52 protein-coding genes (2 of these 52 cut by a window edge) are annotated in these 55,321 nt (G+C 70.1%); 27 read left to right on the top strand and 25 right to left on the bottom strand.

The window, feature by feature from the left end:
- Together BM252_RS00785 and BM252_RS00780 are read right to left on the bottom strand one after the other, a co-directional pair.
- On the bottom strand, nt 1-697 hold the 5' portion of the coding sequence (locus tag BM252_RS00785; RefSeq protein WP_217429854.1) for an AAA family ATPase. The gene continues 515 nt to the left of window position 1, outside the view; the window shows 697 of its 1,212 coding nt (coding positions 1-697); the start codon lies at nt 695-697; its stop codon lies beyond the left edge, outside the window.
- A 339-nt stretch (nt 698-1,036) separates the two neighbouring features.
- Nucleotides 1,037-1,258, bottom strand: coding sequence for a hypothetical protein (locus tag BM252_RS00780; RefSeq protein WP_139236234.1), 222 nt, complete (start codon nt 1,256-1,258; stop codon nt 1,037-1,039).
- Between the two features lie 260 nt (nt 1,259-1,518).
- On the opposite strand from BM252_RS00780, the gene BM252_RS00775 reads away from it, so the two are divergent.
- Genes BM252_RS00775 through BM252_RS00755 form a run of 5 tightly spaced genes read left to right on the top strand, consistent with a single transcriptional unit; the run spans nt 1,519 to nt 6,036 of the window.
- Complete coding sequence (locus BM252_RS00775; RefSeq protein WP_093382293.1) at nt 1,519-2,742, top strand: cytochrome-c peroxidase; 1,224 nt, start codon at nt 1,519-1,521, stop codon at nt 2,740-2,742.
- A gap of 28 nt (nt 2,743-2,770) precedes the next feature.
- Nucleotides 2,771-4,102 (top strand): porin, encoded by a 1,332-nt coding sequence (locus BM252_RS00770; RefSeq protein ID WP_093382290.1) that lies wholly within the window; start codon nt 2,771-2,773, stop codon nt 4,100-4,102.
- Nucleotides 4,103-4,114: 12 nt separating this feature from the next.
- Nucleotides 4,115-4,648: an FMN-binding protein gene (locus BM252_RS00765; protein WP_093382288.1), complete on the top strand. Its 534-nt coding sequence runs from the start codon at nt 4,115-4,117 to the stop codon at nt 4,646-4,648.
- Nucleotides 4,645-5,559, top strand: a complete 915-nt coding sequence (locus tag BM252_RS00760) for an FAD:protein FMN transferase (RefSeq protein ID WP_093382285.1) — start codon at nt 4,645-4,647, stop codon at nt 5,557-5,559. Before BM252_RS00765 ends, BM252_RS00760 begins: the two co-directional genes overlap by 4 nt.
- Before the next feature lie 3 nt (nt 5,560-5,562).
- On the top strand, nt 5,563-6,036 hold the full coding sequence (locus tag BM252_RS00755) for a DUF4405 domain-containing protein (RefSeq protein ID WP_093382282.1): 474 nt from the start codon (nt 5,563-5,565) through the stop codon (nt 6,034-6,036).
- Here the strand turns inward: BM252_RS00755 and BM252_RS00750 are convergent.
- The gene (locus BM252_RS00750; RefSeq protein ID WP_093382279.1) at nt 6,033-7,583 is read right to left on the bottom strand and encodes an MFS transporter; all 1,551 of its coding nucleotides are present in this window, start codon (nt 7,581-7,583) and stop codon (nt 6,033-6,035) included. The two genes, BM252_RS00755 and BM252_RS00750, sit on opposite strands and share 4 nt — an antisense overlap.
- Nucleotides 7,584-7,719: 136 nt before the next feature.
- Between BM252_RS00750 and BM252_RS00745 the strand changes: the two genes are divergently transcribed.
- The gene (locus tag BM252_RS00745) at nt 7,720-8,649 is read left to right on the top strand and encodes a LysR family transcriptional regulator (protein ID WP_093382276.1); all 930 of its coding nucleotides are present in this window, start codon (nt 7,720-7,722) and stop codon (nt 8,647-8,649) included.
- Between the two features lie 66 nt (nt 8,650-8,715).
- Nucleotides 8,716-9,525 (top strand): substrate-binding periplasmic protein, encoded by an 810-nt coding sequence (locus tag BM252_RS00740; protein ID WP_093382273.1) that lies wholly within the window; start codon nt 8,716-8,718, stop codon nt 9,523-9,525.
- A 169-nt stretch (nt 9,526-9,694) separates the two neighbouring features.
- Here the strand turns inward: BM252_RS00740 and BM252_RS00735 are convergent, their stop codons facing one another.
- Nucleotides 9,695-10,789, bottom strand: a complete 1,095-nt coding sequence (locus tag BM252_RS00735) for a TRAP transporter substrate-binding protein (protein WP_093382270.1) — start codon at nt 10,787-10,789, stop codon at nt 9,695-9,697.
- A 190-nt stretch (nt 10,790-10,979) separates the two neighbouring features.
- Nucleotides 10,980-12,332 carry a metalloprotease PmbA gene (gene pmbA / locus BM252_RS00730; protein ID WP_093382268.1) on the bottom strand — a complete coding sequence of 451 codons (1,353 nt, stop codon included), beginning with the start codon at nt 12,330-12,332 and terminating at the stop codon, nt 10,980-10,982.
- Between the two features lie 94 nt (nt 12,333-12,426).
- Between pmbA and yjgA the strand changes: the two genes are divergently transcribed.
- The 3 genes from yjgA to BM252_RS00715 are packed head-to-tail and all read left to right on the top strand — an operon-like array spanning nt 12,427 to nt 14,359.
- On the top strand, nt 12,427-13,029 hold the full coding sequence (gene yjgA, locus BM252_RS00725; RefSeq protein ID WP_093382265.1) for a ribosome biogenesis factor YjgA: 603 nt from the start codon (nt 12,427-12,429) through the stop codon (nt 13,027-13,029).
- Entirely contained in the window at nt 13,019-13,675 is a 657-nt protein-coding gene (gene mog / locus BM252_RS00720) for a molybdopterin adenylyltransferase (protein ID WP_425442236.1), read from the top strand. The genes yjgA and mog overlap by 11 nt, the downstream gene beginning before the upstream one ends.
- A gap of 15 nt (nt 13,676-13,690) precedes the next feature.
- Nucleotides 13,691-14,359: an alpha/beta hydrolase gene (locus BM252_RS00715; RefSeq protein ID WP_093382262.1), complete on the top strand. Its 669-nt coding sequence runs from the start codon at nt 13,691-13,693 to the stop codon at nt 14,357-14,359.
- A gap of 85 nt (nt 14,360-14,444) precedes the next feature.
- Here the strand turns inward: BM252_RS00715 and BM252_RS00710 are convergent, their stop codons facing one another.
- Complete coding sequence (locus BM252_RS00710; RefSeq protein ID WP_093383223.1) at nt 14,445-14,999, bottom strand: carboxymuconolactone decarboxylase family protein; 555 nt, start codon at nt 14,997-14,999, stop codon at nt 14,445-14,447.
- Nucleotides 15,000-15,119: 120 nt separating this feature from the next.
- Between BM252_RS00710 and BM252_RS00705 the strand changes: the two genes are divergently transcribed.
- Complete coding sequence (locus BM252_RS00705; protein WP_093382259.1) at nt 15,120-16,451, top strand: aspartate aminotransferase family protein; 1,332 nt, start codon at nt 15,120-15,122, stop codon at nt 16,449-16,451.
- Nucleotides 16,452-16,646: 195 nt separating this feature from the next.
- Here the strand turns inward: BM252_RS00705 and BM252_RS00700 are convergent, their stop codons facing one another.
- The 4 genes from BM252_RS00700 to BM252_RS00685 form a co-directional block, all read right to left on the bottom strand.
- Complete coding sequence (locus tag BM252_RS00700; protein ID WP_093382256.1) at nt 16,647-17,498, bottom strand: fumarylacetoacetate hydrolase family protein; 852 nt, start codon at nt 17,496-17,498, stop codon at nt 16,647-16,649.
- A gap of 75 nt (nt 17,499-17,573) precedes the next feature.
- Complete coding sequence (locus tag BM252_RS00695; protein ID WP_093382253.1) at nt 17,574-18,425, bottom strand: 2OG-Fe(II) oxygenase; 852 nt, start codon at nt 18,423-18,425, stop codon at nt 17,574-17,576.
- A gap of 69 nt (nt 18,426-18,494) precedes the next feature.
- Complete coding sequence (locus BM252_RS00690; RefSeq protein WP_245774018.1) at nt 18,495-19,784, bottom strand: MFS transporter; 1,290 nt, start codon at nt 19,782-19,784, stop codon at nt 18,495-18,497.
- 2 nt (nt 19,785-19,786) lie between these two features.
- The gene (locus tag BM252_RS00685; protein WP_093382250.1) at nt 19,787-21,220 is read right to left on the bottom strand and encodes a KamA family radical SAM protein; all 1,434 of its coding nucleotides are present in this window, start codon (nt 21,218-21,220) and stop codon (nt 19,787-19,789) included.
- Nucleotides 21,221-21,488: 268 nt separating this feature from the next.
- Here BM252_RS00685 and BM252_RS00680 point away from each other — a divergent pair, with 268 nt between their 5' ends.
- The 5 genes from BM252_RS00680 to BM252_RS00660 all read left to right on the top strand — a co-directional run bounded on the left by BM252_RS00680 (nt 21,489) and on the right by BM252_RS00660 (nt 27,598).
- Entirely contained in the window at nt 21,489-21,941 is a 453-nt protein-coding gene (locus BM252_RS00680; protein WP_093382247.1) for a cache domain-containing protein, read from the top strand.
- A 66-nt stretch (nt 21,942-22,007) separates the two neighbouring features.
- A complete protein-coding gene (locus tag BM252_RS00675) occupies nt 22,008-23,705 on the top strand; it encodes a methyl-accepting chemotaxis protein (protein WP_093382244.1) in 1,698 nt (565 codons plus the stop codon).
- 484 nt (nt 23,706-24,189) lie between these two features.
- Entirely contained in the window at nt 24,190-25,056 is an 867-nt protein-coding gene (locus BM252_RS00670) for an HDOD domain-containing protein (protein WP_093383217.1), read from the top strand.
- A 38-nt stretch (nt 25,057-25,094) separates the two neighbouring features.
- Entirely contained in the window at nt 25,095-26,294 is a 1,200-nt protein-coding gene (locus BM252_RS00665; protein ID WP_093382241.1) for a DUF2863 family protein, read from the top strand.
- Nucleotides 26,295-26,422: 128 nt separating this feature from the next.
- Nucleotides 26,423-27,598, top strand: coding sequence for a tetratricopeptide repeat protein (locus tag BM252_RS00660; RefSeq protein ID WP_245774017.1), 1,176 nt, complete (start codon nt 26,423-26,425; stop codon nt 27,596-27,598).
- A gap of 645 nt (nt 27,599-28,243) precedes the next feature.
- On the opposite strand, the gene cas5 is transcribed toward BM252_RS00660, so the two are convergent.
- The gene (cas5, locus tag BM252_RS32160; protein ID WP_425442249.1) at nt 28,244-28,486 is read right to left on the bottom strand and encodes a CRISPR-associated protein Cas5; all 243 of its coding nucleotides are present in this window, start codon (nt 28,484-28,486) and stop codon (nt 28,244-28,246) included.
- Between cas5 and BM252_RS31540 the strand changes: the two genes are divergently transcribed.
- From BM252_RS31540 to BM252_RS00630, 3 genes are all read left to right on the top strand, one after another.
- Complete coding sequence (locus tag BM252_RS31540; RefSeq protein ID WP_425442248.1) at nt 28,425-30,290, top strand: BACON domain-containing protein; 1,866 nt, start codon at nt 28,425-28,427, stop codon at nt 30,288-30,290. The two genes, cas5 and BM252_RS31540, sit on opposite strands and share 62 nt — an antisense overlap.
- Nucleotides 30,291-30,412: 122 nt before the next feature.
- Nucleotides 30,413-30,637, top strand: coding sequence for a helix-turn-helix domain-containing protein (locus BM252_RS00635; RefSeq protein ID WP_093382226.1), 225 nt, complete (start codon nt 30,413-30,415; stop codon nt 30,635-30,637).
- A gap of 8 nt (nt 30,638-30,645) precedes the next feature.
- A complete protein-coding gene (locus BM252_RS00630) occupies nt 30,646-31,167 on the top strand; it encodes a Clp protease N-terminal domain-containing protein (RefSeq protein WP_093382224.1) in 522 nt (173 codons plus the stop codon).
- Here BM252_RS00630 and BM252_RS00625 read toward each other — a convergent pair.
- The gene (locus BM252_RS00625; RefSeq protein ID WP_093382221.1) at nt 31,120-31,740 is read right to left on the bottom strand and encodes a DNA-deoxyinosine glycosylase; all 621 of its coding nucleotides are present in this window, start codon (nt 31,738-31,740) and stop codon (nt 31,120-31,122) included. The two genes, BM252_RS00630 and BM252_RS00625, sit on opposite strands and share 48 nt — an antisense overlap.
- 50 nt (nt 31,741-31,790) lie before the next feature.
- Nucleotides 31,791-32,219, bottom strand: coding sequence for a molybdopterin cofactor-binding domain-containing protein (locus BM252_RS00620; protein WP_139236233.1), 429 nt, complete (start codon nt 32,217-32,219; stop codon nt 31,791-31,793).
- A gap of 453 nt (nt 32,220-32,672) precedes the next feature.
- On the opposite strand from BM252_RS00620, the gene BM252_RS00615 reads away from it, so the two are divergent.
- Nucleotides 32,673-33,110: an Mpo1 family 2-hydroxy fatty acid dioxygenase gene (locus BM252_RS00615; protein WP_093382215.1), complete on the top strand. Its 438-nt coding sequence runs from the start codon at nt 32,673-32,675 to the stop codon at nt 33,108-33,110.
- Nucleotides 33,111-33,248: 138 nt separating this feature from the next.
- The gene (locus BM252_RS00610) at nt 33,249-33,707 is read left to right on the top strand and encodes an outer membrane lipoprotein (RefSeq protein ID WP_093382212.1); all 459 of its coding nucleotides are present in this window, start codon (nt 33,249-33,251) and stop codon (nt 33,705-33,707) included.
- A gap of 32 nt (nt 33,708-33,739) precedes the next feature.
- Here BM252_RS00610 and BM252_RS31945 read toward each other — a convergent pair whose 3' ends face one another.
- On the bottom strand, nt 33,740-33,874 hold the full coding sequence (locus BM252_RS31945) for a hypothetical protein (RefSeq protein ID WP_281249328.1): 135 nt from the start codon (nt 33,872-33,874) through the stop codon (nt 33,740-33,742).
- Nucleotides 33,875-34,091: 217 nt separating this feature from the next.
- Here BM252_RS31945 and BM252_RS00605 point away from each other — a divergent pair, with 217 nt between their 5' ends.
- The 3 genes from BM252_RS00605 (at nt 34,092) to BM252_RS30795 (ending at nt 36,235) form a co-directional block, all read left to right on the top strand.
- Nucleotides 34,092-35,018, top strand: a complete 927-nt coding sequence (locus BM252_RS00605; RefSeq protein ID WP_093382209.1) for a DMT family transporter — start codon at nt 34,092-34,094, stop codon at nt 35,016-35,018.
- A gap of 4 nt (nt 35,019-35,022) precedes the next feature.
- Nucleotides 35,023-35,511: a GNAT family N-acetyltransferase gene (locus BM252_RS00600; protein WP_093382206.1), complete on the top strand. Its 489-nt coding sequence runs from the start codon at nt 35,023-35,025 to the stop codon at nt 35,509-35,511.
- Between the two features lie 547 nt (nt 35,512-36,058).
- Nucleotides 36,059-36,235 carry a hypothetical protein gene (locus BM252_RS30795; protein ID WP_174900372.1) on the top strand — a complete coding sequence of 59 codons (177 nt, stop codon included), beginning with the start codon at nt 36,059-36,061 and terminating at the stop codon, nt 36,233-36,235.
- Nucleotides 36,236-36,256: 21 nt separating this feature from the next.
- Here the strand turns inward: BM252_RS30795 and BM252_RS31535 are convergent, their stop codons facing one another.
- The 8 genes from BM252_RS31535 to hutU form a co-directional block, all read right to left on the bottom strand.
- Nucleotides 36,257-37,978 carry a glycine betaine ABC transporter substrate-binding protein gene (locus BM252_RS31535; protein WP_425442247.1) on the bottom strand — a complete coding sequence of 574 codons (1,722 nt, stop codon included), beginning with the start codon at nt 37,976-37,978 and terminating at the stop codon, nt 36,257-36,259.
- 253 nt (nt 37,979-38,231) lie between these two features.
- Nucleotides 38,232-40,934, bottom strand: coding sequence for a zinc-dependent metalloprotease (locus BM252_RS00585; protein WP_093382203.1), 2,703 nt, complete (start codon nt 40,932-40,934; stop codon nt 38,232-38,234).
- A gap of 93 nt (nt 40,935-41,027) precedes the next feature.
- Nucleotides 41,028-42,257: an imidazolonepropionase gene (hutI, locus tag BM252_RS00580; protein WP_093382200.1), complete on the bottom strand. Its 1,230-nt coding sequence runs from the start codon at nt 42,255-42,257 to the stop codon at nt 41,028-41,030.
- A 165-nt stretch (nt 42,258-42,422) separates the two neighbouring features.
- Nucleotides 42,423-42,998: a HutD/Ves family protein gene (locus BM252_RS00575; RefSeq protein ID WP_093382197.1), complete on the bottom strand. Its 576-nt coding sequence runs from the start codon at nt 42,996-42,998 to the stop codon at nt 42,423-42,425.
- The gene (locus BM252_RS00570) at nt 42,995-44,359 is read right to left on the bottom strand and encodes a formimidoylglutamate deiminase (protein WP_093382195.1); all 1,365 of its coding nucleotides are present in this window, start codon (nt 44,357-44,359) and stop codon (nt 42,995-42,997) included. The genes BM252_RS00575 and BM252_RS00570 overlap by 4 nt, the downstream gene beginning before the upstream one ends.
- Nucleotides 44,356-45,144, bottom strand: coding sequence for an N-formylglutamate deformylase (gene hutG / locus BM252_RS00565; protein ID WP_093382192.1), 789 nt, complete (start codon nt 45,142-45,144; stop codon nt 44,356-44,358). Before hutG ends, BM252_RS00570 begins: the two co-directional genes overlap by 4 nt.
- Nucleotides 45,145-45,173: 29 nt before the next feature.
- Nucleotides 45,174-46,733, bottom strand: a complete 1,560-nt coding sequence (gene hutH / locus BM252_RS00560; RefSeq protein ID WP_093382189.1) for a histidine ammonia-lyase — start codon at nt 46,731-46,733, stop codon at nt 45,174-45,176.
- 21 nt (nt 46,734-46,754) lie between these two features.
- A complete protein-coding gene (gene hutU / locus BM252_RS00555) occupies nt 46,755-48,467 on the bottom strand; it encodes a urocanate hydratase (RefSeq protein ID WP_093382186.1) in 1,713 nt (570 codons plus the stop codon).
- Nucleotides 48,468-48,673: 206 nt separating this feature from the next.
- Here hutU and BM252_RS00550 point away from each other — a divergent pair, with 206 nt between their 5' ends.
- Both BM252_RS00550 and BM252_RS00545 read left to right on the top strand, forming a co-directional pair.
- Entirely contained in the window at nt 48,674-49,264 is a 591-nt protein-coding gene (locus BM252_RS00550) for a ComF family protein (RefSeq protein WP_093382183.1), read from the top strand.
- On the top strand, nt 49,261-49,854 hold the full coding sequence (locus tag BM252_RS00545) for a hypothetical protein (protein ID WP_093382180.1): 594 nt from the start codon (nt 49,261-49,263) through the stop codon (nt 49,852-49,854). Before BM252_RS00550 ends, BM252_RS00545 begins: the two co-directional genes overlap by 4 nt.
- Before the next feature lie 20 nt (nt 49,855-49,874).
- Here BM252_RS00545 and BM252_RS00540 read toward each other — a convergent pair whose 3' ends face one another.
- From BM252_RS00540 to BM252_RS00530, 3 genes are all read right to left on the bottom strand, one after another.
- A complete protein-coding gene (locus BM252_RS00540; RefSeq protein WP_245774015.1) occupies nt 49,875-51,527 on the bottom strand; it encodes an amidohydrolase in 1,653 nt (550 codons plus the stop codon).
- Nucleotides 51,528-51,791: 264 nt separating this feature from the next.
- Nucleotides 51,792-52,961 carry a hypothetical protein gene (locus BM252_RS00535; protein ID WP_093382175.1) on the bottom strand — a complete coding sequence of 390 codons (1,170 nt, stop codon included), beginning with the start codon at nt 52,959-52,961 and terminating at the stop codon, nt 51,792-51,794.
- A gap of 41 nt (nt 52,962-53,002) precedes the next feature.
- Nucleotides 53,003-53,413 (bottom strand): type 2 periplasmic-binding domain-containing protein, encoded by a 411-nt coding sequence (locus tag BM252_RS00530; RefSeq protein WP_093382172.1) that lies wholly within the window; start codon nt 53,411-53,413, stop codon nt 53,003-53,005.
- Between the two features lie 194 nt (nt 53,414-53,607).
- On the opposite strand from BM252_RS00530, the gene msbA reads away from it, so the two are divergent.
- Nucleotides 53,608-55,321, top strand: partial view of a lipid A export permease/ATP-binding protein MsbA gene (msbA, locus tag BM252_RS00525; protein WP_093382169.1) — the 5' portion only. 140 nt of this gene lie beyond the right edge of the window; the window shows 1,714 of its 1,854 coding nt (coding positions 1-1,714); its start codon is at nt 53,608-53,610; its stop codon lies off the right edge, out of view.

Raw genomic sequence — 55,321 nt, 5'->3', positions numbered from 1 at the left:
GCGGCTTATTCAAGAGCTTGGCCGCCGTCCGATGCTCATGCCACGCCCAAACCAAGAAATACGCCAACGCCAACATTCGACGCACTCCCGCTGATGCGAGAGCAACAGGCACCGATTGCGATCCGACTAACAACGTTGGACGATCGCGTCCCTCGCCAACAAAAAGACGTTGCGGAGGTCCCACTCGAAGTGGCTCATTTAGCGGCGAAATCACCCGTAAAACGCCTTCCAGCGCTTCGAATTGAGGCTTTCGCCCCTCCTGCCAATTCACCCAGTCGCGCTCTAGGCCCTCGCAAACACGCTGTCCGTTCACATCCAATCCATTCCAAACGTCCGCAGCAGCGAAATGGTAGGCAGCAGGTCGGCCTGGGTCAGTACGCCAATAGTTACGGGCGGGATCCCAAACCGAGAAGCCGCCATCTATACGGATGTAGATGACGATTCCCGGCATGGTTGGGCGAGCTTGGCCAAGCGGCCACGACTCATCTGAACGTCGGAACGTCGAGACCACAGGTGCCGCTGTTTTCGCTTTACCCTGCACCACAAATTCGATGCTGGCTTTCTTGTTGGAGGAAGAGGGAAATGCAACTGGGCCGGCCCAAGTGCGGGTCAATGCCCACCAAGCTACGTCAAGTAGGAAACTCTTACCCAGCCCGTTGTCGCCGGCAATTAGATTGATGCGTTCGGCCCAGTCCACGTGTATGTCCGGCGCAAGTCCAACGTTTTTCAAGTGCAAGTATCGTAGCATTACATTCAGTTCCTATTTTTTGTGTCCGCAGCAATAAAGGAAATGCTTGCCCATTCGAAGAACACCCCGCTGGCACGCGCACAAATCTGACATGGCTGGCTCAAGAACTGGCCTAGGCGTCAAGTCCCACCTGCTCTTGCTTATCTGTATGGGATTATCTCAAGCAAAGAGACAAATTCTATATCATCAACTTCTTGCAGACACTCATTAAATCATCGAGGCTATGCTGTTGATTTTAAATGAAATGGAGACTATTCAAGCGCGACGCTCGCCAGCCAGCCTCCTTGCTCAGCCGCGCCGCGCGCGCAGCTTGCGGCGCACCACCACGACGGCCAGCACGCCGTTGACCAACAGCAGCAACACGCCGCAGGCCAGCTTGATCCGCGTCTGCGATGCGGACTCCAGCGCCAAGAACTGGCGGGCGATCGCGTTGCCGACGGACGACATCAAGAACAACACCAACAGCGTCAAAGCGCCGGCGACAAGTAATGCGGTGAGTTGTTTGCGCATGGGGATCGCGGCCTTTCGTCGATGAAGTGAGGGCGCATCTTGCCAGAGCCGGCGCCGGAACGCCATCCCGCAGCAGCGGCCGGCACGGCAGGCGGCGGCCCTGGGCGTGGTCGTTTGTGCCACGGCCCACGTCAATTCGACTTCAACTTCCCGCATTTACCGGAAAATACGCAACAATCCGCCCCGGATCATTGCCATTATTGCAATCGTAAACTATAATCATTCTCATTCGCGATTAAACCTTTCCATTCTCACAGGCAATGTACAACAACAAACACTCCACCGGCCCCGCGCTGGCCCGGCTCGCCGCAGCCGTCTTGACCCTGGCCCTGGCCGCCTGTAGCGGTGGCGGCGGCTCCGCCACCCCGGCTCCGGTCCCGGCGCCGGCCGACACCGGCCTGAGCCAGGCGGCCCAGCTGGGCGAGAAGATCTTCAAGGACGTCTCGCTGTCGGCCTCCGGCAAGCAGTCCTGCGCCAGCTGCCACAGCGCGGACCAGGCCCACGGCCCGGTCGGCAACTTGTCGGCCGAGCTGGGCGGGCCGAACGGCGACACCCAAGGCTTCCGCGCCTCGCCCTCGCTGCGCTACCTGAACCAGACGCCGGCCTTCTTCTTCGACAAGGAAGGCACGCCGACCGGCGGCATCGACCGCGACGGCCGCGCCCAGTCGCTGGCCGAGCAGGCCGAGCGCCCCTTCCTGGCGCCGCACGAGATGGCCAACGCCAGCAAGGAGGCGGTGGTCGCCAGCCTGCGCAAGACCGGCTACGCCGAGCAGTTCCGCCAGCAGTTCGGCGCCGCCATCTTCGAGCAGCCGGAGCAGGCCTTCAGCCGCATCACCTTCGCGCTGCAGCAGTACCAGAAGGAGGACCCGGCCTTCCATCCCTTCGACTCGAAGTACGACCAGTTCCTCGCCGGCAAGGTGAAGCTGGCCGACGCCGAGCTGCGCGGCCTGGCCCTGTTCAACGACACCAGCAAGGGCAACTGCATCGGCTGCCACGCCAGCATGCGCGGCGCCGACGGCGCGCCGCCGCTGTTCACCGACTTCACCTACGACAACCTGGGCGTGCCGCGCAATGCGCGCCTGAAGGCGACCGCCGACCCGGCCTACTTCGACCTGGGCCTGTGCGGCCCGGACCGCAGCGACCTGGCCGCCCGCGCCGACCTGTGCGGCGCCTTCAAGGTGCCGACGCTGCGCAACGTGGCGACGCGCCACACCTTCTTCCACAACGGCGCCTTCGACAAGCTGAAGGACGTGGTGGCCTTCTACGTGCGGCGCGACACCAATCCGGAGGAGTGGTATCCGCTCGGCGCCGACGGCAAGGTGGACAAGTTCAACGACCTGCCGGCGCAGTACCGCCGCAACGTCAACATCAGCGAAGTGCCGTACAACCGCCAGCCCGGCATGGCGCCGGCCCTGTCGCCGGCCGAGATCGACGATGTCGTGCAGTTCCTCGGCACGCTGACCGACGGCTACCGCGCCCCCTAACACCCTACAACTTTCAAGAGAACCGACCATGAACAAGAAACTGATCGCCACGGCACTCGCAGCCGCCTTCCTGAGCGCACCGCTGGCGGCCAGCGCCGGCGAGGCCGAACTGCTGCAACGCATCGAGAAGATGGCCGCCGAGCTGGAACAGCTGAAAAGCGAACTGAAGGCCAGCGTGAAGAAGACCGCCGCCGTCGAGCAGCGCCAGCAGGAGATGGCGGCGGCAGCGCCTGCCGTCGCCGCGGCGGCCGCCGCCAGCGCCGTGCAGAGCGCCGGCGCCGCCGCCGCGCAGGCGTCCGCTTCGGCACCGCGCACCGTGCTGACCGGCTACGGCGAGATCAACTACAACCGTCCGAGCAAGAACGCCAGCGCGGCGCAGACCGACGTGCGCCGCGTCGTCTTCGGCATCACCCACCGCTTCGACGAGAAGACCAAGCTGGTCTCCGAGTTCGAGTGGGAGCACGCGGTGGTGTCGGCCGACGACGCCGGCGAGAGCGCGATCGAGCAGGTCTACGTCGAGCGCGAGTTCGGCAACGGCCTGCGCGGCAAGGCCGGCCTGTTCCTGATCCCGTCCGGCCTGATCAACACCAGCCACGAGCCGACCGCATTCTATGGCGTCGAGCGCAACTTCGTCGAGACGGCGATCATCCCGTCGACTTGGCGCGAGGCCGGCCTCGGCCTGTCCGGCGACACCGCCGCCGGCCTGAGCTGGGACGCCGGCATCACCACCGGCTTCGACCTGACCAAATGGGACGCCGCCGGCACCGACGGCCGCGAGTCGCCGCTGGGCAGCATCCACCAGGAAGGCCAGCTGGCCAAGTCGCGCCACATGAGCGTGCACGGCGCGCTGAACTGGCGCGGCGTGCCGGGGCTGCTGGTGGGCGGCTCCGTCTTCACCGGCAAGGCCGGCCACAAGACCGAGGGCTTCGCCGCGCAGGACGCCCGCGTCACCGTGGTCGACCTGCACACCCGCTACACGCCGGGCCACTGGGACCTGTCGGCGCTGTACGCGCGCGGCCAGATCAGCAACACCGAAGAGCTCAACGCCACCTTCGTCGGCAACCCGAACCCGGTGCCGCGCAGCTTCGCCGGCTGGTACGCCCAAGCCGCCTACCAGCTGCTCAAGGCGGGCGACTACACGCTCAGCCCCTTCGTGCGCTATGAGCAGTTCAACACCGCGAAGAGCTACGCCGCCGCGCCGCAGGGCCTGGGCGTGGCGCCGGCCGCCGACGAGAAGGTCGCCACCGTGGGCGCCAACCTGCGCGTCGGCGAGGGCGTGGTGCTGAAGGCGGACTACCAGAAATTCCGCGAGGACAAGACGCGCGACCGCCTGAACCTGGGCGTCGGTTTCTCCTACTAGGCGGGGGCCGCCATGCGCTATCTGCAGTGGATTCCGCTGGCCGCCGGCGCCGCCTGCGCGCCGGTGTTCGCCACCCAGTACCTGAGCGCCGAGCAGGCGCAAAAGCTGATGTTCCCCGAGGCCGGCGCCTTCCGCGAGCAGAACGTGGCGCTCAACACGGCACAGATGCAGCAGGTGGAGAAGCTGGCCGGGCTGGCGGCGCGTTCGGTCAACTGGCGCGTGTTCGGCGCCTACAAGGGCGACGCCCTGCTCGGCTGGATGGTGCTCGACGACGTGGTCGGCAAGTTCGAGCTGATCTCCTACGCCGTCGGCGTCAACCCGGACGCCAGCGTGCGCCAGGTCGAGGTGCTGAGCTACCGCGAGAGCCACGGCGGCGAGATCCGCACGCCGGCCTGGCGCCGCCAGTTCGTCGGCAAGACGGCGCAGGGCGGCATCGCCATCGGCGAGGGTATCGCCAACATCAGCGGCGCCACCCTGTCCTGCAGCCACCTGACCGACGGCGTGCGGCGCATCGCCGCCATCGCCCAGGCGGTGCTGAAAAAATGATGCGCCGCGCCCAGCCCTGGCTGGGCACCCTGGTCGAGATCTCGGTGGCCGACGCGCTGCCGGACGAGGCGGTGCAGCAGGCCATCTCGCAGGCCTTCGCCGAGGTGGCGCTGGTGCACCGGCTGATGAGCTTCCACGCCGCCGACAGCGACGTGGCGCGGCTCAACCGCGCCTGGGCCAGCGAGGTGCTGGCGGTCCATCCCCACACCTGGCAGGTGCTGCAACTGGCGCAGCGCGTCGCCGACCAATCCGACCACATCTTCAACATCGCCTGCGCGCCGCGCCTGGTGGCCTGGGGCTGCCTGCCGGCGCCGCAGCACGAGGCGCCGAGCTACCGGCCCGGCCTGACGGTGCTGCGCTGCCAGGCCGGCGGCACGGTGCGCAAGGCGGCGCCGGGCTGGGTCGATCTGGGTGGCATCGCCAAGGGCTACGCGGTCGATTTGGCGCTGGCGGCCCTGCAACGCGCCGGCGTGGCCAGCGCTTGCGTCAACGCCGGCGGCGACTTGCGCGCCATCGGGCCGGACGCCTGGCCGGTGCGGCTGCGCTCGCCGCGCGACCCGGGCCGGGTCGGCGCCACGCTGGCGCTGCGCGACGAGGCGCTGGCCACCTCGGCCGGCTACTTCTCGGCCCGCGCGCACAACGGCCAACTGGTCTGCGCGCTGGTCGACGGGCGCGACGGCAGCCCGGCCGGCATGGCGGGCACTGGCGCCGTCGGCGGCGACGACCTTGACGGCGGCGCGGCCGCCGGTCGCCGCGCCGGCGACAAGGCCGGTCGCGGCCACGGCCCCAGCGTTTCGGTGCGCGCCGCCAGCTGCGCCGTGGCCGACGCGCTGACCAAGGTGGTGCTGGCCAGCGGCGACGTGGCGCACCCGGCGCTGCGGGCCTTCCAGGCCACAGCGCTTATAATCTGAGCGATGCATCCTTCCCACCACTCCCGCCACCACATCAATCTGCGCCTGGAACGCTGGCACAGGCGCTGCATCTATCTCGGCTGTTTCGCGCTGCTGGCCAGCGGCGCCGGCTGGCTGCTGGCGCGCTACTTCATGCGCCCGGTCGGCCAGTTCGGCGAAACCATCCACCCGCTCGAACCGTGGGCGATGAAGCTGCACGGCGGCGCCGCGATGGTGATGCTGTTCTTCGTCGGCAGCCTGATGAACGCGCACATCCGCCGCGCCCTGAAGGCCGGCCGCAACCTGGCCACCGGCTGGGGCATGCTGCTCACGCTGTCGCTGCTGACCGTCAGCGGCTACGGCCTGTACTACCTCACCGGCGAGGCCGACCGGCCGCTCTGGTCGGCGACGCACTGGATCGTCGGCCTGGCGATGGGTCTGCTGATCGCGCTGCACGTGGCGCTGGGGCGGCGCGGCAGCCCGCACCGCAGCCACTAGCGGCTCGGCGGCGCCGCCACGGCGCCACCCGGCCGGGCGCGCGGCGCGAAGGTCAGCCAGCTGAGGCCGGCGAGCAGCCACGCGCCCAGGCCGCCATACAACATCACCCATGCGAATCCTTGCGCCAGGGCGCCGCGCGCGACGCCGCCGACCTGCCCGGCGACGGCGGCCGGCAGACCCGCGCCGACGGCCGCCAGATCGCCGCCGGCGATCCGCTCGGCCAGCGCGCGCAAGGTGGCGGCGTCGAGCGCGCCCGGCAGGCTGCGCTGCACATACGCGGTGATGCCGGCCAACAGGATCAATCCCATCAAGGCGATGTTGACGGCCAGCGAGATCATGCGCGCGCTCATGTCGATGCCGGAGGCCATGCCGGCGCGGTTGCCGGGCACCGAGCCGGTGGTGGTGTTGCTCACCGGGGTGTTGGTGATGCCCAGGCCGGCGCCGGCCAGCAGCGCGCCTGGCAGCAGGCTCAGCCAGCTGGCCGAGGCCAGGCCGGCGCCATGGCGCATCAACAGGAAGCCCAGGCCGATGGTGAACAGTCCCGCCGGGATCACCACGCCGGCCGAGTAGCGCCGCGCCAGGCGCTCGCCCAGCGGCGGCAGCAGCAGCGTCGGCAGGGTGTAGGCCAGCAGCGAGAGGCCGGCCGCCACGCTGCCATAGCCCAGCACGCTTTGAAAGTAGATCGGCAGATAGATCATGAACGGCCAGTAGCTGAAGTTCATGCCCATCGAGCCGAGCAGCGCGCCGCAGAAGGCGCGGATGCGGAAGACCGAAAAATCCATCATCGGATGCGCGCGGCGCCGCTCGACGACGACGAAGGCGGCCAAGCTGGCGGCGCTGGCCAGCGCGACGGCGCCCAGGCCGCCGCTGGCCGGCGCCGCGCCCCGCGTGATGCCGTAGGTCAGCCCCAACACGGCCAGCGACAGCGTGGCGATGCCCGCCACGTCGAGCCGCGCGGCGTGCGGGTCGCGCGACTCCTCGACACCGGCGAACAGCAGCGCCAGGGTCAACACGGCGAGCGGCAGGTGGACCAGGAACACCCACTGCCAGCCGCACAGCGCGACGATCGCGCCGCCGATGATGGGGCCGAAACCGAGGCCGACGCCGAACACCACGCCCCAGGCGGCGAAGGCTTGGCCGCGCTCGCGGCCGTCCTGGAACTGCTGCGACAGGATGGCCAGCGCGCAGATCAGCATGGCGCCGCCGGCCACGCCTTGCAGCGCGCGGGCGGCGATCAGCACGGCGGCGCCGTCGGCCAGCCCGCACAGCAGCGAGGCCAGGCCGAAGGTGGCGGTGCTGCCGACGAACAGGCGCTTGCGGCCGTAGCGGTCGGCCAGCGCGCCGGTCGCCATCAGCACGGCGGTGCAGGCCAGCGTGTAGGCGTTCATGATCCATTGCAGGTCCTGGAAATCGGCGTGCAGCAGCCGCTCCAGGGCGGGCAACGCCACCGGCACGCTGGAGATCTCCAGGCCGAACATCAGCGAGGCCAGGCAGATCGCCGCCAGGGCGAACTTGTTTTTGTTGGAGCGGGGTGGGCTCATCGTCATTCCTTCCATGTGGTGTTGGCGGGCGGGGCCGGGCGGCGCGGCGCGGCCCCAGGCTGGCAGTATGGGGAAACAGCTCCGATGACGGAAATGAATAAATTTTGTATCATTCAGTAATTCCCTTCATATATCGGACAGCATGGACTTCGATCCCTCCCTCCTGCGCGCCTTCGTCGCCGTGACCGAGGCCGGCGGCTTCACCCGCGCGGCGCGGCGGCTGCACCTGACCCAGTCGGCCGTCAGCCACCAGATCCGCCGGCTGGAGGAGCAGGCCGGCCGGCCCTTGCTGCTGCGTAGTACGCGCAGCCTGGCGCTGACCGAGGACGGCCACGAGTTCCTGCGCCACGCCCGCCAGGCGCTCGACGCGCTCGACGCGCTGGCGCGCCGCTTCCAGCCGTCGGCGCTGGCCGGCGTGCTGCGCTTCGGCGTGCCGGAGACCTTCATGGGCGAGCGCCTGCCGGCCCTGCTGGGCCAGTTCTCGCGCGACTGCCCCGCCGTGCGGCTCGACGTGCAGGTCGGCACCTACCTGGACCTGCGGGCGATGACCGAGGCGGGCGAACTGGACCTGGCCGTCGTCCTGGCCGAGCCCGACAGCGCGCCGGCCGTCGACGTGCTGCGCCGCACCCGCTTCGTCTGGACCGCCGCCGCCGGCTTCGCGCCGGCGCCGGGCGCCTCGCTGCCGCTGGTGTTGGCGCCCAAGCCCTGCGTCAACCGCCGCGTGGCCGACACGGCGCTGGCCGCCACGGCGTTGGCCAGCCACATCGCCTTCACCTCGCCCAGCCCGGAGGGCATCCGCACGGCGGTGCTGGCGGGGCTGGGCGTGACGGTGCAGTTGCCGGGCGACCTGAAGCCGGGCATGCGCCTGGTCGACGGCGAATACGGCCTGCCGCCGCTGCCGGCGGCCGATTTCGCGCTGGTCTGGCGCGCCGCCGAGCCGACGCCGGCGGCGCGCGCCTTCGGCGCACTGCTGCGCGCGATGGCGGAACCGGCCGCCAAGCCGGCGCGGCGGCGCCGGGCCGGTGTGGCAATTCCTCAACGCAATCTCGTGGCATTTACGGCAACTACGTAGTGTTCCGCAGTACAATGGTCCGGCACGCTGGCCACCCGCGGCCACCTTCCCCGGAAAGATCCGCCCATGCACGTGTCATCCGCCCCCTTGCGCCGCCGCAGCACCGGCCGGCGCGCCGCCGCCGCGCTGGCCCTGCTGCTGTGGGCCGGCGGCGCCGGCGCGGTCGAGCTGCGCACCGCCGCGCAGGACGCCACGGCGCCGAAATTCGTCGCCCGCCACGGCCCCGCCGGCGCGCAGGTGGTCGGCCTGTGCATCGACATCCTGCAGGCCATCGAGCGGCTCGATCCGGAGCTGCGCTTCGTCGGCACCCAGCACTGGTTGCCGGTCCCCCGGGTCGAGGCCGGGCTGGCGGCGGGCACGCTGGACGTCGCCTGCGCGCTGCTGCGCACGCCCGAGCGCGAGGCGCGCTTCCACTTCATCGAGCCGGCGCTGTTCCCGGCCAACTTCTACCTGGCCGTGCGCGCCGACGACCAGGTGCGCGTCAAGGACTGGGACGACGTGCGCCGGCTCGGCGCGCGGGGCACCGTGCTGGTCATGCACGGCTTCGGCATCGCCCAGCGCCTCAAGCGCATCGGCGGCCTGCGCGTCGACGACGGCGGCAACGACTCGGCCACCAACTTCAACAAGCTGCTGGCCGGACGCGGCCGCTTCTACCTGCACCGCGCGCCCGGCATCCAGTGGGAGATCAGCCGGGCCGGCATGGACAACCGGATCAAGCTGCTGTCGCCGCCCATCCTCAGCGAGGGCCTGCACATGATGGCCTCGCGCCAGCTGGCGCCCGAGCTGGCCGAGCGCCTGCGCGCGGCCATCGTCCAGCTGCGCGCCGACGGCGCGCTCGAGCGCCTGCGCGCCAAGTGGGAGGGCGAGCTGCCCTGAGGGCCGGCGCGCCGGGAATAGGTTTCACGTTGTTCGCGGGACGCTGGCCTTACCCCGCAAGCAGAGGGGTCTGACCCCGCATGGGGTCAGACCCCGGCTTCCGCGTCCCGGGGTGGGGGTAAAAAAAACCCGCCGGGAGGCGGGTTCGCTGGCTGCGGGGCGGGACGGCTTACTTGCCGCCGCGTCCGGCGCTGATCAGGTAGTTCTGCATGGTCGCCTCGGCCACCGAGGCCCACTGGTTCTGGTCCTGGCGGAAACGCTTCCACGGCTCGTAGATTTTCTTGAACTTGGCGTTCTTCGCCGCTTCCTCGTTCATGACGTCGTTGGCGGCCTTGTAGCAGGCGTCCATCGTGTCCTTGGGGAAGTTGCGCAGCTTGACGCCGTTCTTCAGCAGACGGGCCAGCGCGGCCGGGTTGCGCGCGTCGTACTCGGCCTGCATCACCACGTGGGCCTCGTAGGTGGCCACCTCCAGCGCCGCCTGGTATTCCTTGGGCAGCTTTTCCCACTCCTTGATGCCGACGTAGAAGGAGAACGAGGCGCCCGCCTCCCACCAGCCCGGCGCGTAGTAGTAGGGCGCGACCTTGAAGAAGCCCAGCTTCTCGTCGTCGTAGGGGCCGACCCATTCGGCGGCGTCGATGGTGCCCTTCTCCAGCGCCGGGTAGATGTCGCCGCCGGCCAGCTGTTGTGGCACCAGGCCGAGGCGCTCGAGCACGCGGCCGGCGAAGCCGCCGACGCGCATCTTGGTGCCCTTCAAATCAGCCACCGACTTGATCTCCTTGCGGAACCAGCCGCCCATCTGGGTGCCCGAGTTGCCGCCGAGGAAGTTGATGATGCCGTAGCCCTTGAAGAACTCGCGCGTCAGCTCGCGTCCGCCGCCCTGGTCGTACCAGGCGGTGTGCTGGCGCGAGGTCAGGCCGAAGGGCACGGCGCAGTCGAAGGCGAAGGTGGCGTCCTTGCCGAAGTAGTAGTACGAGGCGCTGTGGCCCATCTCGACGGTGCCGGCCTGGACCGCGTCCATCACCTGCAGGCCCGGCACGATCTCGCCGGCGGCGAAGCTGCGGATGTTGAACTTGCCGCCGGTCAGCGCGGCGACGCGCTTGGTGAAGGTGTCGGCGGCGCCGAAGATGGTGTCGAGCGACTTGGGGAAGCTCGAGGCCAGCCGCCAGTTAATGGTCGGCAATGCGTCGGCCGCCAGGGCGGGTGCTGCGATGGCGCCGGCGCCGGCGCCGACTGCTGCTTTTTTCAGAAAGGAACGACGTTCCATACCTAAAGTCTCCTAGTGTTTTTTGACGTTACGAAAACGTTACAGCATTGCTACATGCTGGCCACAGTGTATGAGCAGTCCCTGATGCGCGCAACGAAAATATGGCGGCGCAAACGACAATGGCCGCGCGGGGCGGCCATCGGGCATGGACAAACAACAGTCGGGGCGCGGCGGCGCGCCCCGTGGCGGTCTAGCCGCCGGCCACCACCATGTTTTCGAGCAGGATCGAGCCGGTCTGCTTGGTGCCGCGCACCAGCACGTCGGCGCCGACGGCGACGATCTGCGCCAGCATGTCCTTCATGTTGCCGGCGATGGTGATCTCCTCGACCGGGTATTGGATGATGCCGTTCTCGACCCAGAAGCCGGAGGCGCCGCGCGAGTAGTCGCCGGTGACGTAGTTGGTGCCCTGGCCCATCAGCTCGGTGACCAGCAGGCCGGTGCCCATCTTCTTGAGCATGGCGACGAAGTCGTCCGACGGCTCGGTCAGGCTGGAGGTGAGCGACAGGTTGTGCGAGCCGCCGGCGTTGCCGGTGGTTTGCATGCCCAGCTTGCGCGCCGAATAGGTCGACAGGAAATAGCCCTGCACCACGCCGTCCTTGACCACGTCGCGCTTGACGGTGCGCACGCCCTCCTCGTCGAACGGCGCCGAGCCGACCGCGCCGACCACGTGCGGGTCTTCCTTGACCTGGATGTGCGAGGGGAACACGGACGTGCCCAGCGAGTCGAGCAGGAAGCTCGACTTGCGGTACAGCGCGCCGCCCGAGGTGGCCTGGACGAAGGCGCCCAGCAGGCCGGCCGCCAGCGGCGCCTCGAACAGCACCGGGCAGGTGCGGGTGTCGAGCTTGCGCGCGTTCAGGCGCGCCAGGGCGCGCTCGGCGGCGTAGCGGCCGACGGCTTCGGCCGAGCTCATCTTGGCCGGGTCGCGCACCGAGGTGTACCAGTCGTCGCGCTGCATCTTGGCGCCCTTGCCGGCGATCGGCGCGACCGACAGGGTGTGGCGCGAATACGGGTAGCCGCCGATGAAGCCGCGCGAGTTGGCGGCGACGAAGTGCGACTGCTGCACGTGGACGCCGGCGCCCTCGCTGTTGCTGATGCGCGGGTCGACGGCGAAGGCGGCCGCCTCGGCGCGCTGGGCCAGGGCGACCGCCTCCTCGGTGGAGATGGTCCACGGGTAAAACAGTTTGAGGTCCTGCGGCGCCATTTCCAGCATGTCGGCGTCGGCCAGGCCGGCGCAGTCGTCGTCGGCGGTGAAGCAGGCGATGTTGTAGGCCGCCTCGACGGTGGCGCGCAGCGCCGCCGGCGAGAAGTCGGAGGTGCTGGCGTTGCCGCGCTTTTGGCCGATGAAGACCGTCACGCCCATGCCCTTGTCCTTGTTCTGCTCGATGGTCTCGATCTTGCTCTTGCGCACAGACACCGACAGCCCGCTGCCCTCGCTGATTTCGACGGCGCAATCGGTGCCGCCCTTCTCCCGGGCGAACGTCATGACGTCGCGGGCGAGTTGTTTCAATTGGTCCTGGCTGTGGGTAAATACGGAGTCGTTCATGGGCTGTTTTCTTCGGATGGCCGCTAAAACAGGTATCATAGCAGTCGTTTACAGTTTACAGGGGCGGCCTCGCGCTAAACCTGGAGTTAATAATATGCCAAATCCAAACCGGGGCGCTTGCGGCTTCCAATCATCCGAGTTCGAGCAGGAATACGAACGCCCGTCAAAATCCGAAATGAAGCGCCAGGTCAACGCCCTGCAGGAACTGGGCGCGGCGCTGATCGCCGAGCCGCGCGACCGCGTCAAGCGGGTGCCGATGCCGGAGGACGTGCGCGACGCCATCCTCGAGTGCCAGCTGATCACCAACCACGAAGGCCGCCGCCGCCAGCTGCAATACGTCGGCAAGAAGATGCGCACCTTGGACGAGGCCGAAGTGGCGGCGATCCAACAGGCGATCGACAGCTGGAAGGGTTTGTCCAAGGCCGACACCAACGCCATGCACGCGCTGGAGCGGCGCCGCGAGAAGCTGCTGACCGACGACAAGGTGCTGACCACCCTGTTGGCGGAAAACCCGGAGCTGGACGCGCAACACCTGCGCACCCTGATCCGCAACGCCCGCAAAGAGCAGGCCGAGAGCAAGCCGCCGAAGGCCTACCGCGAGATCTTCCAGATCCTCAAGCAGATCGAGGCGAAGAAGACCAAGGCGAAGGCGGCCGACGCCGCCGCCGAGCTGGACGACGAAGAAGATGACGAGTAACAGCCCGGGTAACAGCCCGAGTCACGGCGCCGGCAACGGCGCCGGCGAGGCGGAACTGGTGATCGGCCTGGTGTCGGTGTCGGACCGCGCCAGCGGCGGCGTCTACCAGGACCAGGGCATCCCGGCCCTGCAGGACTGGCTGGCGGCCGCGCTGAGCACGCCGTTCCGCATCGAGACGCGGCTGATCCCCGACGAGCGCGCGCAGATCGAGGCGACGCTGGTCGAGCTGGTCGACACGGCGCGCTGCCACCTGGTGTTGACCACCGGCGGCACCGGCCCGGCGCGGCGCGACGTCACGCCGGAGGCCACGCTGGCCGTCGGCACCAAGGAGATGCCCGGCTTCGGCGAGCAGATGCGACAAATCAGCCTGCACTTCGTGCCGACCGCGATCCTGTCGCGCCAGCTGGCGGTGATCCGCGAGACGGCCGACCACGCCGCCCTGATCATGAACCTGCCCGGCCAGCCGAAGGCCATCAAGGAAACCCTCGAGGGCCTGCGCGACGCCGACGGCAAGCTGGTCGTGGGCGGCATCTTCGCCGCCGTGCCGTATTGCGTCGACCTGATCGGCGGCCCCTACATGGAAACCAACCCAGCGGTGAGCAAGACGTTCCGGCCCAAGTCGGCGCTGCGTCCGCCCGCCGCCTGAATCGCTAGGAAACGAATGAGCACTTTGCTGCAAACCATCGACATCGAATCGGCGCCGAACCCGGCCGCCGCCATCATCTGGATGCACGGCCTGGGCGCCGACGCCAACGACTTCGTGCCGATGGTGCGCGAACTGGACCTGCGCGGCCTGCCGGCCATCCGCTTCGTCTTCCCCAACGCCGACACCATGCCCGTCACCATCAACGGCGGCTACGTGATGCGCTCGTGGTACGACATCGTCGCCAACGACCTGGGTCGGCACGAGGACGAGGCCGGCCTGCGCGCCTCGCAGGTCAAGGTCGAGGCGCTGATCGCGCGCGAAGTGGCGCGCGGCATTCCGCTCGACCGCATCATCCTGGCCGGCTTCTCACAGGGCTGCGCAATGACCTTGCAGACCGGCCTGCGCCAAACGGAAAAACTGGCCGGCATGATGTGCCTGTCCGGCTACGTGCCGATCGCCGACTTGGCCATCAAGGAGCACACGGCGGCCAGCCTGGCCACGCCGATCTTCATGGTGCACGGCCGCATGGACCCGGTGATTCCAGTGGAACGCGCCGAACAGTCGCGCGACCTGCTCAAGCAGCTCGGCTACCAGGTCGAATGGCACGAGTACCCGATGCAGCACTCGGTGTGCCAGGAGGAAGTGGCGCACATCGGCGCCTGGCTCAAGCGCGTGCTGCTGTAGGCGGCACCGCGCCGGCCAAGGCCGGCATCGACCTCGAAAAATCCCCGGCCGGTCCGGGGATTTTTGCATCTAGCGCCGCGGCGTCCTACTCCGGCAGCGGCGCGGCGGGCGAGGCCGGCACCGCCGTCTGGGCCACGTTCATCACCATCGCCAGCAGGGTGTAGTAGCCGTTGATGCCGATCAAGTCCATCACGCCGTGCTCGCCGAAGCGCGCCAGCGCCGCCGCGTAGGTGGCGTCGCCGACCCGCTTGCTTTCGTGCAGCTCGACGCAGAAGTCGTGCACCAGCGCCTCGTCGGCGCCCATGATGGCGGGCCGCCGGCGCGCCGCGATGGCGTCGATGACGTCGGCGGCGATGCCCTGCTCGGCGGCGATGGGGGCGTGGATGGCCCATTCGACCTGCTGGCTCCACTGCCGCGCCGTGACCAGGATGGCCAGCTCGCTCAGGCGCAGGCCGATGGCGCTGCGGTAGCGCAAATAGGCGCCCATCTTCTGCGCGCTCTCCATCAGCTCGGGGCTGCGGATCAGCGGCACGAAGGGGCCGTAAAGGGCGCCGCGCGGGCCGTCGATGACGGCCTGGGCGGCCAGTTGTTGCAGCGCGCTCATCTGGGCGAAGGGAATCGGGCCTAGTCTATCCTGCATCATGGACATCCTTTTGGTGGGGAAACTATTTGCCCATAGTCGGGGGAAAATCAACAGAGCACAAGCGCGCCGCGCTTATCGTTTGCGGACACCCCGTCACTTTTTTCCCGCAAGGACACCATGAGCCATCTGATCCATCGCCATCTTGGCCAGCGGCCGCCGGTCGCCGTCGGCGCCAGCGGCGTCTACATCGACGACAACCAGGGCCGCCGCTACCTGGACGCCAGCGGCGGCGCCGCCGTCTCCTCGCTGGGCCATGGCCATCCCGACGTGCTGGCGGCGATGCACGCGCAGATCGAGCGCGCCGCCTACGCCCACAGCGGCTTTTTCACCACCGAGGCGGCCGAGCAGCTGGCGGCGCTGTTGGCGGCCGAGGCGCCGGGCGACCTCGACCACGTCTACCTGACCTCCGGCGGCTCGGAGGCGATCGAGGCGGCGCTCAAGCTGGCGCGCCAGTACTACGTCGAGCGCGGCGAGGCGCAACGCGGCATCTTCATCGCCCGGCGGCAGAGCTACCACGGCAACACGCTGGGCGCGCTGGCGCTGGGCGGCAACGCGCAGCGCCGGCGCCACTTCGCCCCGCTGCTGATCGACGTGGCGCGGGTGGCGCCCTGCTACGCCTGGCGCGAACAGGCGCCCGGCCAGAGCGAGGCCGACTACACGGCCGGCCTGCTGGCCGAGCTGGAGGCCTGCATCATCGCCGCCGGGCCGCGCCGGGTGATCGGCTTTTGCGCCGAGCCGGTGGTCGGCGCCACCGGCGGCGCGATCCCGCCGACGGCCGGCTACTTCAAGGGCGTGCGGGCGCTGTGCGACAAGCACGACATCCTGTTCATCGCCGACGAGGTGATGTGCGGCATGGGCCGCACCGGCACCCTGCACGCGCTCGAGCAGGACGGCGTGGTGGCCGACCTGGTGGCGCTGGGCAAGGGGCTGGGCGGCGGCTACCAGCCGATCGGCGCGCTGCTGGCGCGCGCGCCGCTGGTGGCCACGCTGCGCGAGGGCAGCGGCGCCTTCCAGCACGGCCACACCTACGGCAGCCACCCGGTGGCGGCGGCGGCGGCGCTGGCGGTGCAGCGGGTGCTGCGCCGCGACGCCCTGGTGGCGCAGGCGGCGCGCCGTGGCGCGCAGCTGCGCGCGCTGCTGGACGAGGCCTTCGGCGCGCACCCCCACGTCGGCGACATCCGCGGCCGCGGCCTGCTGCTGGGCCTGGAGCTGGTGCGCGAGCGCGCCGGCAAGGCGCCGTTCGCGCCGGCGCTGCAGCTGCACGCGCGCATCAAGCGGCAGGCCATGGCGCGCGGCTTGATGGTCTACCCGATGGGCGGCACGGTCGACGGCGAGCGCGGCGACCACATCCTGCTGGCGCCGCCGTTCATCGTCAGCCAGGCCGAGCTGGGCGAGATCGTCGGCCGGCTGGGCGAGGCGCTGGACGCGGCGCTGGCCGAGCCGGGTTGAGGCGGCGCGGCCGGCCAACGGTGTCCCCGTGGATCGCCGGGGCGCCGGCCTTAACCCGGGGGCGAAGGGGTCTGACCCCTTGCGGGGTCAGACCCCGTGGCGTATCGGGCTGCGGGGTAGAAAAACGGACCCGCGCGGGTCCGTTGTCGTTGCTGCTAGTTAATGCTGGCTAGCCGGCCGGCGGCCGGCGCGGCCTTATTTGGCCTGCCAGGCGAGCACGTCCTGCTGCTGCTCGCCCAGGCCGGCGATGCCGGCGCGCAGGGTGTCGCCCTTCTTCAGGAAGCGCTGCGGCTTGCGGCCGGCGCCCACGCCGGGCGGCGTGCCGGTGGCGATGACGTCGCCCGGCTCCAGGGTCATGAACTGCGACAGGTAGCTGACGATCTGCGCCACCGTGAAGATCATGGTCTCGGTGCTGCCGGTCTGCATGCGCTTGCCGTTCACTTCCAGGTACAGGTCGAGGCGCTGCACGTCGGGCACCTCGTCGCGGGTGACCAGCCAGGGGCCGACCGGGCCGAAGGTGTCGCAGCCCTTGCCCTTGTCCCACTGCGGGCCGCGCTCGAGCTGGAAGGAGCGCTCGGACAGGTCGTTGACGACGCAGTAGCCGGCGACATAATTCAGCGCGTCCGCCTCGCTGACGTACTGCGCGCGGGTGCCGATCACCACGCCCAGTTCGACCTCCCAGTCGGTCTTCTTCGAACCCTTGGGCAGCACGATGGCGTCGTCCGGGCCGTTCAGGCAGCTGATCGCCTTCATGAACACGATCGGCTCCTTGGGCGCCTCGAGGCCGGCCTCGGCGGCGTGGTCGGCGTAGTTCAGGCCGATGCCGATGAACTTGCCGATGCCGGCCACCGGCACGCCGAAGCGCGGCGTGCCGCGCACCAGCGGCAGGCTGGCGGTGGCGACCTTGGCCAGCTTGCGCAGCGCCTTGTCGGACAGCGTGGCGGCGTCGATGTCGGCGAGCACACCGGACAGGTCGCGCAGCTTGCCTTCATCATCGATCAGGCCTGGTTTTTCTTTGCCGGGACGGCCATAGCGAACGAGTCTCATACGTATCCTTGGTGACGATTGCGGGGGGTGCGCCATTCTAACCGATGGCCTCGCCGGCGGCGGGCCGGCCGGCCGCTAGTAGTCGCCGGCGCGCAGCCACTTGTTGGCGATCACCTTGCAGCCGGCCAGCACCGGCGCGCCGGCGTGCAGGGTGCGCGGGTCGGGCCGGCCGGCGGCGTCGGTGTTGAGGAAGAACAGCGCGCTGCCCTTGCGCGGGAAGACCTCCAGGCCCAGCTTGGGGAAGACGGTGGCGCCGCCCTGCTCGACCTCGCTCAGGTAGAGGATGAAGGTGGCCAGGCGCTGGCCGCCGCGCGCCAAATGGGCGCGGTGGCCGGCGGCGTCCGGGTTGAGCCAGTCGAAGTGGGCGCGGTACTCGTTGCCGATGCCGTAGCGCTGCAGCTGGAACGGTTCGCCGCGCTCGACCGGCCAGTGCGCCAGCGCGGCCAGGCGGCGCTCGACGCGGTCGGCCACGGCGCAGTCGCCGCGCGCGATGAAGGCCATGTCGCTGGTGCGGCCCTGGTGCACGGCGCTGGCGCCGTCGTCCTCGGCGGTGACGGTGGAGCGGCTGTAGCGGCCGTCGCAGTGCTGCCGCAGGGCGGCGCACTCGGCGTCGTCGAGCACGCCGCCGAGCAACACCACGGCGGGGTCGCGCAGCGCGAACAACAGCTCGACGGCGCGCCCGCCCGGGCCGTCCGGGGCGGCGGCGCCGGTGTCGATGTAGGGCTGCGCCGGCGCGGCGGCGAAGGCGCCGGCCGGGCAGCCGGGCGCCTGGGCGATGGCGGCGCGCGCCGCCTCAGCGCTGTACTGGCCGGAGCGCACCATGCTGTCGACCATGTCGGCAGGCAGGCAGGCGCGCGCCAGGTTGTCGCGCACCCAGGCCCGCCAGTCGGGCGGCAGGGCGGTGAAGGCGGAGAGCGGGTCGGTCATGGCGGCTGGTCGAAGGGGGGGGGGGACGGGGCCGCCGGCGCCCGCCCCGCCGCGCCGGCGGCGGCGGGCTCAGAGGGCGGCGCGCGGCGGCCGACAAGCCATTCTACCGGAAGCGGCGCCCCCGCCACGGCGCAGCGCCAGGAAGCGCAGCAGGCCGGGCAGTTGCAACGCCAGCAGCAGGCCGAAGGCGAGCTGGTAGGCGGCGGCCGGATGGCCCTGGCCGGCGCCGGCCGGCCACCAGTCCAGCACCAGGCCGAAGCCGGCCTGGACGGCGAAGGCGCCGAGGAAGATCAGCAGGTTCAGGCAGGTGGCGGCGCGGCCGGTCAGGCCGGCCGGCATGCGCTGGGCGATGATGGTGTATTCGATGCCGGTGACGGTGCCGACCAGGGTGAACAGCACGGCCAGCGGGCGCTGCAGCGGCGCGTAGTTGCAGGCCAGCCCCAGTTGCACCAGCAGGAACAGGGCGACGCCGGCGGCGGCGACGTCGAGCGGGGCCACGCCGCGCCGCCCGGCCCACTCGGTGAGCAGGCCGACCAGCACGGCGCCGACGACGATGGCGGCCATGCCGTAGTACAGCAGCTGGGCCGTCTCGGCCTCGCTGCAGCGCGCCGCCTCGCTCAGCCAGCGGCCGATCCACAGGCCCTGGACGCCGAAGAACACCATGTGCGGCACCAGCATCAGGGCGGCGGTGTCGCGGAAGGCCGGGTGGCGGTAGACCTGGCCCAGGCCGCGCAGGCCGGGCGCGCGGCGCCGCGGCGGCGGCGCCGGCGCGGCCGGCGTGGCGACATGGATCAGCAGCGCCAGCGCGGCGGCGGCGCCGGCCAGCACGACGAACAGGCCGTGCCAGTCGGTGTGGCGCAGCGCCAGGCGCACCGGCACGGTGGCGGCGGCGGCGCCCAGGCCGCCGACGGCGATCAGGCAACCGTGCACGGTGGGCAGGCGGGCCGGCGCGATCCAGGTCGAGATGGCCTTGACGGCGGACATGAAGCAGCCGCCCAGGCCCAGGCCGATCAGGCCGCGCGCGCACAGCAGCTCGGCGTAGCCGCCGCCGTGGGCGAAGGCCAGCGCGCCGAGCGCCGCCAGCAGCAGCATCGGCGGCTGCACCCGGCGCGGCCCCCAGCGATCGAGGGCGACGCCGACCGGCAGCTGGGCCAGCGCGAAGGCGAAGTAGAAGACGCTGCTGAGCAGGCCCAGTTGGGCCGGCGTCAGCGCCAGCTCGGCCGTCAGCTGGGGCACCAGGATGGCGTTGACGGTGCGCATCATGCAGGACAGGAAGTGGCCCAGGGCGTAGGGCAGGAACAGTAGGCCGAACAGGGCCGCCCCCGACATCGGCCGGGGCGCGCGCGCGGGGGCGTCCATGGCTAGGCCGCGTTGCTGTGGCCGGGGCCCGGGCCGGCGGCCGCCTCGCCGTGCGCCTGCAGCGCCGGGGTCAGCGGGATCACCTTGCGCGGCGGCGCCTGGCCGGCCAGCTCGTCGTGCCAGCCGGCCTCGCTCTCGAAGAAGAACTTGTCCTTGCCGAAGGCCGGGCGCAGCTCGTCCATCCAGGTGGCCAGCGGGTCGAACTTGGCGTAGAAGGGCTTGCGCACCCAGTCGGCGTTGCGGGCCTGCAGGAACTGCAGGGCGAAGACCTTCTCGCCGCCCACCGTGGCGATGCCGTCGATCACCACCTTGCCGGGGAAGGCGCTCATCGACGGGCCGCGCACGGTGCGCGCCAGGCCCGACACCATCTGGTAGGCGGCCTGGAAGATCTCGTGGGCGCGCGCCAGCGGCAGGCCGAAGTACTCGCGCGGGCCGGTGTCGCGCTCGACGAACATGTAGTAGGGGATGGCGCCGAGGCGCACGCCGGTGCGCCACAGCTCGGCCCAGCTGGCCGGGTCCTCGTTGATGTGGCGGATCAAGGGGCCCTGCATGCGCAGTGTGGCGCCGGTGGCGACGATGCGCTTGACGGCCTGCTGGGCCAGCGCGCCGCGCAGTTCGACGGCGTGGTTGTAGTGGCCCATGATGGCCATGTTCTTGCCGGCCGCGACGACCTTCTCGAACAGGCGCAGCAGGTCGTCGGCGTCGCGGTCGCTGACGAAGCGCTGCGGCCAGTAGGCCACCGACTTGGTGCCGATGCGGATGTTCTGGATGTGGCCCAGCTCGGGCGCCAGCAGCGGCTCGATGTAGGCGGCCAGCTGGCGGGTGTTCATGATCAAGGGGTCGCCGCCGGTGAGCAGCACGTCGGTGACGTCGGGCTTGCCGCGCAGGTAGGCGGCCAGCTCGTGCGACTCCTTGGCGTCGAACTTCATGTCGTCCATGCCGACGAACTGCGGCCAGCGGAAACAGAAGGTGCAGTAGGCGTGGCAGGTCTGGCCGGCGCTGGGGAAGAACAGCACGGTCTCCTTGTACTTGTGCTGCAGGCCGCGCAGCGGCGCGTCGTTGACGCGCGGCACGTTGTGGCTCATCTGGCCGGCCGGGTGCGGGTTCATGCGCAGGCGGATCTGCCGCACCAGCTGCTGCAGGCGGGCCTGGTCGGCCGGGCCCGGCCCCAGCACCAGCTCGCGCAGCTGGGCGTACTCGTGGGCCGGCAGCATGTCGCGGTGCGGGAAGGTGAGGCGGAAGATCGGGTCGTCGGGCACCCGCCCCCAGTCGATCAGCTGGTCCATCACGTAGGCGTTGGTGCGGAACGGCAGCACGTGGGAGACCACCTGCACCGCCTCCTGCAACTCGGGCGGAATGCTGTCCCACTGGCGCGACTGCGCGATGGTCTGGCGGATGTAGGGCTTGAATTTGTCGGCGGCGGGGGCGGCTTGCATCGCGGTTCTCCAATCGGGGTAAAAGCGGCGGGACTTTCATGCTAGAACCGGAGCGGCGCGACGGATTGCCGCATATCAACAGACAGCGAAAAAGTTGCGGAGCGGAACACGTGCGCCGTGCAAACCGAGGCTGGCGCGCCACGCCGGCGCGCCAGCCGGGCGCCCGCTTGCGCTAGCGCAATCCCCGCTTCGCCCGGCGGGGTAGAGTACGTCATGCGCATGGGCAACTTTCCCGCGCCCATCCTCCACCCCACCAAAGGAAATCGAGATGAAACGCTTGTTGACCGGCACCCTGCTGTGCCTGACCCTGGGCCCGGCGGCGGCCGTGCTGGAGCCGACCGAGAAGAACGCCATCGCCATGGCCGAGCGCGGCGCCGCCTTCATCAAGGAGCACGGCAAGGACGAGATGATCAAGAAGATCAACGCCAAGGACCCCGACTACCTGCAGGGCGAGCTGTATGTCGACATGCGCGACGTCCACAGCGGCATCGTGCTGGCCCACCCGATCAACCCCTCGATCATCGGCAAGGACCTGACCGACGTGCCCGACGCCAGCGGCAAGCGCTACCGCCGCGAGATCATCGAGCTGGCCCAGCGCAAGGGCAAGGGCTGGGTCGACTACATGTACAAGAACCCGACCAGCGGCAAGATCGAGCCGAAGACCACCTACATCCTGCGGGTCGGCGACGTCGTGCTCGAGGCCGGCATCTACAAGAAATAGCCGCAAAGGGGGGCGGCGCCGCCGCCCACCCTCCATCGCAACATCGACGTCCCGGCGGGAGTGACCATGCTCAAACAATTACGGATCGGCCCCAAACTATTGCTGGCGCCCGGCCTGGTGCTGCTGCTGCTGGTGCTCACCGCCGGCTGCGCCTACTACGGCATGGTGCGGCAGAACGCCTCGCTGGAGAACTTGGTGCAGGTGCGCGCGGCGCGCCTGAAGACGGCGGCCGACGTCGGCGGCGAGGCCAAGCACGCCCACGCCAACATCTACCAACTGCTGGCCTGGGTCAACGGTGCCTTCGCCCAGCCCCGGGTCGACGCGCTGGTGCGCCAGATCAAGGCGCGCCACGCCGACATCGAGGCCCAGCTGGCCGGCCTGGCCAAAGTGGCCGAGCCGGCCGAGCGCAAGATCGTCGAGGCGGCCGCCGTCGCGCTGGCGGCCTACCACAAGGCGGTGCTCGACACCATCGAGATGGCGGCGATGGACCAGTCGATCGCCACCAACTCGATGACCAAGGCGGAGAAGCAGTTCGTCGTCCTCAACGAGGAGCTGGCGCGCCTGCAGGCGCTCGAGAAGCTGCTCAGCGAACGCGCCCACGCCGAGGCCAAGGCCGAGTTCCACGCCCTCGGCCTGAGCATGGCCGGCGCCGTGCTGCTGTCGGTGCTGCTGTCGATGGCGCTGACCATGCGGGTGCGCGGCGCCATGCTGGCCGACATCCGCGCCATCGCCGAGAACGTGCTCAGCCTGGCCGACGGCCGCCTGACGCCGGGCCGGCGCGCCGCCGGCCGCGACGAGATCGCCGACACCTCGCGCAGCCTGGACCTGGCGATCGGCAAGCTCAACGCCACCCTGTGCAGCGTGCAGCAGGCGGTGCAGTCGATCGACACGGCGGCCCACGAGATCGCCAGCGGCAACCTCGACCTGTCGAGCCGCACCGAGCTGCAGGCCGGCTCGCTGCAGCAGACCGCCAGCGCGATGGACCACCTGACGGCGGCGGTGCGCGACAACGCCGGCCACGCCCGCCAGGCCTGCCAGCTGGCCGCCAGCGCCTCCGAGCTGGCCGGCCGCGGCGGCCAGGCGGTCGACCAGGCGGTGCTGACGATGGACTCGATCCGCGCCAGCTCGCGCAAGATCGTCGAGATCATCGGGGTGATCGACGGCATCTCCTTCCAGACCAACATCCTGGCCTTGAACGCCGCCGTCGAGGCGGCGCGCGCCGGCGAGCAGGGCCGCGGCTTCGCCGTGGTCGCCTCCGAGGTGCGCACCCTGGCGCAGCGCTCGGCCGCCGCCGCCAAGGAGATCAAAGGCCTGATCGCCGCCTCGGTCAGCACCATCGACAGCGGCAGCGCCTCGGTGCACCAGGCCGGCGAGCGGATGGGCGAGATCGTCGCCTCGGTGCAGCAGGTCAACGACATCATCGGCCGCATCAGCGCCGCCAGCGCCGAGCAGGCCGAGGGCATCGCGGCGGTCAACTCGGCGGTGGCGCGCATCGACGACGTCACCCAGCAGAACGCCGCGCTGGTCGAGCAGGCCGCCGCCGCCGCCGGCAGCCTGCAGGAGCAGTCGGCCCAGCTGAGCGGCGCGGTGGCGGTGTTCCAGCTCGAGCCGGCGACGGCGGCCGGCGCGCCGGCGGCGGCCCAAGCCCGGGCCCAGGCGGCCAGGGAGGCCAAGGCGGCGGCCGAACGGCGCGCCGGCGCCAGCCCGATGCGGGCGCCGGCGCCGCCGCGGCCGGGCCTGGCCGGCCGGCGCCAGCAGGCCTGAGCCGGCCGGCGCCAGCGCCCCCGGCGCGGCTTGGCCGGCGCATAGGCGCATGGGCGGGGTCAGCATGGGCGGGGTCAGTGCCGACATTCGGACACAGACTCAGCATTAGAGAGCCTCGCGGGCTTGAACAATGGTTGAGATCGTGTCCGAATGTCGGCACTGACCCCGGGGCCCTGACCCCGGGGCCCTGACCCCGGGGCCTGACCCCGGGGCTGACCCCGGGGGCGGGGGCTGCCGGGGCTCGGCGTCCCCGTCGGCCCCGGCGTGCGCGCCGCCGATTCGCGCCCCCCCCCCGCCCCGGCGGGCGCCGGCGCCCCCGCCGGCGCCGTTTTTGTTGCGTCCGCGCGCCAGTCGGCCGGCGCCGGCCGGCCGCAACGGCGATAATCTCCATCAACATCCAGCGCACTCGACTGCCGGGTAAGTTATAGTGCTGTTTTGCCCGGGCCGCCGCGCGCGGCCGCCCATCGAGATCATCCCGGACACCATGACGACAGTAGCAGCCCCAGCTTTGCCAGTTGAAAATGCGGTGGAAGACGCCCTGCTGCGCTCGATCCGCATTCCTCCCCGGCCCAGCCTGCTGGTCGACCTGCAGCGCGAGCTGGCCCAGGCCGACCCGTCGCCGCGCCAGATCGCCCGCATCATCGGCAACGACGTCGGCATGTCCGGCGCCCTGCTCAAGCTGGCCAACTCGCCCTTCTTCGGCGCCGCGCGCAAGGCCAAGTCGGTCGAACAGGGCATCAACTTCCTCGGCATCAACCAGTGCGCCGCCCTGCTCACCGGCCTGCTGGCGCGCCAGGCGATCGAGGGCGACGAGGCCCAGCTGAACCATTTCTGGGAGGTCTCGGCGCGCCGCGCCCAGGCCCTGGTGTTCACCTCGCGCAAGCTGCGCATCGCCCCGCCCGACATCGCCCACACCTTCGGCCTGTTCTGCGACATCGGCGTGCCGCTGCTGATGAACCGCTTCCCCGACTATGTCGACACCTTCGCGGCGGCCAGCAACGATCCGCGGCGCTGCTTCACCAGCGTCGAGGACGAGCGCCACAACACCAACCACGCCGCCATCGGCTGCCTGCTGGCGCGCAACTGGGGGCTGTCGCCCGACGTCTCCTGGGCCATCCTGCTGCACCACGACTACCGCGTGCTCGACGACCCGGCCACCGACGACGCGGTGCGCTCGCTGGTGGCGCTGTCGGTGCTGGCCGAGAAGGGCATCCAGCGCTACCACAGCAACAGCGTGGCGCTGGAGTGGGACAAGGGCGGCGAGCTGGCCTGCCGCCACCTGGCCCTGTCGCCCGACGAGACCGAGGACCTGCTCGACGAGCTGCACGAGACCTTCCACAACGAACACTGAGCGGCGGCGCCGCCCGCCCCGCCCCACCGAAAGCAAGCATGCCAAAGAATAAACGCCCGGCGCCGCGCAAGAGCGCCGACTCGCCCGAGGAAAAGAACGAACAACAGGCCCACGCCCTGTGCCAACTGGCGCTGGAGCTGGCCGAACGCGAGGACGGCGAGGCGCTCGACGCCCAGCTGCGCGAGCACGAGCAGGAATTCCACAAGCTGGTGCGCAAGCTGGTCAACCAGCACAAGGACGAGGCCCTGTACGGCGCCGTCGAGCTGGCGCGCGACGAGGACATCGGCGCCTACCGCCTGCTGCGCGAGACCATCGAGGAGGCCGCCGCCACCGTGCTGCTGCGCCGCGACGGCGCGCCCACGCTGGAGGTCAACGCCTTCGCCATCCCGCTGTTCGTGCACAGCGACGGCGGGCTCGACATGGCGCGCGACTTCCAGGACGCCGACGCCTTCGAGGCGCTGGTGGCCAGCTTCACCAGCGCCGGCCTGGAGGCGCCCAAGGCCAAGGTGGTGCTGATGCGCCACGCCTACGACGCCGAGGAGTTCGACCGCATCACCTACGGCGAGCTGAACGCCATGGTGCGCGAGGCGGCCGCCACCATGAGCGAGAAGAAGCTGCTGCCGGCGCCGGCGCTCGAGCGCAGCCTGAGCGGCTGGAGCCCGAGCGCCTTCGGCCCGGCCGACCGCGCCGTCGAGCTGCGCTTCCTGCTCGGCTTCGCCCTGAAGCGGGCCGACGAGCCGTTCTACCAGGTGCCGGCCGACGAGGACGCGGCCGACACCCACTTCGCCGCCCGCGCCCAGCGCTACCAGCAGTGGACCGCGCTGGCGGCGCCGCTGCTGCAGCGCTGCATGGGCCAGCAGCAGGCGCTCGACTTCAACTTCCTCTACCAGGACCTGTTCTTCGGCGCCAAGGAGCAGGGCCTGGCCGAGCACGCCACGCTGCGCCTGCTGGCCGCGCTCAACCAGGCGCTGCAGGCGGCCGGCGCCGCGCCGGCGCAGTGCCGCGCCGTGCTCGGCCCGGCCGGGCTGGACGACCGCGTCGCGCTGCGCGTGCTGCTGCTGGGCGCGGACGGCGCCGCGCTGGCCGAGGGCGAGCTGCCGCTCGAGCTGGGCGCCGACCTGGAGGGCGCCGTCGACGACGCCGCCGACGCCCTGGCCAGCATCGGCGTCAGCCAGCTGTCGGTCACGCCCGGCTTCGACGCCCAGGGCCGGCCGCAGGAGCTGCGCGCGCTGTCCTGACGACCGCCGCCGGTGGCGGCGCAAGCACGGTTTGACAGCGCCGGGCCGACCGGGGGATACTGTTTCGACGCCGGCCCCGCCCGGCGCGGCGGCACGGCGTCCGCCCCAGCGCCGCAAGGAGGCTTGCCATGAAACTTCGTGCCGGAGTGCTCGGCGCCGCGTTGTGCGCCATGTTGCTGGCCGGCTGCGCCAGCGCGCCGCCGCCGGCGCCGCCGCGCGAGCTGTTCCACGACGCCCTGTTCGGCGCCGCCGACCCGGCCATCGGCGCCGAGCAGATCTTCGCGCTGACGCCGGAAATGCGGCGCTACGCCCGCGACATCGCGCAACAGCGGCGCGGCAAGGGCCTGCAGCAGGCGCTGTTCGACGCCCTCTACCAGAAGGACAAGCTCAAGCTCGAGTACGACTCGGCGCTGACCCGCGACGCCGCCCAGACCTTCGCCGCGCGCGCCGGCAACTGCCTCTCGCTGGTGGTCATGACGGCCGCGCTGGCGCGCGAGATGGACCTGTCGGTGACCTACCAGAGCATCCCGGTGGACGAGGCGTGGAGCCGCAGCGGCCGGCTGTACATCGCCAGCGGCCACGTCAACCTGACGCTGGGCAAGCCGCGCGGCAACACCCAGATCGGCTACGACCACCAGCACTACTTCACCATCGACTTCATGCCGCCGGCCGACGGCGCCCGCCAGCAGGCCCAGCAGCTCGAGGAACGCACCATCGTCGCCATGTTCATGAACAACCGCGCCGCCGAGTCGCTGGCGCAGGGGCGCACCGACGACGCCTACTGGTGGGTCCGCCGGGCGCTCGAGCGGGACCCGGCCTTCCTCAACGCCTACAACACGCTGGGCGTGGTCTACCAGCACGCCGGCCGCCACGCCGAGGCCGAGCAGGCGCTGCGCCACGCCCACCGGCGGGCGCCCGACAACACCGTCTACCTGTCCAACCTGGCGCAGTCGCTGCGCCAGCTGGACCGCGCCGCCGAGGCGGCGCCGCTGGAGGCCCGCCTGGCGCAGCTGGAACCCTATCCGCCCTTCCACTTCTTCAACCAGGGCCGACTGGCCATGCAACAGGGCGACTACGCCAGGGCGCGCGAACTGTTCGGCCGCGAGCTGGCGCGCTCGCCCGACTACCACGAGTTCCATTTCTGGATGGCGCTGGCCTGCTTCCAGCTGGGCCGGCTGGGCGAGGCCGACCGCCACATGCGGCTGGCCATGGAGAACAGCACGACGCGCGGCGACCACGACCTGTACACCGCCAAGCTCGACCGCATCAAGGCCTACGGGGCCAGGCCGCGCGGGCGGCCTTGACGGGCCGCCGGCGCGGGCGCGGCGCGGCCGGGCGGAGCGGGTATTGTTGCTATAATATTGCAATAGCGAAATTAGTTACGTGTTTTACAAGCCCCGAACCACCGCCCCCTATAAGGAACTCGCAATGTTGAAACAATGGCCCGCCCTCCTATTGATCACATTGCTATCCGCCTGCGGCGGCGGCGGCGGCGGCGGCGGCGCGCCGACCCCGCCCGCCCCGGCGGCCGGCGCGGCGTTGAGCTTCAGCCCGGCCAGCGTCAGCGCCGCGCTGACGGCCGGCGTGTCGAGCACCGTCAGCGTCGCCGCCAGCGTCAACCGGCCGGCCGACTTCGACGGCAAGGTGTTCGCCTTCATCATCGACACCAGCGGCGCCATCCTACCCGACGCCCAGCTGCAACAGCGTTCGTCCACCGACTACCTGGCCGTGCTGCACACCGCGCCGACGCTGGCCGTCGGCGGCCACAGCGGCAGCTTCACCGTCAAGCTGTGCCGCGACAGCGCCTGCGCCGCCCAGTATCCCGGCTCGCCGATGGCGCTGCCGTACACCTTCCAGGTGGCGCCGGCCGAGCTGGCGCCGTTCAGCGCCACGCCCAACGCCGCGCTGGCGGCCAGCGTACCGGTCGGCGACCTGCCGCCGGCGCCGATCTACGTGACCATCCAGGCCGACGGGCGCAGCTGGAGCGCCAGCGCCAGCGCCGCCTGGCTCAAGCCGGCCAAGGCCGGCGGCAGCGGCAGCGGCCCGCTCGGCCTGGTGTTCGACCCGGCCGGCCTGGCCCAGGGCAGGTACGACGCCCTGCTGACGCTGAGCGCCAGCGACGGCCAGAAGGTGGTGCTGGCGGCCTCGCTGACGGTGCTGCCGAGCGCCTTCCACGTCGACAGCAGCGGCATCTTCTTCAGCGCCGTCAACGGCGCCACGATCGCCCCGAAGGCCGTCAAATTCGACCTCGACGGCGGCGCCGGCACGCGCTGGAACGCCGCCAGCGACAGCGCCTGGCTGCGCGTGACGCCGAGCGCCGGCCTGCTGCCGGGCCAGACCACGCTGACGGTCGGCAGCAGCGACACCATGGCCAGCGGCAAATACACCGGCCAGCTGGTGCTGACGGCGCCCGGCACGGCGCGCGCCGTGCCGGTCGAGCTGACCCTGCTCAAGCCCAGCCTGAAGCTGAGCGTGGCCAGCCTGACCCTGGGCGGCCCCTACGGCCGCGACTTCAGCCCGCAGTCGCTGGCGATGAACAGCAACACCGGCGCCAACACCTTCCCCTGGAGCGCCTCGGCGCTGCCGGCATGGGTCGGCGCCAACGCCGTCAGTGGCGCCGTCGGCGCCGACCCGGTCACGCTGACCTTCACCGCGCAGACCGCCGCGCTGCCGCTGGGCACGCAAACGGCCACCATCAACCTCAGCGCCAAGGTCAACGGCGACACCCTGCTGGCGCCGCTGGTGCTCAGCGTCAAGCGCGACCAGCGCAAGCTGCTGCCGTCCGACACCGGTGTGGCGCTGGTCTCGACGCCGGAATGGTCGCGCCTGACGCGCACCCTGACCGTCAGCGACAACTACGCCAACGGCGCCGCCTGGAACGCCGTCTCCGACCAGCCCTGGCTGGGCGTCGCCGTCAGCGGCGCCAACCTGACGCTGACGGCCAACCCGGCCGCCCTGGCGGCCAACTCGATCAACCTGGCCACCGTCAAGCTGACGCCGGCCGACGCCGACGTCGCCGCCCCCGAGAGCGTCACCGTGGCGCTGTGGAAGGGCGCCGCCGCGCCGGCCGCCAGCCGCAGCGTCAACCAGTTCTACAGCCAGTTGCTGGCCGACCCGGTGCGGCCGCTGGTGTACGTGCACAACGGCAGCTCGGCGATCGACATCTACAACGTCTACACGGCGCAGAAGACCGGCTCGATCGCCGTCCAGTCGACCGCGCTGGGGCAGATGGCGGTCAGCGCCAACGGTTCCAGCCTGTTCGTCTACGACCTGCTCAACCGCAACGTCCAGCAGTTCAACCTGGCCACGCTGGGCAAGGTCACCAGCTTCGCCACGCCGACCCCGGCCAGCGCCGCCTCGCGCCTGCAGCTGATCCGGCCAAACGGCGTCGAGATGCTACTGCAACACGACGGCACCGTCACCATGACCGCCATCACCGCCGTGCGCATGATCAGCATCGCGCTGCCGGCCGGCGACCTGAGCGCCTCCGCCGACGGCAAGCGGCTCTACCTGCAGGACGAGGGCGCCAGCACCAACACGCTGCTGTCCTACGGCATCGACTACACCGACGCCTCGCCCAACAACCTGCTGATCGCCCGCCTGTACGGCGGCCTGCGCAGCGGCAACAGCGACGGCCAGGACCTGGCCATCAGCCGCGACGGCGCCCGCCTGTACACGGCCAGCAGCACGCCGGCCCAGTGCGTCGCGATCAACCCGCTCGACCTGAGCGTGCTCAGCTACCTGCCGGCCTTCCAGGCCCGTCCCAACAACGTCGAGGTCGGCAGCGACGGCCGCGTCTACTGCGCCGGCGCCATCGGCGGCAGCCCGACCGACGTCTGGCAGTACGACGCCGCCGGCGCGCCGGCCAAACAGTTCCGCCTGGCCCCGCCGCAGCGCCGCCTGCTGCCGCGCCAGCTGGCCGTGTCCGGCGACGGCCTGATGTTGATCGGCCTGGTCGACGACGCCACCCTGGTGTTCCTGCCGGTCGGGCCGTGAGCGGCGCCGGCGTCCACCTCGTGGCGCCGGCCCGGGCGGCCGGCATGCTCCGGCGCGGCGGCCGGCCGGCATCGCCGTCAACATAGGTTGACACGGCGGGCGGCGTCAACTAATATTGACGCATGCTTGAACTCGACTCCCTCCCCTCCCCCGACGACCCCGCCGAGGCGCTGGCCGCCGTGCTGGCCTTGCGCCGGGCGGCCGACAAGCTCGAACGCCTTGCCGTCGCCCGCGCCATCGCCCAGGGCTGGTCCTGGGCCGACGTGGCCGAGGTGCTGGGCGTGTCCAAGCAGGCGGCGCACAAGCGCCTCGCCGCCATCCGCCCCACACCACCCCGCACCGACTAGGAGTTGCCATGCTGAGCCGACTGAGACAACGTTTCCGTGACATGCGTACCATCAAGACCCTGTGCCAGGGTGCCGAACGACACGCCAACGCCGACGGCCAGAGCGAGGCCGGCCTGGAGCACTTCATCCTGGCGGCGCTGGAGCTGCCCGACGGCACGGCGCGCCAGGCCTTCGCCCGCGTCGGCGCCGACCCGGAGCGCTTCCGCGACGCCATCGCGCAGCAGTATCGCGACGCCCTGCGGGGCATCGGACTGGCCTCGCCGCAGTTGGACGCGCTGTGCCAGGCCGACACGGCCGTGGCGCCCAAGCCGGGGCCGTACCAGGCCAAGCCCTCGGTGCAAAGCCTGATGCGCCAGCTGGCCGATTGGCCCAGGGCCAGCGCCGCCGAGCCGCTGTTGGGCGCCCACGTCATCGCCGTGGGCGCGGCGCAACAGGGCGTGGCGCCGCGCGCGCTGCGCGCCATGGGCATCGACCTGGCGGCGCTAGCCGGCGCCGCGCGCGCCGAGATCGCCGCCGTGGCCGCCGCCTAGGGCGCCGCGAAACGGTCCTGGCGCCGCGTCGACTTCGGCCGGCGCCGGGCGCAGGGCGGCCCAGCACTCCAGTTTCTCGGCATACGGAATGGTGTGGGCGGGGCTGCTCGACGGCAACGGCACGATGCGATAACGCTGCGCATGCTGGCCCAGCGCCTTCATGCCAAGCCGCGCCGCAGTGCCACCATTGAATGCGATCGTCTTCAGGTTTGGTAGTTCTGCAATCAGCCCGAGCAAATTGTTGTCGGCGCGGCCACGTATCCGACTGTCAAGGCTACCCTCTCGCGCCGCCTCAGCGATCACATCCCATAGACCGACACCGTTCGCCAGCAGTGCTTGCAGACGCGACGGGTAGTCCATCGGCACCAAATCAAGCCCGGTCACTTCAGACATCAACATCCAAAAGCGGTTTTGCCGGTTGCCGTAGTATTCGTTGCGCAGCAGCGACTGGTCGCCCGGCAGGCTGCCCAGCACCAGCAGGCGCGTGCGCTGGTCGACGACCGGGTCGAAACAGCGTTTGCGCGGCGCCGGCTCGGCCGTGGCGGTGGCGGGGGATGCGGTGGGTGTGGCCATGGTGTCGGGCGCGCCGGGGCGCCGGCGGTTGTGCGGGGATGGGCGTCATTCTACCGCAGCGTGTAGCCCTCCCGCGCCAGCGCCAGGCTGCGCACGCGCAGGTGGCGCGGCTGGCCCGCCAGCAGGCGGCGCCGGTAGACCAGCGGGTCGAGCCTGGCGCGCGCGGCCAGCTCGTCGATGAAACCCTCGTAGGCGAAGCAGTTCTGCGAGGCGGCCACCGAGCGCCAATAGCCCACCGGCACGCCGGCCAGCGTGGTGTGCAGCGTGACCTGCTCCTCCGCCAAGCCCAGTTCCTTGACGACGCGGGCGCGGGTGCTGGCCTGGCTCTGCGTCGGCAACCACAGTTCGGCGCGCCCGTCGACCACGTGGGCGGTGCCGTTCATCGGCTCCATCGTGGCGTGGTGCAGGAAGGGCACGGTGTACACCGCCTCGGCGGGTTGCACCGCCCCGGCCAGCGCGGCCGCGTACTCGGCGTCCAGCTGTTCCGCCGTCTGGCTCTTGCGGGCGAAGGTGGCGCCGCCGGGTCGACGGGTGCAGCACGAAGCCGGCCTCGGTGTCGCACTGCCGCGGCGCGACCCGCCATTGCTGCGCGGCGGCGGCGATCAGCACCGCGCGCGCCTGCGCGCCGGCCTTGCGCAAGGGCGCGCCGCCGATTCACGTTGATTGCCGTCATTGTCATCTGTCCCACCCTGTCCAGTCGCCGCGCAAAAGTGGCCGAGAAACCGCCACATCCCATGTCAAAAAGACTAACATGCGGATCGGCTGCGGCGTCCTGCCCGCGCCCGCCTGCGCGCCGGTTTCGTCACATATTTCGTCACATAGATTGCTGCGGGATTGAACGGCCCCGTTGGCGCCGCCCGCGCCGAAAGTTCCGGTGTAGAATCGGCAAGCCGCGTCCGCCCACGCCAACCATCCCGCCGGAGACCACCGCCATGTCCGCCCCCCGCACCATCGACACCCTGCTGGCCAAGTACCGCGAAAGCCACCTGAACCCGACCAACGAGATCATCCATTTCGTCTGCGTGCCGGTGATCGTGTTCACCCTGCTGGGTCTGCTGTGGAGCGTGCACGCGCTGCTGGCGCTGGCCGTGGTGCTGGCCGCGCTGGCTTACTACGCGCGCCTGTCGCGACCGTTCGCGCTGGGCATGCTGCTGATGTCGGCGCTGATGCTGGGCTTGCTGGCGGCGCTGCCGCCGGCCACCGTGCTGCCGCTGTCGCTAACCATCTTCGTGCTGGCTTGGATCGGCCAGTTCATCGGCCACAAGATCGAGGGCAAGAAGCCGTCCTTCCTCGAGGACCTGCGCTTTTTGCTGATCGGCCCGCTGTTCGTGCTCAGCTTCCTGTACCGCCGCCTGCGCCTGGCCTACTGAGCCTGTGGCGCGGTAACAGATGCTTACCACTTTGCGGTTTTGCCAAATCGAAATTACTTTATGCTGGGAATAGTCGCCGCTGGCAAGCCATGCACAGCGGGGCCAACCGCCCTTCCCCCTCAACTTTTGGAGTCCCGCATGAAACCCCTGCTCAGCCTCACCCTCATCACCGCCATCGCCGCCACCCTGAGCGGCTGCGTCGTCGCGCCCAATTCCGGCAGCGTCTACTCGGCGCGCCAGGCGCAGAACGAACAAACCGTGCGCATGGCCACGGTCGAATCGGTGCGCGAGGTGACCATCGACAAGGGCAATTCCGGCACCGGCACGCTGAGCGGCGCCGCGCTGGGCGGCCTGGCCGGCGCGGCGGTGGGTGGCGGGCGGGGTTCGATCGCCACCGGCATCGTCGGCGCGGTGGCCGGCGGCATGATCGGCAACAAGGTCGAATCGGACATCAGCAAGGGCAAGGGCGTCGAGATCACCGTGCGCCTCGACAACGGCGACCTGCGCGCCATCGTGCAGGACGCCGACGAACCCTTCCGCGCCGGCGAGCGGGTGCGCCTGCTGTCGGACGGCCGCAAGACCCGCGTCACCCACTAGGCCCCGGCATCGGGCCGGCGCCGCGCGCCGGCTCAATTGTGCACGGCGATCGGGAAGGCCGGCTGCAGCGACGCCGCCGCTCCGTCGGCCAGCAACACCACCAGCGCCGTGCTCATGACCACATGGGCCAACAAGGTGGCGACCCGGATTCGTAGTTGGATAGACATCGTATTTGCTCCACGTTTAGATTCATTGGTTTTCCCATAATACTTATTATTTAAATAATTTTCCGGCGATCGCCCGCGCCCCTGCGCGGCGTCAATGGCGGGTGTTGCGCGCACGCCAATACGGATGTCTGCGAGAAACTTCCACGGCGAGCGCCGGGCTAGCACCGCGAAAGTCGGCGATCTCCCGCGATCTCGCGTATTCCCGTATACTTGCGCGATGTCATCTCCCCTCCTCTTCCTCACCGCCTGCCTGATCTGGGGCTCGACCTTTTTCGCCATCACCTTGCAACTGGGCGAGGTCGCGCCCGCCGTCTCGGTGGCCTACCGCTTCGGCCTGGCCGCCGCCGTGTTGTTCGCCTGGTGCCGCCTGCGCGGCGACCGCCTGTTGCTGCCCTGGCGCGTACAGCGCTGGCTGCTGCTGCAGGGCGGCGCCACCTTCGCGCTCAGCTATATCTGCACCTACAGCTCCGAGCAATACCTGGTCTCCGGCATGGTCGGCGTGCTGTTCGCGCTGATGGTGTTCTGGAACCCGATCTGCAGCCGGCTGGCCTTCGGCACCGCGCTGACCTGGCGCACCTGGTGCGCCGCCGCGCTGGCGATGTGCGGCGTGGTGCTGCTGTTCCTGCGCGCGCTCGAGTCGGCCTGGCGCGAGCTGGGCAACGGCGGCGGCCACTTCCTGCTGGGACTGGGTCTGGCGCTGCTGGCCACCTTCGCCAGCTCGGTCGGCAACGTGCTGGTGGTCAAGGTGCGCGAGCAATCGGCCAACGTGCTGCTGACCATGGCCTGGGCCATGCTGTGGGGCGCGCTGATGGTGGCCGCCTGGGCGCTGCTGACGGGCCAGCCCTTCGTGCTGCCGAACTCGGCGCGCTACTGGGGCGGCCTGCTGTATCTGGCCGTGTTCGGCTCGGTGATCGCCTTCGCCGCCTATTTCACCTTAATCCACCGCATCGGCGCGCACAAGGCCGTCTACATCGTCGTCGTCACGCCGGTGATCTCGGTGCTGCTGTCGATGCGCTTGGAACACTACCGGCCCGGTCTGGTCGAGCTGGCCGGCATGGTATTGTGCCTGTCCAGCGTGGCCTGGGCCTTGCGGCCCGACCCTCCGACGGCGGCCGCCGAACTCAACCTTGAAAGCGCAGCGTAGACCCATGACAGCATCGCAACTGACTATCCGCCCGGCCCAGCCGGACGACGTGGCCGCCATCTTCGGCATGATCCACGAACTGGCCGTATTCGAAAAACTCGAGCACATGATGGAGGGCAACGAGGCGATGCTGCGCGACAGCCTGTTCGGCGCCCATCCGGCCTGCGAGGCCCTGGTCGGCGAGGCCGACGGCGCGGTGCGCACCTTCGCCCTGTTTTTCCACAACTACTCCACCTTCCTTTGCCGCAAGGGCTTGTATCTGGAGGATCTGTACGTGAAGCAGGACAGCCGGGGCAAGGGCTACGGCAAGCAGATGCTGGCCGCGCTGGCGCAACTGGCTTTGCAGCGCGACTGCGGCCGCTTCGAATGGTCGGTGCTGGATTGGAACGCCAACGCCATCAGCTTCTACCAGGGCGTGGGCGCCGAACTGTTGCCGGATTGGCGTATCTGCCGCGTCACCGGCGACGCGCTGGCGCAGCTGTCGCGCGCCTGAGGCGCCGCTTAGGCACGACCTGCGGACAAAAAAAACCCCACGGGCGCCGGGCGCCTCGTGGGTGTAAGCCCTTGTCAGTGGGAGGGGAGATGAATCAACGGCCCCACTATAGCGCCGCCGTCGCTGAAAAACCCGCCTCCTTACATTTTCTTACGCCCGCTGACAGCTGCTTACATTCGGGCGCGCGGCGCGCTAGTGGCGCCGCGCCACCAGGCCGCCATGCATGCCTACCTGCTCCGGCGGACCGGCGCACTCCGCCGCGCGCCGAGCGCGCCGCCGCCATCCCCATGCCGCCAAGACGGCCCCCGATAGTAGTGCGATTGCCAGCATGCGATTACCCTCCTTTGCAAAGCGCCGTCGGCGCGGACCAAAAGAACAGGATGACATCTGGCGCGGCGGGCGCTTTGCGCTGGCACAAAGGTGCGGCGCGCCACTCCGCCGATGAATCCCGACAACTCCGCTTTCGGAACGTCCATTGATTCAGCGCAAAATGAAGCACCGGCGCCCTCGCAGAATGGACGAAGCCAAAACGTCCGGGAGAGCCATCATGACCAAGCTGTCGCCACTTGCCACCATCGTCTACAAGGCCTATCTGCGCTCGCGGCTGGACCGCTACACGCGCGACCTACAGGCCATCGCCGCCCAGCGCGAGAACGATTTCCACGCCGAACGCATCCTGCACCGCGAAGTCATCGAGGTGCGCACCAAGCTGCATTCGCTGTGAGCGGAGCGGGCGGTGTCGGCGCTAGGCCAGGGCGGACGGCGCGCGGCCCAGCAGGCGCTCGGCCAGTTCGAACACGCCCTGGGTCAGCAGCGCCAGCACGGCCGCCGGAATGGCGCCGGCCAGCAGCATGTCGTTGTCGTTCAGCGCCAGGCCGATGGTGATGCGCTCGCCGTAGCCGCCGGCGCCGATGAAGGCGGCGATGGTGGCGGTGCCCACGCTCATCACGGCGGCGGTCTTGACGCCGGCCAAGATCACCGGCAGCGCCAGCGGCAGCTCGATGCGCAGCAGGCGGTCGCGCGGGCGCAGGCCCAGCGCCATCGCCGCCAGGCGCAGGCCGGACGGCACCTGCAGCAGGCCGGTGCAGGTGTTGCGCACGATGGGCAGCAGCGCGTAGACGAACAGCGCGAGCAGCGCCGGCGCCGTGCCGATCATCCCCAGCAGCGGTATCAACAGGGCCAGCAGGGCCAGCGAGGGCACCGTCTGCAGCACGCCGACCAGCGCCAGCACCGCCTGGCGCAGTCGCGGCCGGTACGCCGCCAGCACGCCCAGCGGCACGCCGACGGCGCAGGCCAGCAGCACCGCCAGCGCGACCAGGGTCAGATGCTGGCGCGTCAGCGGCCACAAATCCCGATCGAACAATTTCTCCAGCAGGCCGGCGCGCGGCGCGGCAGCGCCGGCCCCGGACGTGGCCACGGTAGAGCTCGTGTCGGTGCCTGACCCCGACACGGTGGCGGCAGCGCCTCCGGCGGCGCCCTTCGCGGACGATGCAACGGCTGGGCTCGTGTCGGTGCCTGACCCCGACGCGGGCACAGCGGTGCCGCCGCCGGCGCCCTTCCCGGACTTGGCCACGGCTGGGCTCGTGTCGGTGCCTGACCCCGACACGGGCTCGGCCGCCGGCGGCGCGCCTTGGCCGGGCCGGGCCGGCGGGTGCGCCGCCAGCCAGGCGCGGGCGACGGCGGCGAAGCTTTGGCCGTCGATCTCGGCGGCGGCGTTCATGCCGATCATGTCGGCCGCGCTGATGCGCCCCTCCAGTTGCCGCAGGGCCTGCCAGGCGGCCGGGAAGCGGGTCGCCGCGTCGAGCCGGTACAGCAGCACGGCGTCGTAGCGCGGGAAGTGCCGGCGGTCGTCGTCCAGCACGCGCAGGCCGTATTGGCGGATCTTGGCGTCGGTCGAATAGATGTCGATCACGTCGACCTGGCGCCGCGCCAGCGCCTCGTAGGCGATGCCGTGGTCGAGGCCGGACGGGTGCTGGTGCAGGCCGTAGCGCCGCACCAGGCCGGGCCAGCCGTCGGCGCGGCCGATGAACTCGTGCGACAGGCCGAAGCGCAGCGTCGGCCGCGCCGCCAGTTCGCTCAGCGTGCGCACGTCGGCGTCGGCGCGCATGGCCAGCGCGTAGCTGTTGTTGAAGCCCAGCGGCACCGCCACGCCCAGGCCGAACGGCGCCAGCTCGCGGCGGATCTGCTCGAGCGGGGTGGCGTCCTTGTGCTTGAGGATCTCCAGGTCGATGGTGCCGAGGTATTCGGGGTAGACGTCGATTTTGCCGGCGCGCAGGGCCGCCAGCACGATGGCGGTGTTGCCCAGTCCGGGCAGATGCTCGCTGCGCGCGTGGGGCGCCGCCGTCTGCGTCAACAGCTCGCCGAGGATGTAGGACTCGGTGAAGCGCTTGGAGCCGATGTGCAGCGTGCCGGCCGGGCGCTCGGCGGCCGGCGCGGCTGCTGCGGACACCGCCGCCGGCGCGGCCACGGCGGCATCCAACGCCAGGCAGAGCAGCGCCAGCAAGGCGGCCTGCGCCAGCCGGGCGTAGCGGCCCGGGCCGAACGACCGGGTCAAGGCCGGCGGCCGGCGCGATAAGACGGCAAAGGGAGAAACAACGGCTGTGGTGCGCACGCACTCTCCGGTTGAGGTGAACAATCCGTCAGCTTACCACCGTCGACATCGCCGCGCCGACGGGCGGCGCCAACGTGCGCAAGCAAGCGCCGACGGACGGCGCCGCGCCTCAGGCGCCGGCGCGCAGCATGGCCGCCTTCAAGGCCTGGCCCAGCGTCTCGATGCTCTCCGACAGGTGGGCGCGGGTCTCGCGGCTGCCGGCACGGGCCAGCGCGGCGCGCAGCTCGCGCTGCAGCTCGATGGCGTTCTCGCGCTGCAGGCTGCGGGCGTCGGCCGGCGTCTCCAGCGAGGGCCGCAGCAGGATCGCCGTCAGCCGCTTCAGATGCTCGCGTTGCAGGTTGCGGCGCATGGTGGAGATCTCCTTGCCCTCCTTCAGCTCGCTCCACACCGCCGCCTGCACCGAGGCGTACAGTTCGCCCAGGCTCAGGCCCTGCGCCGCGTCGGCCAGCTTCTCCTGCGAGTCGAGCAGACGGGCCGCCACCTGGTCCGACAGCAGCTGGTCGAGCACCGCTTTTTGCAGCGTCAGCACGCGCGCGCCGACCGACACGTCGGGCCGGCCGCGCCCCTCGAACTGGTCGGCGCCCAGGCGGCTGACCAGGGCCGGCGCGAACTTGAAGCTGTCGGCCTTGAACAGGCTGTTGGTCAGCATGGCCAGCGCGGCGCGCTGGCGCGGCAGCGGCACCGGCGTGAAAGTGGCGCGGCCGGTGCCGGCGTGGTCGCGCAGGTAGGTCACGCCGCCGACGTACTTGACCACCACCGGCATGGTGCGCGAGAACTGGGCGAAGCCGAAGTCGAAGCTGCGCCGCAGCGCGGCGTAGCTCTCGCCCGGCTTGGGCTGGCGCGCCTGCACGCGGTCCCACAGCTCGCGCGACATGCTCAGCCGCTTCTGGTAGTAGGCCAGCGGATCGCTGCCCAGGTCGAACACGTTGACGTCGGGGTCGGAGTTGTAGCCGCCCGACTCCTGGTCGGTGCCGTAGGCCAGCTGCGGCTCGTTGGAGCGGCCGGCGATGCGCGCCAGCTCGTCCTTCTCCTGCGCCGGCTCGATCGGTTTGTAGGCGTACTCGATGGCCCAGTAGTCGTAGGGGCCGAGCGCCGAGCTGACGTACTCGCCCTGCTGCTCGCCCTTGAGCGCCAGGTTGAACGGCGTGTAGTCCATCACCGAGCCGCTCAGGCCGTGCACCTTGGTGAAGGCCGGGTCCTGCAGCTGCTGCATGCTGTAGATGGTCGACGAGCGGAAGTTGTGGCGCAGGCCCAGCGTGTGGCCGACCTCGTGCATGATCACCGAGCGCACGTAGGCCTGCGCCACCGCCTCGGCCTGCGGGCCGTCCATCGCCATCTCGCCGCGCGCCTCCAGCAGGCCCATGGCGAAGCCCAGCTCCTGCTCGGACTCCTGCAGGTAGGCGCACTGCGCCTCGCGCCGGCCGCCGGGCGGGGCCGCCGACAGCGCCGGGCCGTCCTCGGCCACCATGCGGCGCACGCGGCGGGCGAAGACGTCGGACATGGCGATGTCGGCGTCGAGGATCTCGCCGCTGCGCGGGTCGACCTGGTGCGGCCCGATGGCGAAGCCGACGTCGCTGCCGACGTACCAGCGGATCGAGGCGTGGCGCGCGTCCATGGTGTCGAAGCGGTCCTGCTCGCCCTGCTGGCGCACCTCGATGGCGTTCTTGAAGCCGATCCGCTCGAAGGCGGCGTTCCAGGCCAGCACGCCGTCGCGCACGGCGGCGCGGTACTTCTCGGGGATGTTCTTGTCGAGCCAGTAGACGATCGGCTGCTTGGGCTCGGACAGCGCCAGCGCCGGCTCGCGCTTCTCCAGCCGCCAGCGGTCGACCACGTGCGTGGCCAGGGTCGGCTTGACGTCGTCGGAGAAGTCGTAGCTGGTGCTGACGAAGTGGCCGATGCGGTCGTCGGCCGGACGCGGGTGCATCGGCTCGGCCGGCAGCGGCATGAAGCTGTAGTAGAAGCCGAGGAACATGCTGCGCGGGTCGGGCAAGGTGGTCGGCGCGCCGGGCATGGTCAGCGCCGCCGGCCCCAGCGGCAGCACCGGCAGCTTGGGCACCGCGTAGTGGGCATTGACGCTCAGGCCGGTTATCGCCGCGTCGGCGCGGATGGCGACGAAGCTGCTGTTGCGCGCGTCCGGCACGAAGGGGATGCGGTAGGCGTATTCGAGCCGGGTGGCATAGCCGGCGATGTCGCCGAACAGCAGCGCGTTGGCCTCGATCAGGACGGCGTGGCTTTGCGGGTGGGCCGCGCTGGCCACCGGCGCGTTGGCCAGCAGGCTGTCCGAGTAGGCCTGCGCCACCGTCAGCGCCTGCGGCGTGCCGCCGCGCGCGGCGTAGTCGGTGTTCTTGGCGATCAGCTGCACCAGGTTGCCGATGCGGTGGAAGTAGACCACGTGGCTCTCGCCCATCTGGCTGCCGTAGATGCCGCGCTCGCCTATCCCGCTCGGCATGTTGAGCGACATGAACATCGGTCGGTCGAAGTGCTCGGGGCGCAGCTCGAGCCATACCTTCTCGTCCTTCTGGTACAGGCCGAGGAAGCCGGGTATATGCGCGGCGCCCCGGCTCACCTCGGCGAAGGGCTTGGGCGCGCCGGCGGCGGCGACGGCCGCCGCCAGGATGGCCGCCTGCTGCGCCGGCGTGGCCGGACCCGCCGCCGGCGCGGGCGCCGGCGCGGCCGGCGCCACCGGGGTCGGCGGGGTCGGCGGGGTCGGCGGGGTCGGTGTCGGTTCCTGCGCCACGGCGCAAGCGCTCAGGGTCAGCAGGACGGCGAGGTGCAGCGACAGGCGGGGGACAGACGACGGCAAGGCGGGCATGGCGATCCGGGTACGAGAGCGTTTTACAAAGAAAACAACCGTAATAATGTACCCGAACGCCCGCGCCTTGGGCGGCTTTTTCGAGGGCCGCCTCTAATTCGCCAGCTGCGGCGCGCGCGCCACGCCGCCGTTGACCACCACCTGGCAGGGATTGAAGCCGATGGCGTAGGCCAGGTCGGCCGGGCGGGCGATGCGCCAGAGCGCGAAGTCGGCCCGCTTGCCCGGCGCCAGGCTGCCGATCTCGCCCTGCAGGCCGAGCGCGCGGGCGGCGTGGACGGTGCAGCCGGCCAACGCCTCGCGCGGCGTCAGGCGCCACAGCGTGCAGACCATGTTCATCGCCAGCAGCAGCGAAGTCATCGGCGAGGTGCCCGGGTTGCAGTCGGTCGCCACCGCCATCGCCACGCCGGCCGCGCGCAGCGCCGCCACCGGCGGCGGCGTGCTGTCGCGCAGGAAGTAGTAGGCGCCCGGCAGCAGCACCGCCACCGTGCCGGCGGCGGCCATGGCGGCCACGCCGGCCTCGCTCAAATGTTCCAGGTGGTCGGCCGACAGGCCGCCGTAGCGCGCCGCCAGCTCGGCGCCGCGCTGGTCGGACAACTGCTCGGCGTGCAGCTTGACCGGCAGGCCGTGGCGCCGCGCCGCCGCGAACACGCGCTCGGTCTGCGCGTTGGAGAAGCCGATGCGCTCGCAGAAGGCGTCGACGGCGTCGACCAGGCCCTCGGCGGCCAGCGGCGCGATCATCTCGCAGACCGCGTCGACGTAGTCGTCGGCGCGGCCGGCGAACTCCGGCGGCAGCGCGTGGGCGCCGAGGAAGGTGGTGGCCACCGCCACCGGCAGCACCTGGCCGAGGCGGCGCGCCACGCGCAGCATCTTCGCCTCGGACTCCAGGGTCAGGCCGTAGCCGGACTTGACCTCGATGGTGGTCACGCCCTCGGCCAGCAGGCTGGCCACGCGCGGCAGGCTTTGCGCCAGCAGCTCCTCCTCCGAGGCGGCGCGGGTGGCGCGCACGGTCGACATGATGCCGCCGCCGGCGCGGGCGATGTCCTCGTAGCTGGCGCCGTTCAGGCGCGCCTCGAACTCGTCGCTGCGGTTGCCGGCGTGGACGATGTGGCTGTGGCAGTCGATCAGGCCGGGCGTCAGCCAGCAGCCGGCGCCGTCGTGCGTGCGCGCGGCCGTGTGCGGCGGCAGCGCCGCGCGCGCGCCCAGCCAGGCGATGCGGCCGTCCTTGACGGCGATGGCGCCGTCAGGGATCTCGCCGTAGCCGTCGGCCGTGGCCATCGTCGCCAGGTGGACATTGGTGAACAGGACGTCCCATGCTGCAGTCATAGTGCTTGCCTTGCGCTGGTGGCGGCCGTTGCGAGCCGCCGTGGGTTGATTTTGGGGGCGGCTGTCTTGCCAGGCTGCGCCAAGACCACCCAACGGCAAAGAGCCAGGGTCAGACCCTGAGGGTCTGACCCTAGACTTGCGCCGCTGGGTCTTGCCGACGCCACCTCAGGCGGCGACGAGGTCGACGACGAACACGCTGGCCTGCGCCGCCTCCATGCGCCACTCCCGCTCGCCGCTCAGCAGCACGGCGTCGAAGCGCACCAGGGCGAGGCACTCCTGCTCGCTGCGCAGGGTCAGGCCCTCGCCGTCGGCCAGGAACAGCAGCGTGGTGCCGCTGCGCCGCGCCAGCGCCTGCTGGCCGCGCACCTCCTGCCGCTCCAGCTTGTGGCGGCAGCGGCCGCGCCGCGTCATCACGTTGAAGTCGGTGGTCGGGCCGCCGGCCACGGTGGCGTGCACCGCGTCCTCGCCGGCGAAGCAGACCACCGGCTCGTCGGCGCCGAGCACGACGCGCTCGCCGCCGAAGTCGAGCAGCACGCCGTCGCCGTCGACCAGCGCCAGCGTGCGGTCGATGCCGGGAAAGACCGAGAACGGTCCGCTCTGCGCGATGGTCGCCAGGCTGACGCGCCAGTCGAAGCCGTCGAAGCCGGCGCCGGGCGGGAAGACCATGATCTCGGTGGTGCTGCCGCCGCCGTTCTTCCACGGCGCCGGACGCAGGCTGGCGTATTGGATCAATTGGGTCATCGGAACTCCCTCAGTTCGGCCAGGGTTTGCTTGAAGCGCGCGGCGATGGCCTGCTGCGCCACGTGGCGGCCGTCGCGCACCGCCCACTGGCCGCCGACCATGACGTCCTTGACCAGGTTGTCGTTGCCGCTGAAGATGAAGCTGCCGAGCACCTCGTCGAGCGCCAGCCCGAACAAATTCGGATGGGCGTCGTCGAGCACGATCAGGTCGGCGCGCTTGCCCACCGCCAGCGCGCCCAGCGGCCGGCCGGAGGCCTGCGCGCCGCCCTGCAGGGCGCCCTGCCAGAGGAAGTCGCCGACGTTGCGCTGTTCGGCCGAGACGGCGATGTTGCGGCGCAGGTGCTGCAGGCGCTGGCCGTACTCCAGCCAGCGCAGCTCCTCGACGGCGCTCTGCGAGATGTGGCTGTCGCTGCCGATGCCGAAGCGGCCGCCGGCGGCGAGGAAGTCCTCCAGCGGGAACAGGCCGTCGCCCAGGTTGGCCTCGGTGGTCGGGCACAGCCCGGCCACGGCGCCGCTGGCGGCGATGTTGTCGACCTCGTCGCGCATCAGGTGGGTGGCGTGGATCAGGCACCAGCGCTCATCGACGTCGACCTGGTCGAGCAGCCACTGCACCGGCCGGCGCCCGCTCCAGTCGACCGATTGCGCCACCTCCTGCTTCTGCTCGGCGATGTGGATGTGCACCGGCCGCTCGTCCGGCAGCGCCAGCAGCACCTCGTTGATCTGCGCCACCGAGGCGGCGCGCAGCGAGTGCGGCGCCACGCCGACCTCGGTCTGCTTGTCGCGCAGCGGCTCGAGCGCCTCGACGATGCGCAGCACGTCGTCCGGATTGGTGCGGAAGCGCTGCTGCTCCGGCTTGAGCGCGCTCTCGCCGAAGCCCGAATAGCTATATAAAACCGGCAGCATGGTGAGGCCGATGCCGGCCAGGCGCGCCGCCGCGACGACCCGTTCGGCCGTCTCGGCCGGACGCGGATACATGGCGCCGTCCGGCGCGCGCTGGACATAGTGGAACTCGCAAACGGCCGTGTAGCCGTGGCGCAGGCATTCGGAAAACAGCTGGGCGGCGATCGCCTCGATGTGCTCGGGCGTGATGTTGCGGGCGAAGCGGTACATCAAATCGCGCCAGGTCCAGAAGCTGTCCGGGCCGTCGCCGGCCTTTTCGGTGCGCCCGCCCAGCGCCCGCTGGAAGCTGTGCGAATGCAGGTTGACCATGCCGGGCAGCGCGTACTGCGCCGTCTCCACGCCGGCCGGCTGGGCCGCGCCGACGGTCACGCCGGCCAGGTCGCCGCCGGCGTCCCATTCAAGCAGCACGTCGTGGCGCCAGCCCTCGGGCAGCAGGGCGTGGCGGGCGAACAGGCGGCTCATCGGCGCGCCCAGTCGGCGGCGGCGCGCGTCATGGTCGCCAGCAGCGGCTGGACCTGCTGCGCCAGGTCGGCGCGGTAGCCGAACGGCGCGCTCTCGTCCATGTAGGTGGACTGGCACATCTCCAGCTGGATGGCGTGCACGCCCGACTTGGGTTGGCCGTAGTGGCGGGTGATGTGGCCGCCCTTGAAGCGGCCGTTGACCGCCACCGTGTAGCGCTGCTGCGCCAGCGCCGACTCGACGACGGCGGCGCGCAGGCCGTAGTCGCAGCTGCTGCCGTCGGCGGTGCCGAAGTTCAGGTCGGGCAGCTTGCCCTCGAAGAAGCGCGGCACCCGCGAGGCGATCGAATGGGCGTCCCACAGCACCACCGTGCCGTGCAGCGCCAGCATGCGCTCCAACTCGGCGCGCAACTGGCGGTGGTAGGGCTCCCAGTACAGCGGCAGGCGGCGCAGCGCCTCCTGCTGGTCGGGCTGGTAGCCGCCGGCGTACAGCGGCTGGCGGTGGAAGGTGTCGACCGGGCACAGGCCGGTGGTGTCCTGGCCCGGGTAGAGGTTGGTGTTCTCCGGCGGCCGGTTCAGGTCGATCACATAGCGCGACCAGCGCGCCGCCAGGGTCGACGCGCCCATCTGCTCGAGGAAGCCGTACAACTGGGCCAGGTGCCAGTCGGTGTCGGCCTTCTCGGCGGCGGCCGGCGTCATGCGCGCGGCGAGCTCGTCGGGGATGTCGGTGCCGACGTGGGGCATCGACACCAACAAGGGAATACTGCCTGCTTTGAATTTGAAGTCCATCTGATCGTTCCCTCAATCCGGGCCGCTGCTTACGGGTGCAGCGGCGTGAACAAACTCTTGCACGAGGCGCTCAGCTCGCCCTTCAACACCATCTGCTTGGCCGCCTCGATGTCCGGCGCGAAGAAGCGGTCGGCGTCGAAGAAGGGCACGTCCTTGCGCAGCTGGGCGTGCACATACTCCAGTTGCGGCGAGGTCTTCAGCGGACGGTGGAAGTCGATGCCCTGGGCGGCGGCCAGCAACTCGATACCGACGATGACAGCCGTATTGTGCGCCATATCGTCGAGCCGGCGCGCCGCGAAGGTGGCCATGCTGACATGGTCCTCCTGGTTGGCCGAGGTGGGGATCGAGTCGACGCTGGCCGGGTGGGCCAGCGACTTGTTCTCCGAGGCCAGCGCGGCGGCGGTGACGTGGGCGATCATGAAGCCGGAGTTGACGCCGGGGTCGCGCACCAGGAAGGGCGGCAGGCCCGACAGGGTGGCGTCGATCAGCAGGGCGATGCGGCGCTCGGAGATGCTGCCGATTTCGGCGATGGCCAGCGCCAGCGTGTCGGCGGCGAAGGCCACCGGCTCGGCGTGGAAGTTGCCGCCCGAGACGATCTGCGCCAGGCCGCCGGCGGCGTCCGGGAAGATCAAAGGATTGTCGGTGACGGCGTTGGCCTCGATCAGCAGGGTGCGCGCGGCGTTGGCGATCAGGTCCATGCAGGCCCCCATCACCTGCGGCTGGCAGCGCAGGCAGTACGGGTCCTGCACGCGCTCGTCGCCGACCAGGTGCGAGGCGCGGATCGCGCTGCCGCTGACCAGCTGGCGGTAGATGGCGGCGGCGGCGATCTGGCCGGGCTGGCCGCGCACCTCGTGGACGCGGGCGTCGAACGGCGAGTCGCTGCCCTTGGCGGCGTCGATCGACAGCGCGCCGGTGACCATGCCGGCCTCCAGCAGGCGCTCGGCCATGAACAGGCCGTGCAGCGCCAGCGCGGTCGACACCTGGGTGCCGTTGATCAGCGCCAGGCCCTCCTTGGCGGCCAGCACCACCGGCGCGATGCCGGCGGCCTTGAGCGCGTCGGCCGCCTGCAGCAGCTGACCATTGACACGCACCTCGCCCACGCCCAGCATGGCCAGGGTCATGTGCGACAGCGGCGCCAGGTCGCCCGAGGCGCCCACCGAGCCCTTGGCCGGGATGGCCGGCATGATGCCGGCGTTGTACAGCGCGATCAGGGTGTCGACGATCAGCGGACGCACGCCGGAGAAGCCGCGCGCCAGCGAGCCGATCTTCATCAGCAGGATCAGGCGCACCACGGCGTCCGACACCAGCGCGCCGGTGCCCACCGAGTGCGACAGGATCAGGTTGCGCTGCAGTTGTTCCAGCTTCTCGTCCGGGATGCGGGTCTTGGCCAGCAGGCCGAAGCCGGTGTTGATGCCGTAGGCGGCGTCGCCCTTGGCGACGATGGCCTGCACGGCGGCGGCCGAGGCGGCGATCACCGGATAGGCCTCGGCGGACAGGGCCAGCTTGCCGGCGCTGGTCCACACGGCGCGCAGGTCGGACAGGGTCATCTTGCCCGGCAGGAGGGTCAGGGTGTTGGTGGCTTGTGTCATTGAATTCGCTTTCGTGTGGATTTACTTGATCATGGGGAGGTTCAGGTGGTTGCGCTTGGCGCACGCCACCGCCGTCTCGTAGCCGGCGTCGGCGTGGCGCATCACGCCCGAGCCGCTGTCGTTGACCAGCACGCGGGCAAGGCGCTTGGCCGCAGCGTCGGTGCCGTCGGCGACGATCACCACGCCGGAGTGCTGCGAGTATCCCATGCCGACGCCGCCGCCGTGGTGCAGCGAGACCCAGGTGGCGCCGCCGGCGGTGTTGAGCAGCGCGTTCAGCAGCGGCCAGTCGGAGACGGCGTCGGTGCCGTCCTTCATGCTCTCGGTTTCGCGGTTGGGGCTGGCCACCGAGCCGGTGTCCAGGTGGTCGCGGCCGATGACGATGGGCGCCTTCAGCTCGCCGCTGCGCACCATCTCGTTGAAGGCCAGGCCGGCGATGTGGCGCTCGCCCAGTCCCAGCCAGCAAATGCGCGCCGGCAGGCCCTGGAAGGCGATGCGCTCGCGCGCCATGTCGAGCCAGTGGTGCACCTGCTTATGGTGCGGGAACAGCTCCTTGATCTTGGCGTCGGTCTTGTAGATGTCCTCCGGATCGCCCGACAGCGCCACCCAGCGGAACGGGCCGCGGCCCTCGCAGAACTGGGGCCGGATGTAGGCCGGCACGAAGCCGGGGAAGTCGAAGGCCTTGGCGACGCCGTGGTCGAAGGCGACCTGGCGGATGTTGTTGCCGTAGTCGACCACCTTGGCGCCCAGCGCCTGGAACTCCAGCATGGCCCGCACGTGCACGGCGCAGGACTCGGTGGCGGCGGCGGTCAGGGCGGCGTGGCGGGCGCTGTCCTGCTGCGCCGCCTTCCACTCGGCCACGCTCCAGCCGAGCGGCAGGTAGCCGTTGATCAGGTCGTGCGCCGAGGTCTGGTCGGTGACCATGTCGGGCACCACGCCGCCGGCCTTGGCGCGCCGGACCAGCTCCGGCAGCACCTCGGCGGCGTTGCCCAGCAGGCCGATGGAGATGGCGTCGCCGGCCGCCTTGTGCAGCTTGATCAGCTCGATGGCCTCGTCGATGCTGGCGGCCTGCTTGTCGAGGTAGCGGGTGCGCAGGCGGAAGTCGATGCTGCTCTGCTGGCACTCGATGGTCAGCGACACGGCGCCGGCCATGGTGGCGGCCAGCGGCTGCGCGCCGCCCATGCCGCCCAGGCCGGCGGTGAGCACCCAGCGGCCCTTGAGGTCGCCGCCGAAGTGCTGGCGGCCGGCCTCGGCGAAGGTCTCGTAGGTGCCCTGGACGATGCCCTGGGTGCCGATGTAGATCCAGCTGCCGGCCGTCATCTGGCCGTACATGAACAGGCCCTTGCGGTCGAGTTCGTTGAAGTGCTCCCAGTTGGCCCACTTCGGCACCAGGTTGGAGTTGGCGATCAGCACGCGCGGCGCGTCGGCGTGGGTCTGGAACACGCCGACCGGCTTGCCCGACTGGATCAGCAATGTCTGGTCGTCCTCCAGCTCGCGCAGCGAGGCGAGGATCTGGTCGTAGCAGGCCCAGTTGCGGGCGGCGCGGCCGATGCCGCCGTACACCACCAGGTGCTTGGGATTTTCCGCCACCTCCTTGTCCAGGTTGTTCTGGATCATGCGGTAGGCCGCCTCGGCGCCCCAGTTCTTGCAGCTCAGTTCGGGGCCGCGCGGGGCGCGGATGTCGCGGCTGGCGTCAAAACGCGGATCGTTGTCCAGGCTGCTCGAAGGGGTGGTCATGGTGGCTCCTCAGGTTGGTGGGGCGGGCCGGCGCGCGGACGCGAAGGTCCATGCGCCGGCCCGCGCATCCTTGAAGGATAGGTTGTCTATACAACCAAGTCAACCGGTTTTTTGTTTCTTAGTTGACAAAAGATAACATGCCTCTCCGGCCTTCCGGGCGATCCTATCCCAACGGGAAAATACCGATTGCGATAACGGAGGAGGCCATGCAAACGCACGTCAAGCGGCTCCACGGCGATTGGGACCTGGGCTTCGCGCTGGACAAACACATGCTGAAGAGCGTCTACATTGGCGACGATGAGTATGGCCATGCGCGCTTCGACAACACGCGCACACCGGCGGGCGAAGCCTTGTACCAATTGAAATATGAGGAACACTGGGACCAGGCGAAACTTCTTGCCCAGGCTGTTCATGAAGACATTTGCCCTCACCTGCCCGACATTGGCATGGTGGTTCCGATGCCGCCGAGTCAATATCGCCAACGCCAACCGGTCACAGAAGTGGCAGCGCACTTGGCGATGCTCCTTGACGTACCCATGTTCGAGAATTTCCTCCTGAGGCAACGCACCGGCGCAAAGCTCAAAGATATGCATACACGTGAAGACAAGGATGCCGCGTTGAAGGGTAAAATCACTCTGGGGCACACATTTCGTGGCGAGGGCCGGTGGAATGCTCTGCTGCTGGACGACTTGCACGACACGGGCGCATCGTTGAATGCAGCCTGCGAGGCGCTGCGCGCATGTGAGAAAATCGCCAAGGTATATGTGGCCGCGTTCACCTGGAAACGACCGAAATGACTACCGTATTTATCGCCGGATCGATCAACATCAAACACCTGCACGCCAAGGCGCAGACACGGATGATGAACATCGTTGTTGGCGATTACGCGGTGCTGGTTGGCGACGCCGATGGGGTGGACACGGCCATACAGAAATTCCTTCACGAGAACGGCGCGCGCAATACCACCGTCTACTGCGCGGGCGGCAAGCCACGCAACAATATCGGCGGCTGGCCAGTGCATGGCGTCACCTCCTACCACCCCAAGGGCAGCCGCGCCTACTTCACCGCCAAGGATATCGAAATGGCCGAAGCGGCGGATGTCGGCCTAATGATTTGGGATGCAAAAAGCACCGGCACACTGAGTAATGTCATCGAGCTACTCAGCCGCAAGAAGAACTCGCTGGTCTTCCTCGACAAGGAAAAGCAGTTTCACAAGGTGAGCAATATCGATGAACTGGAAGCACTCGTCGGACGGATGGCCGACGCCGACCGCATGAAGGCCGACAGCAAGATCGGGCTGCTAGACCGCATCGCCGCTTTGCGCTCCCGCGCGCTGCAGATGGACATCCTGCAGCGCACGGCGGAAGCACTTTCACTGGACGACTGAGCCGCCGCGCCCTCCCCGCCCTACTTCTGGAACACCCGCTTGCCGGCCACCCAGGTTTGCAGCACCTCGATTTTGCCGATCCGCTCGGCCGGCACGCTGAACAAGTCCCGCTCGGTGACGATGAAGTCGGCCCACTTGCCCGGCTCCAGCGAGCCGATCACCTTCTCCTGGTGCGCCGCGTAGGCCGCGTCCAGGGTGAAGCAGCGCAGCGCCTCGGTCAGCGTCACGGCCTGCCGCTTGTACCAGCCGCCGGCCGGCACGCCGGCGTTGTTCTGCCGCGTGACGGCGGCGTGGATGCCCTCGAAGGGATTGGGCGACTCGATCGGGAAGTCCGAGCCGCAGGCGATCCTCGAGCCCTGCGCCAGGAAAGTGCGCCAGGCGTAGGCGCCCTTGATGCGCTGCGGGCCGACGCGCTGCTCGGCCATGTTCTGGTCCGAGGTGGCGTGGGTCGGCTGCATCGACGGGATCACGCCCAGCGTCTTGAAGCGCGGGATGTCCTCCAGCGCCACCACCTGGGCGTGCTCGACGCGGTGGCGCAGCGCGCCGTTGTGGTACTTGGCGATCAGCGCCTGGTAGCCGTCGAGGATCTGGCGGTTGCCGGCGTCGCCGATGGCGTGCACGTTGACCTGGTAGCCGGCCTTCATCGCCTTCTCCATGCGCGCCCGCATCTCGGCGTCCTTGTGGAACAGCAGGCCGCTGGTCGACGGCATGTCGCTGTACGGCGCCAGCAGCGCGGCGCCACGGCTGCCCAGCGCGCCGTCGGAGACCAGCTTGACGGCGCGCAGCGCGTACATGTCGCCGGCGTAGGAATTGAGCGGTCCCTTGGCCGACAGGGCGTCGAAGTCGGCGCCGGTGTCGAAGATCATGGCGTAGACGCGGGCGCTCAGCTTGCCCTGGTCGGCGTAGCTGCGGAACAGCGCGTCCTCGCCGGCGCCGATGCCGGCGTCGTGCACGCTGGTCAGGCCGACCCGCGCCAGGCCGGCCAGGGCGCCGTCGAGGGCGGCGCGCTGCTCGGCCACGGTGGGCGCCGGCAGCACGCGGTCGACCAGCTCCATGGCGCCGTCGACCAGCACGCCGGTGGCGTCGCCGGCGGCGTCGCGCTCGATCTTGCCGCCGGCCGGGTCGGGCGTGTCGCGCGTGATGCCGGCCAGTTGCAGGGCGCGGCTGTTGGCCCAGCCGGCGTGGCCGTCGACGCGGCGCAGCCAGACCGGCCGCGCCGCCTCGGCGCCGTCCAGCTCGGCGGCGGTGGGGAAGCGGCCCAGCCGCCAGATCTCCTGGTTCCAGCCGTTGCCGATCAACCAGCTGCGTTGCGGCTGGGCGCGGCCGAACTCGGCCACGGTTTTCAGCGCGCCGGCCAGCGAGGTGGAGCTGTACAACTCGATGCCGGCGGCGATCTGGCCCAGGCCGAAGACGTGGCCGTGGGCGTCGATCAGGCCGGGCAGCAGGCCCTTGCCGCCCAGGTCGATGTGGCGCGCGCCGGGCGCCTTGGCGGCCACCCGCTTGGCGTCGCCGACGGCGACGATCTTGCCGGCGTCGTCGAAGGCCAGCGAGGAGAAGGCGACCAGCTTGCCGGCGGCGTTCAGGGTGTGGCCCTTGGCGTTGTCGATCACGGTGGCGGCGCGCGCCGGCGCGCTGGCGGCGGCGATGGTGGCCAACGCGGCCAGGACGGACATGGAACACTGCAGTTTTTTCAGGCGCATCGACTCTCTCCGCTGGGAAGCCGCGCCGGTAGGCGCGGCGCTTCACACGGAGCAGAGTGTAGCGAGTTTTGCGCGCCGTTCCAACTGCGGCGTGCTTGGGCCGCTAGGCAGCGAGGGTGCGGTCCGCCTGCAGCCATGCTAAGAGAACCCAACGGCGCACATCGAGGGTCAGACCCTAGGGTCTGACCCTGGCTCGCCGCCGTCGGCCGGTCTTGCGGCCGCTGGCGTCTTGAGTGGTTAGAAGATCCCTTGCAGCGACACCGACAGCAGTTTGGAGTCGCCGAAGAAGGGATAGCTGTAGTGCGACTTGTCCTTGCTGACGTCGTACTGCAGCTTGAGCGCGGTGTTCTTGCGGAAGTCCCAGCGCAGCGACAGGTACTGCGTGTTGCGCCCCTCGATCGGCTCGGTCACCGTGCGGTAGCGCGAGAAGGTGACCATCGGCGTCCAGGCGCCGTACTGGTAGCCGACGCCGACCAGCGCGTACTTGTAGATGTTGTTGATGCCCTTGGCGGCGTCGACCTGCTCGTAGCGGTCCACCTCCGACTTGATCAGCCAGTTTTTGTAGTCCATATTGGCCGACAGGCCCATGATGCGCGTGCCCTGGCCGTCCACCAGCATGGTGCGGCCGCCGCCGGGCGCGTCCTGCCAGGTGCTGGCCTTGTACCACATGGTCATGGCGCGCACGTCGACCACGCCGTTGTTGGCCGTGACCGAGCCGCCGACGATGTTCTTCCACGACTCGTGGGTCGGCGTGGTGTAGTAGATCAGTGTGTCGTAGGCGTCGTTCTTCTGCGTGTACTCGCCGCCCCAGACGTGGAAGGTGGCGGCCCAGTCGGAGGCGCCGAGCTGGGTGCGGTAGCTGGCGTTGGCGCCCTGGTAGGCGTAGATCGGCCAGCCGTAGACGTCCGGCGCCGGCCGCACCCACGGGTAGGCGTAGCCGATGTACAGGTAGTCGCTGTAGTAGTACAACGGAATGCGGAACTGGCCGGCCTGGAAGGTCCAGGCCGAGTCGGCCGAGGGCTGCCAGGTCAGGTAGGCCCAGTCCAGCGTCGGCCGCGAGCCGTGGTTCGGGTTGCGCGCGCGCGCCACCAACTGCGCCGTGGCCGACAGCGTCGGCGAGAACTCCTTCTTGATCTGCACGCCGACCAGCGACTCCTGGTCGACCTGCCAGCCCTCGCTCTTTTGGTAGACCGAGGTGTATTCCCAGCCCTGCATGGTGCACGGGCACTGCCACTGCTGGTAGCTCCACGGCGCGCTGCTGCCCTGCGCCGAGCCGCTCAGCACCTTGCCGGCGGTGAGGTTGTAGAAGCCGGTGAGCCTGAGCGAGCCGTCCTCGGCCAGGTCGATCGCGGCGGCGCTGCCGGCGGCCAGCGAGGCGATCGCCCAGGCCATGATTGTCTTTTTCATCGAGCTGTCTCCAAATGGGGGAAGAATGGGGCCGGGCCGGGTCAGGGGACGGTGGCGACCACCTTGACGCTGTCGTCGAGCGCCGCCTTTTCGATGTAGCCGATGGCGTTGAGGTTGGCGCTGACGGCCTTCTTCACCTCGGCGCTGGTCTTGTACTCCTTGGGCGCCTTGCCCTTGGCGGTGAAGACGATCTTCGACCAGATCGCCTCGACCTGGGCCGGCGACTTCTCCAGCACCTTCTGGCAGAACTCGGCGCGGATGGCCGTGCCCTCGGCCTGCTCGACCGGCGTGAACAGCACCGAGCCGCCGAGGAAGAACTGCGCCGCCTGCGAGGGGAACATGCGGCTGGCCGGGTTCTGCGGATTGACGATGATGACCAGCTCGGCCGAGGCCGGCGCGGCCAGCGCGGCCAACACCAGCATGGGCACGGCGCGTTGAAGAAGACGTTTCATCTGGACTCCTGTGTGGAACGGGAACGATGCATCACGGGGCCAGTGTATTCCCGCCGAACGGCTCAATGATTTCACAATGGAAACTTCTAGCGGAATTTTCCGTTGGATGTTTCAGATCCACAACACAGCCGGGCCGCCTGCGCCCCGGGCAAGGCGGGTACAATGCAGCCTTCCTTGCCCACTCCCCGTCCCCCGTGCAAAGTCGTCAACTCTATTTCCGCCTGCTGCGGCAATTCCGCCCCTACGGCCCGATCGTCGGCGCCACGCTGCTGGCCGTGGGCATCGCCTCGGCCACCGACGTGCTGCTGATCCGCCAACTACAAAACGTGGTCGACGCGCTGGCGCCCGGCAGCGCCATGGGCGGCATGGCCGGCGCCCGTGGCGGCGCCGCCGGCGGCCTGCTCGGCATGGTGCAGGGCTGGCTGCACGCGCTGCTGCCGAACGAGCCGTCGAAGGCGGCGCTGTGGGCCATCCCCGCCATCATCTGCGGCCTGGCGCTGGTGCGCATGCTGTCGACCTTCTCCGGCGACTACGGCGCGGCCTGGTTGAGCAGCCGGGTGCAGGCCAACCTGCGCGAGTCGATGTTCTCCCGCGTGCTGCGCCTGCCCAACAAGTTCTACGACAACTCCTCGACCGGCACCACGCTGTCGCAGATCGCCTACGACGCCAGCCAGGTGTCGCAGGCCGGCCTGAACGTGCTCAACGTGCTGGTGCGCGACTCGGTGGCCACGGTCGGCTACCTGCTGTCGTTGTTCGCCATCGACTGGCAGTTGGCGCTGTTCTGCCTCGGCCTGCTGCCGCTGGTGGCCATCATCGTCACCTTCGCCGGCCGGCGCATGCGCCACCTGAGCCAGAGCGCGCAGCAGGCCATGGGCGAGCTGACCAATGTGCTCGACGAGAGCATCAGCGGCCAGCGCGTGGTGAAGATCTTCGGCGGCCAGCCATACGAGCAGCGCCGCTTCGACCGCGTGGTCAAGCTGAACCGCCAGCTGGCCGTCAAGCACGCCGCCACCGCCGCGCTCAACTCCGGCGTCATCATGCTGTTGGTCGGCATCACGCTGTCGTCGGTGATCTACTTCGCGCTGCTGCGCGCCCAGGCCGGCGCGCTGTCGCCGGGCGCCTTCGTCGCCTTCATGGGCTCGCTGATGGCGATGCAGACGCCGATCAAGAACCTGACCAAGGTCAACGAGCCGCTGCAGCGCGGCCTGGCCGCCGCCGAATCGGTGTTCGGCCTGATCGACATCGCCACCGAGACCGACACCGGCACGCTGGCGCCGGCGCGCACCGAGGGCCGTTTGTCGCTGCAATCGGTCGGCTTCCACTACCAGGCCGGCGACGCCGACAGCCGCCCCGCCCTGCACCAGGTGTCGCTCGACATCGCCGCCGGCGAAACGGTGGCGCTGGTGGGCAGCTCGGGCAGCGGCAAGACCACCCTGGCCAGCCTGCTGCCGCGCTTCTACGACGTCAGCAGCGGCGCCATCCTGCTCGACGGCGTCGACCTGCGCGACTACCAGCTGGCCGCGCTACGCCGGCAGATCGCCCTGGTCAGCCAGGACGTAGTGTTGTTCAACGACACGCTGGCGGCCAACATCGCCTACGGCGACCCGGAGCCGTCGCTGGCGCGGGTCGAGGCGGCGGCGCGCGCCGCCCACGCCCACGAGTTCATCGAACGCCAGCCGCAGGGCTACCAGACCGCCGTCGGCGAGAACGGCCTGCGTCTGTCCGGCGGCCAGCGCCAGCGCCTGGCCATCGCCCGCGCGCTGTACAAGGACGCGCCCATCCTGATCCTCGACGAGGCCACCAGCGCGCTCGACACCGAGTCGGAACGGCTGGTGCAGGCGGCGCTGGAGGTGCTGATGCGCGGCCGCACCACGGTGGTCATCGCGCACCGCCTGTCGACCATCGAGA

Origin of the sequence: Rugamonas rubra, assembly GCF_900114705.1 — a bacterium.
In the GTDB taxonomy this organism is placed as follows: domain Bacteria; phylum Pseudomonadota; class Gammaproteobacteria; order Burkholderiales; family Burkholderiaceae_D; genus Rugamonas; species Rugamonas rubra.
Note: the sequence above shows the minus strand (reverse complement) of the source record. Positions and strands in the feature narration are given on the sequence as shown.

What these genes read in the sequence shown, in the direction of transcription:
- BM252_RS00780 (WP_139236234.1), bottom strand. Translation starts at nt 1,258, where the DNA reads ATGCGCAAACAACTCACCGCATTACTTGTCGCCGGCGCTTTGACGCTG.
- BM252_RS00775 (WP_093382293.1), top strand. Translation starts at nt 1,519, where the DNA reads ATGTACAACAACAAACACTCCACCGGCCCCGCGCTGGCCCGGCTCGCC.
- BM252_RS00770 (WP_093382290.1), top strand. Translation starts at nt 2,771, where the DNA reads ATGAACAAGAAACTGATCGCCACGGCACTCGCAGCCGCCTTCCTGAGC.
- BM252_RS00765 (WP_093382288.1), top strand. Translation starts at nt 4,115, where the DNA reads ATGCGCTATCTGCAGTGGATTCCGCTGGCCGCCGGCGCCGCCTGCGCG.
- BM252_RS00760 (WP_093382285.1), top strand. Translation starts at nt 4,645, where the DNA reads ATGATGCGCCGCGCCCAGCCCTGGCTGGGCACCCTGGTCGAGATCTCG.
- BM252_RS00755 (WP_093382282.1), top strand. Translation starts at nt 5,563, where the DNA reads ATGCATCCTTCCCACCACTCCCGCCACCACATCAATCTGCGCCTGGAA.
- BM252_RS00750 (WP_093382279.1), bottom strand. Translation starts at nt 7,583, where the DNA reads ATGACGATGAGCCCACCCCGCTCCAACAAAAACAAGTTCGCCCTGGCG.
- BM252_RS00745 (WP_093382276.1), top strand. Translation starts at nt 7,720, where the DNA reads ATGGACTTCGATCCCTCCCTCCTGCGCGCCTTCGTCGCCGTGACCGAG.
- BM252_RS00740 (WP_093382273.1), top strand. Translation starts at nt 8,716, where the DNA reads ATGCACGTGTCATCCGCCCCCTTGCGCCGCCGCAGCACCGGCCGGCGC.
- BM252_RS00735 (WP_093382270.1), bottom strand. Translation starts at nt 10,789, where the DNA reads ATGGAACGTCGTTCCTTTCTGAAAAAAGCAGCAGTCGGCGCCGGCGCC.
- pmbA (WP_093382268.1), bottom strand. Translation starts at nt 12,332, where the DNA reads ATGAACGACTCCGTATTTACCCACAGCCAGGACCAATTGAAACAACTC.
- yjgA (WP_093382265.1), top strand. Translation starts at nt 12,427, where the DNA reads ATGCCAAATCCAAACCGGGGCGCTTGCGGCTTCCAATCATCCGAGTTC.
- mog (WP_425442236.1), top strand. Translation starts at nt 13,019, where the DNA reads ATGACGAGTAACAGCCCGGGTAACAGCCCGAGTCACGGCGCCGGCAAC.
- BM252_RS00715 (WP_093382262.1), top strand. Translation starts at nt 13,691, where the DNA reads ATGAGCACTTTGCTGCAAACCATCGACATCGAATCGGCGCCGAACCCG.
- BM252_RS00710 (WP_093383223.1), bottom strand. Translation starts at nt 14,999, where the DNA reads ATGCAGGATAGACTAGGCCCGATTCCCTTCGCCCAGATGAGCGCGCTG.
- BM252_RS00705 (WP_093382259.1), top strand. Translation starts at nt 15,120, where the DNA reads ATGAGCCATCTGATCCATCGCCATCTTGGCCAGCGGCCGCCGGTCGCC.
- BM252_RS00700 (WP_093382256.1), bottom strand. Translation starts at nt 17,498, where the DNA reads ATGAGACTCGTTCGCTATGGCCGTCCCGGCAAAGAAAAACCAGGCCTG.
- BM252_RS00695 (WP_093382253.1), bottom strand. Translation starts at nt 18,425, where the DNA reads ATGACCGACCCGCTCTCCGCCTTCACCGCCCTGCCGCCCGACTGGCGG.
- BM252_RS00690 (WP_245774018.1), bottom strand. Translation starts at nt 19,784, where the DNA reads ATGGACGCCCCCGCGCGCGCGCCCCGGCCGATGTCGGGGGCGGCCCTG.
- BM252_RS00685 (WP_093382250.1), bottom strand. Translation starts at nt 21,220, where the DNA reads ATGCAAGCCGCCCCCGCCGCCGACAAATTCAAGCCCTACATCCGCCAG.
- BM252_RS00680 (WP_093382247.1), top strand. Translation starts at nt 21,489, where the DNA reads ATGAAACGCTTGTTGACCGGCACCCTGCTGTGCCTGACCCTGGGCCCG.
- BM252_RS00675 (WP_093382244.1), top strand. Translation starts at nt 22,008, where the DNA reads ATGCTCAAACAATTACGGATCGGCCCCAAACTATTGCTGGCGCCCGGC.
- BM252_RS00670 (WP_093383217.1), top strand. Translation starts at nt 24,190, where the DNA reads ATGACGACAGTAGCAGCCCCAGCTTTGCCAGTTGAAAATGCGGTGGAA.
- BM252_RS00665 (WP_093382241.1), top strand. Translation starts at nt 25,095, where the DNA reads ATGCCAAAGAATAAACGCCCGGCGCCGCGCAAGAGCGCCGACTCGCCC.
- BM252_RS00660 (WP_245774017.1), top strand. Translation starts at nt 26,423, where the DNA reads ATGAAACTTCGTGCCGGAGTGCTCGGCGCCGCGTTGTGCGCCATGTTG.
- cas5 (WP_425442249.1), bottom strand. Translation starts at nt 28,486, where the DNA reads ATGCCGCTGCTGTCGACGTGGAAGGCGCTCGGCAGCACCGTCAGCGAG.
- BM252_RS00635 (WP_093382226.1), top strand. Translation starts at nt 30,413, where the DNA reads ATGCTTGAACTCGACTCCCTCCCCTCCCCCGACGACCCCGCCGAGGCG.
- BM252_RS00630 (WP_093382224.1), top strand. Translation starts at nt 30,646, where the DNA reads ATGCTGAGCCGACTGAGACAACGTTTCCGTGACATGCGTACCATCAAG.
- BM252_RS00625 (WP_093382221.1), bottom strand. Translation starts at nt 31,740, where the DNA reads ATGGCCACACCCACCGCATCCCCCGCCACCGCCACGGCCGAGCCGGCG.
- BM252_RS00615 (WP_093382215.1), top strand. Translation starts at nt 32,673, where the DNA reads ATGTCCGCCCCCCGCACCATCGACACCCTGCTGGCCAAGTACCGCGAA.
- BM252_RS00610 (WP_093382212.1), top strand. Translation starts at nt 33,249, where the DNA reads ATGAAACCCCTGCTCAGCCTCACCCTCATCACCGCCATCGCCGCCACC.
- BM252_RS31945 (WP_281249328.1), bottom strand. Translation starts at nt 33,874, where the DNA reads ATGTCTATCCAACTACGAATCCGGGTCGCCACCTTGTTGGCCCATGTG.
- BM252_RS00605 (WP_093382209.1), top strand. Translation starts at nt 34,092, where the DNA reads ATGTCATCTCCCCTCCTCTTCCTCACCGCCTGCCTGATCTGGGGCTCG.
- BM252_RS00600 (WP_093382206.1), top strand. Translation starts at nt 35,023, where the DNA reads ATGACAGCATCGCAACTGACTATCCGCCCGGCCCAGCCGGACGACGTG.
- BM252_RS30795 (WP_174900372.1), top strand. Translation starts at nt 36,059, where the DNA reads ATGACCAAGCTGTCGCCACTTGCCACCATCGTCTACAAGGCCTATCTG.
- BM252_RS00585 (WP_093382203.1), bottom strand. Translation starts at nt 40,934, where the DNA reads ATGCCCGCCTTGCCGTCGTCTGTCCCCCGCCTGTCGCTGCACCTCGCC.
- hutI (WP_093382200.1), bottom strand. Translation starts at nt 42,257, where the DNA reads ATGACTGCAGCATGGGACGTCCTGTTCACCAATGTCCACCTGGCGACG.
- BM252_RS00575 (WP_093382197.1), bottom strand. Translation starts at nt 42,998, where the DNA reads ATGACCCAATTGATCCAATACGCCAGCCTGCGTCCGGCGCCGTGGAAG.
- BM252_RS00570 (WP_093382195.1), bottom strand. Translation starts at nt 44,359, where the DNA reads ATGAGCCGCCTGTTCGCCCGCCACGCCCTGCTGCCCGAGGGCTGGCGC.
- hutG (WP_093382192.1), bottom strand. Translation starts at nt 45,144, where the DNA reads ATGGACTTCAAATTCAAAGCAGGCAGTATTCCCTTGTTGGTGTCGATG.
- hutH (WP_093382189.1), bottom strand. Translation starts at nt 46,733, where the DNA reads ATGACACAAGCCACCAACACCCTGACCCTCCTGCCGGGCAAGATGACC.
- hutU (WP_093382186.1), bottom strand. Translation starts at nt 48,467, where the DNA reads ATGACCACCCCTTCGAGCAGCCTGGACAACGATCCGCGTTTTGACGCC.
- BM252_RS00550 (WP_093382183.1), top strand. Translation starts at nt 48,674, where the DNA reads ATGCAAACGCACGTCAAGCGGCTCCACGGCGATTGGGACCTGGGCTTC.
- BM252_RS00545 (WP_093382180.1), top strand. Translation starts at nt 49,261, where the DNA reads ATGACTACCGTATTTATCGCCGGATCGATCAACATCAAACACCTGCAC.
- BM252_RS00540 (WP_245774015.1), bottom strand. Translation starts at nt 51,527, where the DNA reads ATGTCCGTCCTGGCCGCGTTGGCCACCATCGCCGCCGCCAGCGCGCCG.
- BM252_RS00535 (WP_093382175.1), bottom strand. Translation starts at nt 52,961, where the DNA reads ATGAAAAAGACAATCATGGCCTGGGCGATCGCCTCGCTGGCCGCCGGC.
- BM252_RS00530 (WP_093382172.1), bottom strand. Translation starts at nt 53,413, where the DNA reads ATGAAACGTCTTCTTCAACGCGCCGTGCCCATGCTGGTGTTGGCCGCG.